A 56084-nucleotide genomic window follows, 5' to 3' on the forward strand; every position below is an offset into this window, starting at 1 on the left:
CGCTGGCGTGAGACGCTTCTGGCACCCTTCCCCGGTTGCCGCCTGGCTCCGGGAGGACCGCCGGCCTAGCGTCGGCCGCGGAGGTGGTCATGTCAGACTCATACCTCTACAACGGGCAGCGACCGGACGATCACGTCGCCTCATGCCCCGACTGCGGTGCCGCCGTCGCCCTGCTCGACCAGCCCGGCACGGCCGTCGCGCCGCCGCCCGCGTTGCGCGCGGCCGTGCTGTCCATGGCGCGGCGCCGCCGCAGCCCCGCCGCGGTGGGCGTGGCCGGCGTGGCCACTCCCTACGCCGAGCAGGTCGCCGTCATGGACGAACTGCTCGCGGAGCTGAGCGCACCGCAGTGGGAGGCCCCGATCGCCCGGCACGGCACCGTCAGGGGGCTGGTCGAGCACCTGACCGCCAACGACGCGACCGTGGCGGGGTTCATGGGCCTGCCGGGCCGCGACGCGGGCGCGTCCCCGCACCGGCGCTGGCGCGAGCAGGCCGGATCCCTGCTGGAACGGGTCTCCGCCAGCAGCGAAGTGCTCATGGGGGTGGAGGTCTCCCTGGCCGGCGCCCGCCCGGCCCGCGCGCCGCTGCGCCAGGCCATGATCCAGCGCACGTTCGAGACCTGGACGCACGCCGACGACATCAGGGCCGCCACCGACCGCTCCCGCGCCGCGCCGCGTCCCGAGCACGTGCACATGATCGCCGAGTTCGGGCTCGCGCTGCTGCCGCGCGCGATGAAGGGCCCGCGCCGTGACGTCTCCGCCACCATCGTGCTCACCGGCCCGGGCGGCGGCACCTGGACGATCCCGCTCTCGCCCGCCTCCGACCACGTCGCCGTGCTCATCTCGGCGGACGCGGTCGGCTTCTGCCGCCTGCTGGCCGACCGGTGGCCGCCGGGCTCGTTCCCGTACGCCGCCGAGGGCGACCCCTCCCTCGCCCGTGACCTGATCCGCGCCGCCGCCACGCTGGGATGCGACCGATGAGCGACATGGACCTGTGCGCACGGCTGACGGCCGGCGACCTCGACGCCCTGGCCGAGGCCTACGACCTGCACGGCTCGTACGTGTTCGGGGTGGCGGCCAAGGTCACCGGCAGCCAGGCGACCGCCGAGGAGATCACCCAGAACGTGTTCGTCGCGCTCTGGGAGAGCCCGCAGACCTACGATCCCGGCCTGGGGTCGCTGCGCGGCTGGCTGGTGAGCCGGGCCCTGCACGAGTCGGCCCTGCGCGCGAAGGTCGGCTGACGCGCCCGCTCGGCCCGCCCGTTCCGGTCGGTGGCGGGCCCGGTCGGCGGCTCAGCCGACCGGGGCGTTCCAGGTGGTGAGGACGGGTTCGGCGTGCTCGAAGCCGAGCCGCGAGTACGTGCCGGTGTCGAGCTTGAGCAGCCTGCCCTCCTCGGGGGCCAGGCCCAGCCAGCGGGCGGCCAGCACGCGCAGGAAGTGGCCGTGCGCCACCACCGCCACCCGGCCGTCGGCCTCCCGCGCCCGCGCGATCACCCGGTCGGCGCGGGCGGCCACCTGCGCGGCGCTCTCGCCCGGATGATCGGCGTCGCCGGGGATCACGCCGTCGCGCCACAGGTACCAGCCGGGCCGGTCCGCGCGGATGTCGGGCGTGGTGATGCCCTCGTACCCGCCGTAGTCCCACTCCCACAGGTCGGGGTCCACCTCGTAACCGCTCAGGCCGGCCAGCTCCGCCGTGCGCCTGGCCCGCTGGGCGGGGGAGACCAGCACCAGGCCGAACGGCTCCTTCACCAGCGGCGCCAGCGCCCTGGCCTGCTCCTCGCCGTGCTCCGTCAAAGGCAGGTCGGTACGGCCCGTGTGCCTGCCCGCCTTGCTCCACTCGGTCTCACCGTGCCGGAGCAGCAGCATCTCGTTCATGGTCCCATCATCGGGCACGGCCGCTCGCGCGGTCGCGTCAGGTGGCCAGCTCCTCGACGACGGGCTCGAACGCGGCCAGGTCGCGCTCATGATGCACCACGAAATACGAAATATCGTGCTCATCCCGCCAGTAGCGGAGTTTGTCGGCTATGTCGTGACGGGTGCCCAGGAGCACCTGGGGTGTCCCGTCCAGGACGGAGCTGTCGGCCGCGCTCCACGCCTCCTCCGGCTTCCGCTCGCCCGCCTGCATGACGCTCGTGCCCAGCTCCAGCCGCGCGTACCGGTCGCCCGCCGCCTCCCGTACGGCGGCGAGCTTGGCCAGCAGCGCGGGCCGCCCGCCGTCCGCCGCGTCGGGCCCGCTCCCGTCCGGCAGCACCCGCGTGCCGATGTTCACCACGTCGGCCTCCTCGGCCGCCAGCCGCACCATCCTGGCCCCGCCCGCGCCGATCACCAGCGGCGGGCCCGGCCGCTGCACGGGCTTGGGCCGCTGGTCGAGCCCGGAGATCCGGTAGTGCCGCCCCGCGAAGTCGAACGGGCCCTCGCCCCAGAGCCCTCTGAGCACGGCCAGAGCCTCCCGCAGCCGCTCGATCCTGACGCCCGGCGGGGCCAGCTCCAGCCCGGCCCCCGCGTAGTCGCCCGCCATCCACCCGGTGCCGATGCCGACCTCCAGCCGCCCGCCGGACAGCACGTCGAGCGTGGCCGTCTCCTTGGCCAGCACGGCCGGATGGCGGAAGTCGTTGGCGAACACCAGCGTGCCGACCCGCAGCCTGATGGTGGCGCAGGCGGCGGCGGTCAGGGCGGCGATGGGGGCGAACCTCGGCCCCACCAGGTGGTCGGGGACGAGCAGCACGTCGAACCCGGTGTCCTCCAGCCGCCTGGCCTTGTCCGCCCACTCCTTCGCCGACGCCGCGTCCCGTACGACCGCCCCGAACCTGAACCGCCGCATCGGCGCGCCCTTCGCTGGACCAAATGCTTGCTTGGATCTTAGCCGCAGGGTCGAGGCGGGGGGAATGCCGTCGGAATTCGGGGACCGCCGTGGTGGGGGCGGCTGTCCGAGCACGTCGGCGACGAGCCGGCCGGACCACAATCATCGCCCCGCGTCTTACCAAGCGCTTGCTTTAAGTGCAGACTGGCCCCATGGAGATCCCCGTGCGCCAGGCGAGCGACGACGAGGCGGCGTTCTTCCATGAGCACGGATGGGTCAGGCTCGGCCGGCTGGTCGAGCCGGACCTGGCCGCGGAGCTGCGCGAGCGGGCCCTGCGCCGGCTCGATGCCCGGTCCAGGAGCCACGAGACGCTGGTCGACCAGGCGTTCGGGCAGTCCAGGGACATCGCGGCGAGCGACGAGCTGTTCGGCGCGCTGACCCTCAGCCCGGGGATGGGCCGCACCGCCGTCCGGCTGCTGCGCGGCGTCCGCGCCGTCCGCGTCCAGGTGACGAACCTGCTGGTCAAGGAGGCGGGGGAGCACGGCGCGACCGAGTTCCACCAGGACTTCCCCTGGATGCCGATGGACCGCTCGGCCATGCTGACCGTCTGGCTCGCCCTGGCCGACGTGCCGGCCGACATGGGGTCGCTGCGCTTCTACAGCGGCTCCCACCGTCACGGCCTGCTCGGCCGCAGCTTCACCCGGCCCGGCGACGACCAGCTCAGCCAGCACCCCTGGCTCAAGGAGCTGGAGCTGTCGCCGCCGCTCGACCTCAAGGCCGGCGACGCGACCGTGCACCACGCGCTGACCGTGCACGGCGCCCCCGCCAACCGCCATGACCGCCCGCGCCTGTCGTTCACCGTCACCTACTTCGACGCCGACGCCCTCTACACGGGCCTGCCCTACCGGCAGACCGACGGGCTCGGGCTGCGGGTGAACCAGCCGTTCGAGCACGAGAGGTTCCCGTGCCCGAAACCGTGAGAGGCCCGGTCGCCGAGCTCGGCGCGACGCTCATGCACGAGCACGTCTTCGGGCTGAGCCCCGAGATCCTGTGGAACTGGCCGGACCTCCCCGAGGACTGGGACCTGGAACGGCGGGCCCGCGAGGCGGCGGGCAAGCTCGACGCGCTCAAGGCCGAGGGCGTGGACACGATCGTGGACCTCACCGTGGTCGGGCTCGGGCGTTACGTCCCCGCGGTGCAGCGCGTGTCCGAGCTGACCGAGGTGAACATCGTGGCCGCCACCGGCCTCTACACCTACGACGCGCTGCCGCCCTACTTCGGCAACCGGGGCCCGGGATCGTTGTTCGGCGGGCCGGACCGGCTGGCCGAGTTCTTCGTCCGCGACCTCACCGAGGGCATCGGGCGCACCGGCGTCAAGGCGGCCATGCTCAAGTGCGCCTCCGACCACCTGGGCATGACCAAGGGCTGCGAACGGGTGTTCAGGGCGGTCGCCGAGGCCCACCTGGAGACCGGCGCGCCGATCACCACCCACTCCCACAGCGCCTCCAAGGGCGGTCTGGAGCAGCAGGACCTGCTGGAGTCGCTGGGCGTGGACCTGACCCGGGTGGTCATCGGGCACGCCGGCGACTCGACCGACGTGGCCTATCTGGAGGAGCTGGTCGCGCGCGGCTCGTACCTGGGCATGGACCGGTTCGGCATCGAGACGATCAGCCCGTTCGAGGACCGGGTGGCGATCGTGGCGGAGATGTGCGCGCGCGGCCACGCCGGCCGGATGGTGCTCGGCCACGATTCCTACTGCTTCAACGACCGCTTCGACGCCGACGTGGTCCGGCGCCGGCATCCCCGCTACCACCTGCTGCACGTCTCCCGCGACGTGCTGCCCGAGCTGCGCCGGCGGGGCGTCACGGACGACCAGATCCACCAGATGCTGGTCGGCAACCCGCGGAGGATCTTCGCATGATCGAGGACTTCGACGTCACGTCGGACTGGCACGTCGCCGCCCCCTACGACTTCCTGCGGCGGCTGCGCGCCGGGTCGCCGGTGTTCAAGAGCGAGCACCTCGGCGCGTACGTGCTGACCCGCCACGCCGACGTGCGGGCCGCGTACGGCGACCCGGCGAGCTTCTCCTCCGAAGGCTCGCTGACGATCTCGCGCAGCCTGACCCGGGAGACGCGGGAGAAGCTGGGCGAGCACGGCTCGTTCCTGTCCAGCTTCGTGGCCAACGTGGACCCGCCGGACCACACCCGGCTGCGCCGGTCGGTGTCCAGGGCGTTCACGCCGCGCGCGGTCGCCGCCCTGGAGCAGCGCTTCCGCCGGCTCAACGAGGACCTGCTCGACCGGGTGGCGCCGCGCGGGCAGGCGGACTTCGTCACCGAGCTCGGCCACGAGCCGTCGATCAAGCTGACCGCCCGCTTCATCGGGGTGCCGGAGGCGGACGAGGCGTTCGTGCAGGCGCACGTCAAGGACTGGTTCCAGCTGTTCCTGTCGCCCCAGCCGCCGGAGCGGCAGCTGGAGCTGGCCGGCAGCTTCCTGGACTACCTCGACTACGTGGACCGGCTGGTCGCCGCCCGCGCCAAGGAGCCGCGCGACGACTTCACCTCCCTGATGACCGCGCTCATCGGCGCGGAGCTGACCCACCGCGAGGTGGTGGAGCTGATCTCCACGATCCTGCTCGGCGGCAACGACACCGTCCCGAACCAGCTCGGCAACACCGTGCTGCGGCTGCTGCGGGAGGGTGTCTGGCCGGTGCCGGGTGCGCTGCTCGCGAACGCCTCCGAGGAGTGCATGCGCATCGACGGCGCGTCGCTGGGCTCGTTCCGGTACGCGGCGCGCAAGATCGACCTGCACGGCGTGAGCATCCCGGCCGGCGCCCTGGTGCTGCTGTCCACCGACTCGGCCGGCCACGACGAGAGCGTCTTCCCCGATCCCGACCGGTTCGTGATCGACCGGCCGAACGCGGCCGAGCACCTGGTCTTCGGCTACGGCATCCACTTCTGCGTCGGTGCCGCGCTCGCCCGGCTGCAACTGCGCACCGCGCTGGAGGTGCTCGGCCGCCGTCTGCCCCGTCTGCGGCTGGTGCCCGGCCAGGCCGTCGCCTACCGCAGGTCCATCGTCGGCCGTGGCCTGTCGTCGCTGGCGGTGGAGTGGTGAGCGGGCGCTTCGACGGGCGCGTGGCGCTCGTGACCGGCGCCGGGTCCGGCATCGGCGCCGCCTGCGCGGCCCGCCTGGCCGCCGAGGGGGCCTGCGTCGGGGTGCTCGACCTGCGCTCGGCCGCCGCCCGCGCCTGCGCCGCCGGCATCCGCGCCCACGGCGGCACCGCGATGGCGCTGACCTGCGACGTCTCCGACGAGAAGCAGGTGGAGGAGGCCGTCGCGCGGCTGGTGGCCTCGTTCGGGCGGGTGGACGTGCTGCACTCCAACGCCGCCGTGCTCGACCCTGACGTGTACGGCCGCGACGGCGGCCTGGAGGACCTCGACACGGCCGTCTGGGACCGCACCATGGAGGTCAACCTGCGCGGGGCCATGCTCATGGTCAAGCACACGGTGCCCGCCATGCGCGAGGGGAGCGCCATCGTGCTGACCTCGTCGGTGTCGGCGCTGGTGGGGGACGTCGCGCACGCCGCGTACGGCGCCTCGAAGGCGGCCCTGATCGGCTTCACCCGCTACGTGGCCACGATGTACGGCTCACGCGGCATCCGCTGCAACGCGGTGGCCCCGGCCCTGGTCCTCACCGAGGCAGCCCGGCGCGTGATGACGCCCGCCCAGCTCGCCGACAAGGCGGCCGAGCGCCTGCTGCCGTGGGCCTGCACGGTCGAGGACGTGGCCGGCCTGGTGTCCTTCCTGGCCTGCGCGGAGTCCCGCTGCCTGACCGGCCAGACCCTCGTCCTCGACTCGGGCACCCTCGCGCACCGCCCGCAGCACGCCGTCCAGCAGTGGCGGGATCGTCAATGACCCGTCGACGCCGCTGACGCCTTCTTCCCGGAACGTCCCCTATGGTGGCTTTGAGCTGATCTAGGAGGACGTATGGAGCCGGTGGCGGTCGGGCTGGTCGGAGCGGGGCCGTGGGCGCGGATGGCACACGGGCCGATGCTGGCCAAGGGGCCGCACACGCGGCTGGCCGGAGTCTGGGCCAGGCGCCCCGAGAGCGCCGCCGAACTCGGCGCGCCCGTGTTCACCAGGATCGAGGAGCTGTTCGAGCACTGCGAGGCCGTGGCGTTCTGCGTCCCGCCCGCCGTCCAGGCCGAGTACGCCGCCCGCGCCGCCCGCGCCGGCAAGGCCCTGCTGCTGGAGAAGCCGCTGGCCGACTCCCTCGACAATGCCCGCCGCCTGGCCGAGGTCATCGCCGAGACGGGCGTGCCCTCCCAGATGGTGCTCACCCTGCGCTACGCCCGGCAGACCCGCGACTTCCTGGCCCGCTGCGCCGAGATCGAGCCGTTCGGCGGCCACGCCGTCAACATCTCCGGCGTGCTGCTCGGCGACCACCCCTTCGCCACCCCCTGGCGGCTGGAGCGCGGCGCGCTGCTCGACGTCGGCCCGCACATCATCGACGTGCTGGACGCCGCGCTCGGCCGGGTCACCGGGGTGCGCGCGCACGGCAGCTCGCTCGGCTGGACCGGCCTGCTGCTCGAACACGAGAGCGGGGCCGTCAGCGAGGCGTCGCTGTGCATGGCCACCGCCGGCGAGGCGCCCCCGTCCACCATCGCCGTCTACGGCCGCACCGGCAGCGCCGTCCTGCCGCCCTTCGACGACGACCCCCTGGAGACGATCGCCGAGGAGTTCGCCAGGACCGTACGCCAGGGCGGCCACGCCCTCGACGCCGCCCACGGGCTGCGCCTCCAGCGGATCATCGCCGAGGCGGAGGCTCAACTCACCCCTTGACGCGGGCGGCATCTGGAGAATTGATAGCGTACGTCCGACGCGCAGAGCGCAGCGAAGTCCGGTGCGAGTCCGGCGCTGTCCCGCAACTGTCATAGCCAGGTCGCCTGCCTCCGCGCTGACGTCATCAACCCTCGTGGAAAAGGGTGATCCGTCGCTCATCGCGGGTCTCTCGGTTCCGAACAGTGTGAAAGGACCACTCGTGAGGCCCGTACGCACGGCCTTCGCGGGCGCGCTGCTGGGAACGCTCGTCCTGGCCGGTTGTGGCCAGACCGGCGGCACCACAGCCTCCCCGTCCGCGCCCCCCGCCACCTCCGCCAACGCCGCCCCCTCCAGCGCCGCCCCCGCCGCCGGTTTCCCCGTCACCGTCGAGGCGGCCAACGGCAAGGTCACCATCGCCGAGAAGCCGAAGCGGATCGTCTCGCTGTCGGCCACCCACACCGAGACGCTCTTCGCCATCGGCGCCGGCCCCCAGGTCGTCGCCGTGGACGACCGGTCGAACTACCCGCCCGAGGCGCCCAAGACCGCCCTGTCCGGCTTCAAGCCGAACGTCGAGGCCATCGTCGCCCAGAAGCCCGACCTGGTCGTCGTCTCCGACGACCTCGACAAGGTCGTCGCCGAGCTGGGCAAGCTGAACGTGCCCGTCCTGCACCAGCCGGCCGCGACGAACCTGGACGAGGCGTACGAGGAGATCACCGAGCTCGGCGCCGCCACCGGCAACGAGGCCAAGGCCGGCGAGATCGTCTCCGGCATGAAGACCGCCCTGGGCAAGCTGGCCGCCGAGGCCCCCAAGGACAGCAAGCTCACCTACTACCACGAACTCGACCAGACCCCCTACGCCGTCACGTCCAAGACCTTCATCGGCCAGGTCTACGCCATGTTCGGCCTGACCAACATCGCCGACGAGGCGCCCGACGCGGCCGGCGGCTACCCCAAGCTGTCGGCCGAGTTCGTGGCCCAGGCCGACCCCGACCTGATCTTCCTGGCCGACGTCAAGTGCTGTCAGCAGAGCAAGGAGACGCTGGCCGCCCGGCCGGGCTGGAAGAACCTGTCCGCGATCAAGAACGACCGGGTCGTCCAGCTCGACGACGACCTCGCCTCCCGGTGGGGCCCGCGCGTGGTCGAACTCGCCGAGTCCATCGGCGCGTCCGTGACCGCCGCGGCCAAGGCGGGCGCGAACTGACGTGGTGAGGCAGGCGGGCCCGGCGAGGGCCAGACCTCTGTGGGTGGTGTGCGCCCTGGGCCTGCTGGCCGTCTCCATGATCGCCGGTCTGCTCGACGGGGCGGCCGACATCTCGCCCTGGCAGGTCGTGCTCCAGATGGCGGACTGGCTGCCGTTCGTGCACGTGGACTCGGGGCTGGCGCCGGTCGAGCAGGGGCTGCTGTTCGAGCTGCGCCTGCCCAGGGTGCTGGTCGCCGCCGTGGTCGGCGGGCTGCTGGCCATGGCGGGCGCCGGCTACCAGGGCGTCTTCCGCAATCCGCTGGCCGACCCCTACCTGCTCGGCGCCGCCGCCGGCGCGGGGCTGGCGACGACCGCGGCCATCGTGCTGCTGCCGTCCGTGGCGGGCAGCATCCCCGTGGCCGCCTTCCTCGGGGCCGTGGGGGGCGTGTTCCTGGCGTACACGCTGGGCAACACCGCCGGGCGGGCCGGCGGCACGGCCACGCTCGTGCTGGCGGGGGTCGCGGTCACGTCGTTCCTGACCGCGATCCAGACGTTCATCCAGCAGTTCAAGGTCGAGGAGCTGCAGCGGGTCTACGCCTGGATCCTCGGCGACGTCGGCGGCGGGTGGGACCAGCTCTGGCTGGTCCTGCCGTACGCCGCCGTCTCCTCCGTGCTGCTCCTGCTGCACGGGCGGATGCTCGACGTGCTGTCCGTCGGCGACGAGGAGGCCGGCAGCCTCGGCGTGCGGGCGGCCCGCGTACGCCTCACCGTGCTGCTGGCCGCCTCCCTGGCCACCGCCGCGGCCGTGGCGGTCAGCGGGCTGATCGGGTTCGTCGGCATCGTCATCCCGCACGTCGTGCGGCGGCTGGCCGGCGGCTCGTACCGGATCGTGCTGCCCCTGTCGATGATCGGCGGGGCGGCGTTCCTGGTGCTGGGCGACCTCGTCGCCCGCACCGTGATCGCGCCGGCCGAGCTGCCGATCGGCGTGGTGACGATGTTCGTCGGCGCGCCGTTCTTCGTCGCCGTCCTGCGCGTGACCAGGCGGGCGGCCACATGATCAGCGCACACGGACTGTCGGTACGGCTCGGGCGGCGCGAGGTGCTGTCGGGCGTGGACCTCGACGTGCGCCGCGGCGAGTGGTGCGCCGTCATCGGGCCCAACGGGGCCGGCAAGTCCACCCTGCTCAAGGCCGTCATGGGGCTGGTCGCGCGGCGGGGCGAGGTCGTGCTCGGCTCGCGGCCGGCCGCCGCGCTCAAGCCGCGCGAACGGGCCAGGCTGGTGGCGTACGCGCCGCAGACGCCCGCCCTGCCGCCCGACATGACGGTCTTCGACTACGCGCTGCTGGGACGCACCCCGTACATCCCCTACCTGGGACGCGAGAGCCGGCACGACCGGTCGGTGACGGAGTCGGTGCTGGCGCGGCTGGACCTGACGGAGCTGGCCATGCGCCGCGCCGGCGAGCTGTCCGGCGGCGAACGGCAGCGCGTGGTGCTCGCCAGGGCGCTCGCCCAGGAGGCCCCCGTGCTGCTGCTCGACGAGCCCACCACCGCGCTCGACCTCGGGCACCAGCAGCAGGCCCTGGAGCTGATCGACCGCCTGCGGCGGGCCGACGGCCTCACCGTCGTCACCACCCTGCACGACCTCACCGTGGCCGGCCTGTACGCCGACCGCCTCCTGCTCCTCGCCGAGGGCCGCGCCGCCGCCGCCGGCGAGCCCGCCCAGGTGCTGACCGAGGACCTCGTGGGCCGGCACTTCGACGCGCGGGTGAAGATCGAGCCGGGGCCCGACGGGCGGCCCGTCGTGCACCTGGTCAGAGGAGGACCGTGAAACTCACCTACCGGACGGAGGAGGGGGCCCGGCTCGGGTCGCTGCTCTGGGAGTTCGGGCCCGGCTGGCGGATGATCTCCTCGGCGATGCTGGGCGGCGGGATCGGGGCGCGCGAGTGGGTGCTGAACGCGCAGGTGGTGGCCGGCTATGCGCGGATGGACCCGGCCGACCACCTCGCCGCGCTCGGCCCCGCCCGCGGCGACGGGGTCGGGATGATGACCGCCGCCTCCGTCGACCGGTACGTCCGGGCCGCGGACGGCGGCGCCGAGGCGTACGCCACCGTGGGCCTGCGCGTCCCCACCTGGGCCGCCGCCCCCGAGGGGCACACCGATCCCGAGCTGGCCCCGATCAGGGTGGGCACGATCAACATCGTCGTCGTCCTGCCGGTAGTCATGACGGACGCGGCACTGGTCAACACGGTGATGACCGTCACCGAGGCGAAGTCCCAAGCCATGATCGAAACCGGCTTCCCGGGTACTGGGACGGCGTCCGACGCGGTCTGCGTGGCCGTCCCCGCCACCGGCCCCCAGGAGGTCTTCGGCGGCCCCCGCTCGGAGTGGGGCGCCCGCGTGGCGCGGGCGGTGCACACGGCGGTGCGCCGTGGCGCCGAGGCGTGGCGGCCCGGTCACTTAAAGTGAGTTTTTTCGGGGAAGTAGCATGTGGGCGAGAGCGAGACTCCCGATAATGAGTGGGTGACCGCAATGGCGACGATCGAACCGAAGACCGGCACGGCCGCTGAAGAGCCGACGACGAGGCGCACGGTTCTCTACGGTGCGCCGCCGTTCACTGTCGACGACCTGCTCAAGTTCCCCGACGACGGGAACCGTTACGAGCTCTTCAACGGGAGCCTACTAGTGAGCCCTGCCCCGACCCCCCAGCACCAGGATGCGATCTTCCTGTTGCAGACGATTCTCCACCAAGCGGCTCCGCCGCATATGAAGGTGTACTCCACCGTCAACGTGCGCGCCTCCGACAGCGATCTCTATATCCCCGACCTAGTGGTGGTGCCGAAGGAGAGAGCCAGGTCGGTGCGGCTCATGTTCGCTCCCGAGGACGTGCGCCTGGCGGTGGAGGTGGTCAGCCCGAGCACGAGAACCCGTGACAGGGCGATCAAAGCTACCGCATACGCCGCGGCGGGCATCCCCGCCTATTGGCGGGTGGAGCTCGACGAAGGGCCGAAGCTCTACGTCCACGAGCTCGACGACGACTCCTACCGGGGGCCCACTGCCCACGAGGCCGGGGCCAAGGTCAGCCTTTCACAGCCTTTTCCCGTCATTTTCGACCCCGCCGATCTGACCGACTACTGAAAGCTGACGCCGTAGTCGCGGCCCGCGCCCTCCGGTGAGACGCGGCCGGCGTCGAGGTCGGCCAGGAGCGCCTCCGGATCCCGTTCCCCCGGCGGTCCCAGCCCGCCGCCGCCCGTCGTCTCCACGATGAACGCCTCCCCGGCCGCGAACCGCACGTTGTTCACCTTGGACGCCAGCCGCTCGACCGTCCCGTCGAGCCGCCGCCGGTAGAAGCCGCCCAGCCGCCCCGGCAGCCCGCCCTCCCGCCCGGGAGGCGCCAGGCGCAGCCGGTCGCCACGGGTCGTGACGTGACAGTCCGCCAGGAACCGGTAGACCGTCCGCGAGCCCAGCCCGCCCCGCCGCCGTCCTGGGCCGCCGGAGTCCTGGATCGTCTCGATCGACTCCACGATCAGCGGGCAGCGGCTCTCCACCGGCTCCACCTGCGGCACCGAGTTGCGGCCGATGCCGAAGTGCACGCCCGTGGCGTCCGGCCCGTCCAGGTCCCTGCGGGCGCCGACGCCGCCGAAGTCGTACGACAGGTGGATCCAGTACGGCGCCCCCACCGCCGCGATCGAGAACGGCTGCAGGATCCCGCTGGCCGCGATGGCCCGCTCCGGCACGGCGTCCGACATGGCCTGGAAGACGGCCTCCATGGCGGCGTAGATGGGCACGTACCGCCCGCCGCACGGGTAGGGGGAGCGGGCGTTGAGCAGGGAGCCCTCCGGCAGGCGCACGTCGATGGCGCGCAGGCAGCCCTCGTTCATGGGGATCGCCGGATCGAGGAAGCAGCGGATCGCGAAGACCGCGGCGGCCAGCGACTGCGAGGCCGAGGCGTTGATCGCCGCCGGTACCTGCGGGTCCGTGCCGGCGAAGTCGAGCACCGCCGCCCGCCCGCCGAGCGTGACGGCCACCCGGACGTGGTGCGCCCTGTCCTGCTCGATCCCGTCGTCGTCGATCGGGTACGCCGCCGCGAACCTGCCCTCGGGCAGCTCGGCCAGGGCGGCCCGGGTCCTGGCCTCGGTGTGGTCGAGGTAGTCGGTCACGCCTTCGGCCAGGCCGCGCACGCCGTACTCGGCGATCAGCGCCTCCATCCGGGCGGCGGCCACGGCCGTGCCGGCCACGAGGGCCCTGACGTCGCCCATCACCTTGTCGGGCGTGCGGCTGTTGGCCTTCAGTATCGCCTCGACGGCCGGTTCGAGCCCCTGCTCGGTGGCCAGGCGCACCGGCGGCAGCTGCAGGCCCTCGAGGAAGATGTCGGTGGCCAGCGGGGCCATGCCGCCCGCCGAGAGGCCGCCGAGGTCGGAGACGTGGATCATGGTGGCGGTGAAGTAGGCGGGCGCGTCGCCGGCCCTGTCCCCGGTCTGGGCGAAGACGGGGCGGAAGACGAGCAGGTCGTTGGTGTGGACGCCGCCGCGGTAGGCGTCGTTGAGCGCGTACACCTCGCCGGGGCGCATCGTGTCCAGGGGGAAGTCCGCGAGCAGCTCGGGCAGCGCGACCTTGAGCGCCATGCTGTTCATCAGCGTGGTGGCCATGGACTGGGCGATCAGGCGGCCCCGCGCGTCCAGCACGGCGGCCGAGGCGTCGGAGCCCTCCACGATGAACGTCGAGTACGCCGAGCGCACCACCACGATGCTGGCCTCCTCCGCCGCCACGACCAGCGCGTTGCGCAGCACCTCCGCGGTCAGGGGATCGGTCATCGGCGGATCTCTCCGCTCCTGGTGAGGTGGACGGCCAGGCCGGGGGCGAGCGCCGCGCTCCAGCCGGGCGGGACGACGATCGTGGACTCGGAGTCCTCGACGACCGCCGGTCCGCGCAGCCGGCCGGTGAAGGTGTCCCTGGTGTGCACGGGGACCTCGGCGTAGCCCCCTGACTCGGGGAAGTACGCCCTGCGCGTGCCAGGCCCGGGTGGGCGGGGACTCGGAGCGGGTTGCGGTGCGTCAGAGGAGCCGGACTCTGGAAGGGGCTGCGGCGCGTCTGACGGACGGGGCTCTGTGGCGAGCCCCGGCGGGCCGGACGGGTGCGGCGCGGGAGCGGGTCGCGCCGGGCCGGCCGGGGTGGTCACGCGGACCCGGTAGCTCACCAGCTCGATCTCCCCCCGCTGCTCGATCCCGTACACCCGCGCGTACCGCGAGAAGAACCGCGACTCCAGTTCCCGCCGGTCGGGCGTCCAGTCCACGGTCAGATCGTGCGACTGCCCCTTGAACCGCGCGTCCACCGACCGCAGCACCCGCACCTCCGGTGCCGACAGCGAGACCCCGAGGTCGGCGGCGGCGTCCGCGGCCAGGCCGGTGAGCAGGGCGGCCGGATCGAGGGCGTCCAGACGGGACAGGACGCGGTCCGCGCACAGCTCGCCGGCCGGCAGTCCGGCCGCCGAGGCCACCCCGCAGTACGGCGGCACCACCACCGTCGAGATCCCGAACCGCTCCGCCACCCGCGCCGCGTGCATCGGCCCGGCCCCGCCGAAGGCCACCAGGGCGAAGCCGCGGGGATCGATGCCCCGCTGCACCGTCACCACGTGCACGGCCGAGGCCATGGAGGCGCTGACGATCGAGTGCACCGCGTACGCGGCCTGCTCGCGCGTCACGCCGAGCGGCCCCGCCAGCCGGTCCAGCGCCTTGTCCGCCAGCGCGGGCGACAGCGGGATCGAGGCCGAGGAGAGGTAGCCCAGCACCAGGTTCGCGTCCGTCACGGTCGGCTCGGAGCCGCCCAGGCCGTAACAGGCGGGCCCGGGGGAGGAGCCGGCCGAGCGCGGGCCGACCCGCAGCGCGCCGGCCGGGTCGAGCCAGGCCACGCTGCCGCCGCCGGCCCCCACCTCCGCCAGGTCGATGGCCGGCGTCTTGACGGGCACGCCGGTGCCCGCCCTGCGCCCGCCGAAGCTGCCCTTGCCGCCGACGTGGAACTCGTGGGTGATCTCCGGCCGCCCGCCGCGCACGACGCAGGCCTTGGCGGTGGTGCCGCCCATGTCGAACGAGATCGCGTCCGCGAACCCCGCCGCCGCGGCGAGCGGGGCCGCCGCCAGCACCCCCGCGGCCGGGCCCGACTCGATCGTGGCGACGGCCCGCCGGGCGGCCAGTTCGGCCGAGACGACGCCGCCGCTGGACTCCATGACGTGGATGGGCGCGCGGATCCCCAGCTCCGTGAGCCGTTCGCGCAACCGGGTGAGGTAGGAGGCCATCAGGGGGCCGATGTAGGCGGACATGATCGTGGTGGTGGCGCGCTCGTACTCGCGGATCTCCGGCCAGATCTCCGAGGAGGTCACCACGTCCGGGATCCGCTCGCGCAGGATCGCGGCCACCTGCCGTTCGTGGTCCGGGTTGGCGTACGCGTGCAGCAGGCACACCGCGGCCGAGCCGATGCCGCGGGCGGCGATCTCGGCGGCGGCCCGGCGCGCCGAGCCGGGGTCGAGCGGGGTCAGCACGTCACCGCGGGCGGAGACGCGCTCCACCACCTCGAAGCAGTCGCCGGGCGCCACGGGCGGAGGGGGCGGGGTGAAGCGCAGGTCGTAGCGGTCCTCCTCGACCCGGGCGTAGCGGCCGAGCGGAATGGCCGCCCGAAAGCCCTGAGTCGTGACATAGGCGACACGTACACCCGTACGTTCGAGCACCGCGTTGGTGGCCAGCGTCGTGGCGTGCACCACCCGCGTGACCTGCGCCGGGTCCCGGTCGCCGAGCGCCCGCGTAACGCCGGTGAGTATCCCCGCGATGGGGTCGTAGTGGGTGCTCAGACATTTGGCCACGGAGATCGCGCCGGACGTGTCCCGAACGACAACGTCGGTGAAGGTACCGCCGACGTCCACGCCGATCGTGTAACCCATTCACGTACGTTATGTCCCCGAGCAAGCGCTTGTCTATGTAGTGGTCTATTGACTTACGGCAGGTGATTGGGACGCTGGTCCTAGGTCCTGCGTTTGGAGCGGAGAGATGGCGCGCCTCACAGCTCTTTTCACCGGCGTCGCGGCGGCACTGGCGCTCACCGCGCTGCCGGTCGCGGCGCACGAACACCCGAGCGGGATCACCGACCTGGTGAGCCCCGCCGTCGTACGACTGGAAGCCGTGTCCCACGTGGAGATCACGCTGCTCGATCACGTCAGCGAGCTGAAGCATGTGGAGCGGTCCTATGACGTCCCGTTCGCCCAGGGAACCGGAACGGTCGTCAGCCCCGACGGCACCATCGTCGCCCTGAGACGGCTGGCGGTGAACCCGGACGACGTGGCCGTCTACGCGGCCAACAAGATCTTCGCCGAGCACCACAAGGTGAAGATCCCCGACGACTACAAGAAGCACAAGCTCTCCGACGACCTGCTCGACCGCCATCTCCAGGACTGCTACCCGCCCAAGAGCAGCACCGCCACCTGCATCATCGACGTCACCACCGAGATCACGGCCTTCCCCAACGTCTCGCCGGCCAGCGCGGAAGGGTTCAAGGTCAAGTGCATCAAGGCCGGCCCCGACCCCGACAGCCCGGCCGTGCTCGTGCCGCTGACCCCCGCCACGGGCGGCGTCGGCATGCCGACCGCGCCGCTGGCCGACAAGGTGCCCGAGCAGGCGGGCTCACCCACGAACGTGGCCGGCTTCCTGGGCCGGCCCGGCCCGAACGTCGCGCACACCGTCGAGATCGCCCACCTGGCCGCGGGCGGCGCGGCGGGATCGGGCGGCCGGCCGTTCGCCGACCCGGACAAGAAGGTCGACGAGCCCGTCAAGCTGGGCGGCCTCGCGGACAAGGGCCTGGTCGGCGCGCCCGTCATCGGCGACAAGGACGGCCACGTCATCGGCATGCTCGTCGGAGGCGGAAAGCAGGGCCGGATGATCGGGGTCAGGGAGATCACCGGCATCCTGGCCGCCGCCAAGGTGGTGCCGCGCCGGGGCGCGATCGACACGGCGTTCGAGGCGGCGCTGACCCGCTACCACACGCAGTACTACACCGAGGCCGCGCCGGGCTTCCAGCGCGTGCTGGAGCTCTACCCCGGCAACGTGGTCGCGGCGGGCCTGCTCAAGACCTCGCTGGCCAAGCGCGGCGGCCCGGAGGACCAGGGCACCAAGCAGGCGGTGAGCGAGCCCGTGCGCTCCACGCCGCTGTGGCCCTTCATCCTGGCGGCCGGGATACTTTTCATAGCCGCGGCCGGTGGAGCGTATCTGCTGTGGCGTCGCCGCTCTCCTGAAACACCGACGGAACTGCCAGAGCCGCTGGCGGCCGGTCCACCGCTCGACGACGGCGCCAACCAGACCGTGGTCGTCCGGCGGTCCCAGTCGTTCCAAGTGGTCCCGCAGCAGCAGCAGGTGATGACCGCGCCGGACCCGGCGATCAAGTACTGCACCTCGTGCGGCATGAGGCTCGGACCGGCGCACCGCTTCTGCGGCTACTGCGGCCACCCCATCGAGACGTGATGCCATTGAACGAAAGATCGCTCATCGGCCAGGAGGTGGCCGGGTACTACATCGAGGACATCGTCGGCAAGGGCGGCATGGCCGTCGTCTACCTGGCACTCGACCCGAGGTTGAGCCGCCGGGTGGCGCTGAAGATCCTCAACCCGGTGCTGAGCGTCGACGACCGGTTCAGGCAGCGCTTCATCCTGGAGTCCAGGACGGTCGCCAGCATCGAGCACCCCAACATCATCCCGATCTACGAGGCCAACGCCGACGCCGACGGCGTCCTCTACATCGCCATGCGCTACGTCGACGGCCTCGACATGCGCCGGCTCATCTACGACCGGGGCCCGCTGCCGATCGGCCAGGCGAACCAGATCTTCGCCCAGGTGGCCGCCGCGCTCGACGCCGCCCACGCCCACGACCTGATCCACCGCGACGTCAAACCGGCCAACATCCTGCTGGCCGGCGACCACGTCTACCTGACCGACTTCGGCATCACCAAGCACCGCTCGTCGATCTCCGGGCTGACGCAGACCGACCAGTTCATCGGCACACCCCGCTACATGTCGCCCGAGCAGATCAACAAGGAGCACATCGACGGCCGCTGCGACCAGTACGCCCTGGGCTGCGTGGTCTACGAAGGACTGTCGGCGCGGCTGCCGTTCCAGCGGGAGAACGACATCGCGCTGCTGTGGGCGCACCTGGCCGAGCAGCCCACGCCGCTGTCGCAGATCAGGCCCGAGCTGCCGCCGCAGGTCGACGCCGTGATGATGCGGGCGCTGGCCAAGTCGCCCGAGCAGCGCTACGCGAGCTGCACCGAGTTCGTGACCGCGCTGCGCGACGCGATCGGCGGGCCCCGCTACGACGCGTTCGGCGGGCCGGGCTCGGGGCCGCACCTGGTGCCCCGTCCTGGGACGAGCCCGCACTCCGGGCCGTACCCCGTGCAGCAACCACCCGCGGGCCCGATCTCCGGCCCGATCTCCGGCCCGATCTCCGGCCCGACCTCCGGCCCGACCTCCGGGCCGCACTCCCTGCCGCTGCCCCATCCTGCCACCGGACCGTCCACCGGCCCCGGCGCGGTGCCGCAGCAGGCCGCGTCGTTCCCCGGGGGGCCCGGCGCCGGAGGACCGGTCACGGCGGCCAAGCGGCCGGGACGGCTGCCGATCGTGGCCGCCACGCTGGTCGCCGCCGTCGCGGCGCTCGCGCTGGTCGCGTTCGTCATCCTCAACAACCAGGCCGAGACCTGGGCCCGCTACAAGACCAGCGCCGCCGCGCCGCTCACGTTCGAGTACCCGGGCGACTGGACCGTCCGCACCCACCAGGACCTCTTCGCCGTGGTCTCCCCGCACGCCACCGACTTCGAGCAGCTGTTCGTGGCCGGCCCCGGCGCCGACTGGTCGAAGATCACCCAGATCGTCGCCGACGACCCCGAGGCCGCCTCCGGCGTCTACGTCCAGGTCTCCGACACCCTGGACGCCAACGGCACCTCGGAGCTGATGAAGGCCAAGATGGAGGTGCTCCTGCCCGGACAGGTGAACGTCGGCAAGCCCATCCAGGACCAGGCGGGCGACAGCCCGGCCACCCGCTTCGACGGCAACCTGCACGACCCCGACAGCGGCACCACGCTCGCGTTCGTCAGCTACGTGATCGACCGCGAGCCCAAGACCATGCTTGTCATGTACTTCTGCGCCAGGACCACCTGCGACGACGCCACCCAGACCAGGATCAGGCAGAGCGTGCGCGTGTCCTGACTTGGAACTCACTTGCGCCCGGCTTGGCCGCCGCCTCCCGGCGGTGTTCAGCCGGGCGCGCGGCGTCTACCCTCCGGCGTGTGGGCATTCGCATAGTCATCGCCGACGATCAGGCGATGGTCAGGGCCGGGCTGCGCATGGTGGTCGAGAGCGACCCCGGCATGGAGGTCGTCGGCGAGGCGGCCGACGGGCGTGAGGCGGTCGCCGTGGCCCGGCGCACGCGGCCGGACATCGTCCTGATGGACATCTCGATGCCCAGGCTCGACGGGCTGGCCGCGGCCAGGGAACTGCTCGCCGTCCCGTCGCCGCCCAAGGTCATCACGCTGACCACGTTCGACACCGACGAGAACCTCCACGCCGCGCTGCGCGCCGGCACCAGCGGGTTCCTGCTCAAGGTCTCGCCGCCGGAGCAGCTCATCGAGGCGATCAGGGTGGTGCACGCCGGCGACGCGCTGCTCGACCCGGCCGTGACCAGGCGGGTGATCGCCTCGTTCGCCGGCCGCGCCGAGCCGCGGCCGTCGCCCGCGCTGGCTGAGCTGACGCCGCGCGAGCTGGAGGTGCTGCGGCTGCTGGCGCGCGGCCGCACCAACGCGGAGATCGCCAGGGAGCTGTACGTGGGGGAGGCGACGGTCAAGACGCACGTGGCCAGGGTGCTGATGAAGCTGTCGCTGCGCGACCGGGCGCAGGCCGTCGTCTTCGCGTACGAGACCGGAGTCGTGAGCCCCGGCGCGGCCTAGACCGTCTCACCATGCGGAAGGGTTTGGCGGGGCATGTCCGGGTTGTGTGTATATTTTTCGTCATAAGGCGGTAGAAACAGGAGATATTTCATGTCATCGTTCCCTCGGGTGCTGTTCGACGAAGCGCACAGCGAGTCGTGGACCGTCCGGCGCGAGGTGGCCGAGGCCATCAACCCCGCCCATCCCGACGACAACAGCTACGCCCGCGCGGCCGGGCTGCTGCGGCACCTGGGGCACGCGGTCACCGCCCGCACGCGGGGCCCGCTCGACGCCGAGGCGCTCGCGGACCAGGACGTCCTGGTGATCGCGCACCCGTCGGGCGAGCGCTGGGAGCGCACCACCGGGCAGGGCAGCCCGCTGTTCTCCGCCGCCGAGCTGGACGCCGTCGAATCCTTCGTCGCCGGGGGCGGCGGGCTGGTGGTGCTGGCCGAGGAGGAGCAGGACAAGTACGGCAACAACCTCAACGAGCTGCTGGCCCGGTTCGGGGTGCGGGTCGTGCACGGGACCGTACGGGACCCGGCGCACGCGTACCGGGGCGTGGCCACCTGGGTGCTGGGGGACCGTTCCAGCGAGTCGGGGCTGCTGGCCGGAGTGCGGTCGGCCTGCTTCTACCGCGCCGGCACCCTCGCCGTCGAGGGTGAGCCGGGTGCGGCCGCCGAGGCGCCCGAGGTGCTGTTCGCCACGTCGGCGGCGGCCGACCCGGCGGGCGCGCCGCTGGCCGTCGCGCTGCGCCACGGGCGCGGGCGGGTGGCCGTGTTCGCCGACTCCGACCTGTTCGGCGACGACTCCATCGACGACCACGACCACCGCACGCTCTGGGGCAACGTGATCACCTGGGCGGCCAGGGTCCCCGACGCCGAGGCCGGCCGGGCGCGGCACGAGGCCCCGGTGATCAGCGCCAAGGCCGCTCTGTTCGCCCGGCTCAAGGCGGCCGTGGAGGAACTGCGGCCGCTGCAGGCCAAGGACGGCTCGGTGCCGGCGGACAACAGACCGCGGGCCGGGGAACTGGTCGCGGAGATCGCCGGTCACGTGGCCGAGCTGCCCGAGCACTTCCCGCACGACGCCGCCTACCTCGCGGCCGTCCGCGCCGACCTGCTCAAGTGGGCCGGCCAGGACCTCGGCGTGCCCGACTTCCTCGACTCGCTCGACCGGTTCCACCCCGACACCCAGCGCCAGGACGGGCTGGAGCACGTCGTGCTCTTCCCCATGTACACGCAGAACGGCAACCCCGGCCGCAACCTGGAGGCCGTCTGGATCCGCACCATCTGGCCCGGCTGGCTGGCCGAGCTGGAGGCGGGCGGCTACGACAACCCGATGTTCGTCCCGATCGCGTTCGAGGACTTCACCTCCGGCTACGACACGCACTCCGCCGTGCTGTTCCCCGAGACGGTCGCGGTGCGCCGCGCGCCCGAGCGGTTCACCTGGGGCGGGATCTTCGCCGACCGCGAGGCCGCAAGGTTCCGGCGGGTGTCCAGGGCCGCCGTCGAGACGCTCCGGCTGGACCTGCCGCCGGACGCCGACCGGCTGCTGCGCTCGCAGGGGCTGGCCCAGGACACGTTCGTGCTGTGGGACCTGGTGCACGACCGTACGCACAGCCACGGGGACCTGCCGTTCGACCCGTTCATGATCAAGCAGCGGATGCCGTACTGGCTGTACTCGCTGGAGGAGCTGCGCTGCGACCTGACCGCGTTCGGCGAGGCGGTGAAGCTGGAGGCCCAGGGGGTGCCGCACGCCCGCTACGTCCAGCACGCGATCCTGTTCGACCGGCTGTTCAGGTTCCCGATCACCGGTGAGCGGGTGCGGAACTACGACGGGCTCGGCGGGCAGCTGCTCTTCGCCTACCTGCACCGCAACGACATCGTGCGGTGGACCGACAACCGGCTCACGATCGACTGGCAGCGGGTGCCCGACGGGGTGGCCGACCTGCGCGGCCTGGTCGAGAAGCTCTACCGCGACAGCATCGACCGCTCCAAGCTGGCGCACTGGCTGGCGGCGCACGAGCTGGTCAGCGCGTACGTGGCGCCGCATCCAGCCTCGGTCTGGGCCGCGGGCGTGCAGGCGCTGCCCGAGGAGCAGAAGGCCAAGGTGGACGCGGTGCTGCCGGACGAGTTCCCCCTCAGCATGTTCTACGAGGCGCTGCGCCGTAAGCTGGCCGACGTGGTCGAATCGACTAAGGGACTCCGAGCATGATCATTCTGGTGACCGGGGCCGGCGGGCCTACCGGTGCCGCTGTGTGCGGATATTTCGATAAAAAGGGTGACACCGTGATCGGCGTCGACAAGGACGACGTCGACCTGCTCGACCGCGCCGCCGTGGCCGAACTGGCCGCCCGCGTCGAGCGCGAGCACGGCCGCGTGGACGGCGTGGTGCACCTGGTGGGCGGCTGGCGCGGCTCCCGCTCGTTCGCCGAGACCAGCCTCGACGACTGGGACGTCCTGCACGACCTGCTGATCCGCACCCTCCAGCACGTCTCGCTGGCCTTCGAGCCGCTGCTGCGCCGCAGCGACAACGGCCGCTTCGTGATCGTCTCGGCCAAGGCCGCCGAGGCGCCGAGCGCCAAGGGCGCCCCCTACGCGGCGGCCAAGGCGGCGGCGGAGTCCTGGACGTTCTCCCTGGCCGACGCGCTCAGGGGGACCGGCTCCGCCGCGACGGTCCTGGTGGTCAAGGCCCTGGTCAACGACGCCATGCGCGCCGCCGACCCCGACGCCGAATTCCCCGGCTTCACCCACGTCGACGACCTGGCGGCGGCCGTCGGCGGCCTCTACGACCGCCCGGCCGCCGAGATCAACGGCACCAGATTGGACCTCACTTCTTGACTCCCCGGCACGACCCCCGCCTGAAGGCCTTCGCCAGCGACAACTACGCGGGGGTGCATCCCGAGATCCTCCAGGCCGTCGCCGCGGCCAACGGCGGCCACCAGATCGCCTACGGCGAGGACGTCTACACCGAGGCCATGCAGGCGGTCTTCCAGCGCCACTTCGGCGAGACGGCGCGGGCCTGGCCGGTGTTCAACGGCACCGCCGCCAACGTCGTCTCCCTGCGCTCCATGACCGCCCAGTGGGAGGCGGTGATCTGCGCCGAGAGCGCCCACATCAACACCGACGAGGGCGGCGCCCCCGAGGTGGCCGGCGGCATCAAGCTGCTGACCGTCCCCACGCCGGACGGCAAGCTCACCCCCGAGCTGATCGACCGGCAGGCGTGGGGCTTCGGCGACGTGCACCGCGCCCAGCCGAAGGTGGTGTCGATCTCCAACACCACCGAGCTGGGCACCCTCTACACCGCCGCCGAGATCGCCGCGATCTGCGCGCACGCCCACGACCTGGGCCTGCTCGTCCACCTCGACGGCTCCCGGCTCACCAACGCCGCCGCCGCGCTCGACGTCCCGCTGCGCGCGCTGAGCACCGACGCGGGCGTGGACGTGCTCTCCTTCGGCGGCACGAAGATCGGCCTGCTGTACGGCGAGGCCGTCGTCGTGCTCAACCCGGACGCGGCCACCGGGGTCGACTACCTGCGCAAGACGTTCATGCAGCTGTCGTCCAAGATGCGGTTCGTGTCCGTGCAGTTCGAGGCGCTGCTCTCGGGTGACCTGTGGCTGCGCAACGCCCGGCGGGCCAACACCATGGCGCGGCGGCTGGCCGATGCCGTGCGTGACATCCCCGGCGTGGAACTGGCCCGGCCGGTCGAGGCCAACGCCGTCTTCGCCGTGCTGCCGCGCGACGCCGCCGAACGGCTGCGCAAGCGGTTCCGCTTCTACACCTGGGACGAGTCCACGGGCGAGGTGCGCTGGATGTGCGCGTTCGACACGACCGAGGAGGACGTGGACGCCTTCGCCGCCGCCCTGGCCGAAGAACTGCGGGCGGCCGGCTGACGGCCTAGGAGCGCAGGGCCAGCCGGGCGGCCTGCCAGCCGCCCATCCCGTGGGCGCCCGGCCCCGGCGGCGTCGAGGACGAGCAGAGGAACACCCCCGGCAGCGGCGTCCGCCACGGTGCGGGCGACCAGACCGGGCGGCGCAGGAACTGCCCCAGGCCGGCCAGCCCGCCCCCGATGTCGCCGCCCACCAAATTGGGGTTGCCCGCCTCCAGCTCGGCGGGCCCCGACACGTGCCGGGCCAGCACCCGGTCGCGGAAGCCGGGGGCGTACCGCTCGATCTGAGTCTCGATGGCGTCGCTCATGTCGGTCGCCGAGCCGTTCGGGACGTGGCAGTAGGCCCACAGCGTGTGCCCGCCCCGCGTCGGATCGGCCGCGTACGGCTGCACGAGCAGCACGTACGGCCGCGGCGAGTGCCGCCCGGCGGCCATCTCCGCCTCGCTGAGCACGATCTCCTCGAACGTGCCGCCCAGGTGCACCGTGGCCGCCCCGGCCACCGCGGGATCGCGCCACGGCACCGGCCCGTCGAGCGCCCAGTCCATCTTGAACACGCCGGGCCCGTAGCGGTAGCGCTCCAGCCGCCTGCGGTAGCCCGCGGGCAGGTCGGCCAGCGCGAGCAACTGCCGGGGCGTCACGTCGAGCACGACGATCGGGGCGTCGAGCTCGGCCAGGCGGCGTACCCGATGCCCGGTCACGGCCTGCCCGCCCAGCGACCTCAGCTCGGCCACCAGCGCGTCGGCCAGCACCTGCGATCCGCCGCGCACCACCGGCCAGCCCACCAGGTGGGCCAGGCCCGCCAGCGTCAGCCCGTAGCCGGTGGTGAGGGGGGAGCGCAGGTCGAGCATCGAGTGCGCGGCCATGCCCGCGAGCAGCGCCCGCGCCTCCACGCTCCGCAGCGCCTTGGCGAACGTGGTCGCGGGCAGCGCCGCCATCGGCCCGAACCAGGCCGCTCCGGCGAGGGCGCGTGGCGCGACCGGCCACGGGCCGAGCGGCTTGAGCAGCAGCTCGACCAGCGGCAGTCCCGCCTTGACCAGCGCTCCGACGCTGGCCAGCCAGGCGCCCGCGTCGGGTCCGAGCCCGGCCGCGGTACGCCGCACGTCGCGGTGCACGAGCACGGCGGGCCGGTCGTCGAGCGGATGGGCCACGGCCACGGGGGAGTGGGCGAACTCGGCCCCCTTCAGCTCCAGCCCGCGCAGGGCGGGGGAGGCCAGCGCCATGGCCATCACCGTGGCGCCGAGATCGTGGACGTGGCCGGGCAGGGTCAGCTCGGCGGACCGGAGCCCGCCGCCGAACCGTTCGGCCGCCTCCAGCAGCAGCACCTGACGCCCGGCGCGTGCCAGCGTGACGGCGGCGACCAGTCCGTTGGGCCCCGACCCCACCACGACCGCGTCGGCGCGCATCGCCCTATGAGGTCTTCAGTATCGACGGGTAGGGCTGGGCGCCCCGCTGCTTCAGCAACTCCGTCATGAGCTTGATCTCCCCGGTCTGGCCGTCGACGATCTTCTGCGCCATGCTGACCACCTCAGCGCGGGTGGACAGCTTGAGCAGCCCCTCGGCCATCTCCACGCCGCCCTCATGATGGCGGATCATCAGCTGCAGGAACAGCACCTCGGCCTGCGTGCCCTCCGCCTGTTTGAGCTTGGTCAGCTCCTGCGGCGTGGCCATGCCGGGCATGGTGCCCGCCGGGACCGTCGCGGCCGGGGCGGCGCCGTGGCCGTGGCCGCTCATCCACGCCATCGGCCGCTGGTCGGTGGCCTGGGTGAGCTGCCACTGCTGCAGCCAGCCCTGGAACATGCCGCGCTGGTTGGCCTGGGTGTTGATGATGTCGAAGGCCAGGCTCCTGATCTCTCGGGCGGGGCCCTTGTCCCTGACGATGAACGCCATGTCGACGGCCTGCGCGTGGTGGGTGGCCATGTCGCGGGCGAACCCGGCCTCGGGCGAGGCGTCGCCGGGCGTGCCGTCGCGGCCGAACAACAGGAAGGCGGCCGCGGCGAGCACCAGCACGCCGCAGACGAGCAGAATCGGTTTCCTCACGGGCTTCTCCATCGCCCGTCCAGCGTACCCACCTGCGGCCGGGCTCGTGATCGGACGCTTATGTCGCGCTTATTCTCTGCATACGCCCGGAGGGCATAGGGTGACCCGGAGTTGGCACGCCGATGGAGGAACGATGACGAAGGAGAAGGCGCAGGCGCGGCGCGAGCATCTGCAGAAGATGCGGGCCGAGCAGCAGCGCAAACAACGCCGCGCCGCACTGCTGATGTGGGGCACGGGAGGGCTCATCATCGTGGTGCTCGTCGGCGTGGTCGGCTTCTACCTGATCAACACGGCCAGGCAGACCTCGCTCGACGCGGTGTCGAGCGTCAAGTACGAGGCGGGCCAGCACGTGTGGAACGCGGTCTCGTACAAGGAGACGCCCCCGGTCGGGGGCGAGCACAACAACTACTGGCAGCAGTGTGCCATCTACGACAAGCCGATCCACAGCGAGCACGCCGTCCACTCGCTGGAGCACGGCGCGGTCTGGATCACCTACCGGCCTGATCTGGCCAAGGCGCAGGTCGACAAGCTGAAGGAGGTCGCCGGCTCGACCGGCCAGCAGGACTACATGCTGATGAGCCCCTTCCCCAACCTGCCCTCCCCGATCGTGGTCTCCTCCTGGGGTCACCAGCTCAAGCTGACCGACCCGGCCGACCCGAAGCTCGGTGCGTTCATCAAGCGCTACCAGAACGGCTCCGACACGCCCGAGCCCGGCGCCACGTGCGGCGGCCAGGACGCGATCACGACCACGGCCGACCAGGCGCCGCTGCCGCCGCAGCCCACGGGCCAGCCGCAGACGCCGATGGAGACCCTCTCCCCGTCGCCCAGCCAGCAGTAGCGAGCCCTCGGCCGGCGGTGGCCGGGCGGCGAGCGCAGGGCCCCGCCCCCGCAGGGCCCTGCGCGGCTCTCCTGTCGAGATGTCACCGTAAGTAGGTGATCACTACTTACGGTAACCGTTCGGGCGCTGGTTGAACAGAGCCGGCGACGAACCGGTGGCTCAGCCCAGGATCTCCCGCGGCGGCGTCCACGCAAGGCCGTGCGCCTGGGCCACGGGGCGGCTGGTCAGCCGCCCCTCGTGCGTGTTCAGACCGGCCGCGAGGACGGCGTCCTCGCGCATCGCGCGCCGCCAGCCCAGGTCGGCGATGGCCAGCGCGTACGGCAGCGTCACGTTCGTCAGCGCGAACGTGGAGGTGTGCGGCACGGCGCCGGGCATGTTGGCCACGCAGTAGAAGAGCGAGTCGTGCACCCGGTACGTCGGCTGCTCGTGCGTGGTCGGCCGCGAGTCGGCGAAGCAGCCGCCCTGGTCGATCGAGATGTCCACCAGCACCGAGCCCGGTTTCATCCGGCTGACCAGGTCGTTGCCCACCAGCTCAGGAGCCTTGGCGCCGGGCACCAGCACCGCGCCGATGACCAGGTCGGCCTCCAGGACCGCGCGCTCGATCTCCAGCGTGTTGGACGCGATCGTCTGGCAGTGACCCTGGTAGATCAGGTCGGCCTGGCGCAGCTTGTCGATGTTCTTGTCCAGCAGCATCACCTCGGCCTGCATGCCGAGCGCGATGGCGGCGGCGCTCATGCCGGACACCCCGGCCCCGATCACCACGACGTGCGCCGCGCGCACCCCCGGCACGCCGCCCATCAGCACGCCTCTGCCGCCCTGCGAGCGCATCAGGTGGTAGGCGCCCACTTGGGCCGCCAGCCGCCCGGCCACCTCCGACATGGGCGCGAGCAGCGGCAGGGCGCCGTCGGGCGTCTGGACGGTCTCGTAGGCCACCGCGGTGCAGCCCGACTCCAGCAGCGCCCGCGTGCAGGCGGCGGAGGCGGCCAGATGCAGGTAGGTGAACAGCACCTGTCCCTTGCGCAGCCGGTGGTACTCCTCGGCGACCGGTTCCTTGACCTTCATCACCAGGTCGGCCGTGCCCCAGAGCTCGTCGGCTCCGGGCACCAGGACGGCGCCCGCCCCGGCGAAGTCGGCGTCGGGGATCGCGGAGCCCGCGCCGGCGTCCGCCTCGACGAAGACGCGGTGGCCGTGACGGACCAGCTCGTGCACGCCCGCGGGCGTGAGCGCCACCCGGTATTCGCTGTTCTTGACCTCGCGTGGTACTCCGACCTTCATGGACAGCTCTTCTCGCCGGACGTGCCCTTCCGCTGTCATTCTTCCCCTCAGTTCACGGATCAGTGAGGATTGTCCGGCTGATTACCCCGGTGCGGCTTCTCGCCGATAAGCTCACCGGCAGCCCGAACATCAGGATGGGATTCGTCATCGATGGACAAGCCGGAAGAGCCGCCGCTGGCGGACCCGGGGGAGCCGAAGGCCAGCAGACTCACCACCATCGTGCTGATCGTCTCGCTCGTCCTCGTCGTGCTCGTCGCAGGCGTGCTCGGCACGGTCGCCGTCCTCATGACCAGGAGCCCTGACACGCCGCTGCTCGGCGGCACGCCGCCGCAGCGCCTGGCGGTGCCCATCCACTTCGCGCCGGTCAGGGAGACCAAGGTGGCGCCCTGCCCCGGCGACCCGGCCGTGCTCGACGAGAAGCGGACCACCTGCTACCTGCTCGAAGACGGCGTCACCGTCGGCGCCGTGCAGCGGATCGAGGCCGTGCGCGGCAACGACGGCCAGTACTCCGTGCGCATCGCGATCGCGCCCGCGTTCAAGGACCGGCTGGTCGAGCTCATCGACGAGCTGGTGCCCGACCAGCGGGCGGTGGCGATCGTCCTGGCGCCCGAGCAGGCCGACAAGCCCAAGGTCGTGCTGGCCGCGCCCATCGTCACCCAGCAGATGAACGGCGACAGCGTGAGCATCTCCGGCCTCACCGAGCAGGACGCCGACGCGCTGGTGACCCGCCTGATGGGCGGCACGCCGAGCGCGAGCCCGACCGGCACCCCCGACCAGGGCAGCCCCAACCAGGGCACCCCCGACCAGGGCACTCCCGATCAGGGCACTCCCGGCACCGGCGCGCCTCAGCAGCCGACCGGCCCCGCGACGACCGGCCCGGCCGGCACCGGCCAGCCTGGCGGCGGCGACGCCGCCACCCCGCCCGCGAACGGCGGCCGTGCTCCCGACAAGCGTTACGCCTCCTGCAAGGAGGCCGTGGCGGCCGGCGACGGCCCCTACTACCGGGGCACGCACGAGGAGTACACCTGGTACGTCGACGTCGACGCCAACGGCGTGGCCTGCAACAGCGCCGACATCCGCTAGCCGTCAGGCGAACAGTTCCTCGAACCAGTCGATGCCGAAGTAGGCCAGGAAGACCAGCGAGACCACCCACAGCAGCCAGGGGATCTCCGCGAACCGCCCCTTGACCGCCTTGATCAGCGTGTAGACGATCACGCCGGCGCCCACGCCGTTCGTGATCGAGTACGTGAACGGCATCAGCGAGATCGTCAGGAACGCCGGCACGGCCAGCTCCAGGTCGTTCCAGGGCACGTTCTTGCTCTGCGTCATCATCAGCGCCCCCACCAGCACCAGCGCGGGCGCGGCCGCGGCGGCGGGCACCACCGCCGCCAGCGGCGTGAACAGCAGCGTCAGCCCCAGCAGCGCCCCCGTCGCGACGCTGGCCAGGCCGGTACGCGCGCCCTCGCCCACACCGGCGGCCGACTCCACGAAGACCGTGTTGGCCGAGGCGCTGGCCGCGCCGCCCACCATGCCGGCCACGCCGTCCACGGTCAGGATCCGGCCCAGCCGGGGCACCCGGCCCTCCTGGTCCACGAGGCCGGCCTCGTCGCTGACGCCGATGATCGTGCCCATGGCGTCGAAGAAGCCCGACAGCACCAGTGTGAACAGCACCACGGTGGCCGTCAGCGCCCCCGCCGTGACGAAGCCGCCGAACAGGTCGAAGTGGCCGACCAGCCCGAAGTCCGGCGCCGCGACCAGCGACTCGGGCACGCGCGGGGCGACCACGCCCCAGGTGGCGGGGTCGATCGTGGCCAGCGAGTTCACCAGGATGGCCAGGAGCGCGGTGACGGCGATGCTGATGAGGATGGCGGCGGGGATACCGCGGACGTACAGGAGGATCATCAGCAGCAGGCCGAAGCAGAACACCGCGACCGGCCAGCCGGTGAGGTGCCCGGTCGCGCCGAGCTGCACCGGCGTGCCCGAGCCCCGCGCGACGAAGCCGGCGTCCACCAGCCCGATCAGCGCGATGAACAGCCCGATGCCGACACTGATCGCGTGCTTGAGCGCCAGCGGGATCGCGTTCATGATCAGCGTGCGCAGGCCGGTGACCGCGAGCAGGATGATCACGGCGCCTTCGAGCACGACCAGGCCCATGGCCTGCGCCCACGTCATGTGCGGGGCGGCCTGGTAGGCGACGACCGCGTTCAGCCCGAGCCCCGCGGCCAGGCCGAAGGGGGCGTTGCCGACGAAGGCCATGAGCAGCGTGGAGATCGCCGCCGCCAGCGCGGTGGAGGTGGTCAGCTCGCCGATCGAGAGACGGGCGCCGGTGACGTCCTGGGCGCCGGCCAGGATGATCGGGTTGAGCAGGATGATGTAGGCCATCGCCACGAACGTGGTCACCCCGCCGCGCACCTCGCGGCCGACGTTGCTGCCCCGCCCGCTCAGCTCGAAGAGTCGGTCGAGCACCGGCATTCCCCCTCGCGTGATCAGGGGGAATGCCGGGTGGCCTACCCAGCGTGGGCGGCGGTCAAGCCTTCTCGTGGCGGCCGTGGCCCACCAGGGCGACGAACTCCTCCAGCTTGACCGTGCCGTCGCCGTCGCTGTCGGCCGAGCGGATGAACGCCTCGATCTCGCTCTCGGACGCGCCCTGCCCGCCCAGTGCCTCGTTGGCCTGCCTGATCTCGTCGGCGGTCAGCAGCCCGTCGCCGTCGGCGTCGAAGCGCCTGAACTCCGCCTCGGCCGCCTCATGCGCGCTTGTCATCCAGAATCCCCCTTTATCGAGTTCATCGAGCCCTCGTCGAACGTGTCGCCCGGGAACGTACCGCTCTAGGACGTCCCGCTGTCGGACAAGGCGATATCTTCCGGCCTGATCGGAACGCGAGTCAACCGGAGTCCCGTGGCCGCTCTGACGGCGGCGGCGATGGCGGGAGTGGAGGAGAGGGTGGGGGGCTCGCCGGCGCCGCGCAGCCCGTAGGGGGCCGCAGGGTCCGGATTTTCCAGGATTTTCATCGTCATGGGCGGCATGTCGAGGATCGTAGGGATGAGGTAGTCGGTGAACGACGGGTTGAGCACCCGGCCGTCGCGGATCTGGATCTCCTCCATCAGCGCCAGGCCGAGCCCCTGCGCCGAGCCGCCGTGGATCTGGCCCTCCAGCGCCTGCGGGTTCAGGATCCGCCCCACGTCCTGGACGGCCGCCAGCTCGACCACCTTGACCAGGCCCAGCTCCACGTCCACGTCCACGACCGCCCGGTGCACGCACAGAGCCAGCTGCGTGTGCGAGTCGCCCTGCCCGGTGAGCGGATCCATCGGGTACGTCGGCCGGTGCCGGTACTCGCGGGTCTCCTCGATCGGCCCGGACCGGGCCAGCGCCTCGGCGGCCGGCAGCCCCTCGAACTGCTTGCGCACCGCCTCGCAGGCCGCCTTGACCGCGCCTCCCGTGACGTACGACTGCCGCGAGGCCGAGGAGGAGCCCGCCGAGCCGACCGAGGTGTCGGCGGCGGCCACGGTCACGTTCTCCACGCCCAGCTCGGTCCGCGCGATCTGGGCCTGCACCGTCACCAGCCCCTGGCCCACCTCCGCCGCCGCCGTGTGCACCGTGACGTGCGGCTCGCCGCCGATCAGCTCGGCCCGCACCCGGGCCGTGGAGTAGTCGTCGAAGCCCTCGGAGAAGCAGATGTTCTTGATCCCCACGCCGTAGCCGACGCCCCGGCGCACGGACTCGCCGTGGGTGGTCTGCGAGACGCCGCCGGGCAGCCCGCGCAGGTCCCGGGCCGGCTCCCCCGGAGGCAGCGGCATCGCCTCCAGGTCGCGCAGCATCTCCGCCAGCGGCGCGGGGGAGTCGATCACCTGGCCGGTGATCAGCCGGGAGCCCTGCGAGACGGCGTTGCGCACCCGGACCTCGATCGGCGACAGGCCGCACGCCTCGGCCAGGCGGTCCATCTGCGACTCGTAGGCGTAACACGCCTGCACCGCGCCGAACCCGCGCATCGCGCCGCACGGCGGGTTGTTGGTGTAGACGCCGGTCGCGTCCACGCGCACGTTCGGCACCTCGTACGGGCCCGCCCCCAGCGACGCGGCGTTGCCGACGACGGCGGGGGAGGAGGAGCAGTACGCGCCGCCGTCCAGCAGGATGTCCGCCTTGACGTAGACCAGCCGGCCGTCACGGGTGGCGCCGTGCTCGTACCGCATCCGGGCGGGATGGCGGTGCACATGGCCGAAGAACGACTCCTCCCGGCCGTAGACGATCTTGACGGGACGGTTCAGCCGCAGCGCCAGCATGCACGCGTGCACCTGCATCGACAGGTCCTCGCGGGCCCCGAACGCGCCGCCCACGCCCGACAGCGTCAGGCGCACCTTGTCCGGAGGCAGACCCAGGCAGGGCGCGAGCTGGTCGCGGTCCACGTGCAGCCACTGGGTGGCGATGTACAGGTCCACGCCGCCGTCCTCGGCGGGCACGGCCAGGCCGGACTCGGGGCCGAGGAAGGCCTGGTCCTGCATGCCGACCTCGTACTCGCCGGTGACGACCACCTCGGCCTCGAACGTGTCGCCGCGCCGTACCGGCTGGTGGCGGACGAAGTGCTGGGAGCGCCGGGGGTCGGTGATGGCCTCGCGCGGCTCGTACTCGACCACGACGGCCGCCGCCGCCCTGCGGGCCGTCTCCGGATGGTCGGCCCCCACCAGCGCCACCGGCTCGCCCTGGTAGCGGACCTGATCGATGGCCAGCACGGGCTGGTCCTTGTGCTCAAGCCCGTAGAACTTCTCGCCCGGCACGTCCTCGTGCGTCAGCACGGCGAACACCCCGGGGATGCGCAGCGCCGGGCCCACGTCGATGGAGCGGATCCACGCCGACGGGTGCGGGCTGCGCAGCGTCGCCCCCCAGACCATGCCGTCCAGCCACAGGTCGGAGGCGTACGCGAACTCGCCGGTCACCTTGAGCGTGGCGTCCGGCCGCCGCGCGCTCTCCCCGACGCCCGTGACCGGGGAGCCCGTGTACGTGGTCCCCGTGTCGGTGGTCCCCGTGTCTGTGGTCTCGGTCATCTTCCGAGTAGAGCACCGCCCGGCGGCCAGACCTATGCGCCCGACGTGAAATCACGGTCATCGCTTGTCATATCGGGCTTGTATATTCCTCCAAGTGCGCATCTCCGACCTGCTGGCCATCGACGATCTGCGCCTGACCCTGCTCACCGGGGACCCCGATCGCGAGTTCGGCACCGTGCACATCACCGACCTGCCCGAGCCCGGCCGCTACCTCGGCGGCGGTGAGCTGGTGCTGACCGGGCTGATGTGGTGGCACACCCCGGCGGACTCCGCCCGGTTCGTGGCCGCGCTGAAGCGGGCCGGGGTGGCCGCGCTCGGCGCCGGACGGGCCTGGCTGGGGCACGTGCCGGACGACCTGGTGGCTGCCTGCGCGCAGGCCGGGCTGCCGCTGGTGGACGTGCCGGTCGAGGTCTCCTTCCGCACGCTGGCCGAGCTGGCCGGGTCCCGGCTGGCCGGTGACGTGCGCGACGCGCTCGGCCGCCACCGCCGCCTGGTCGCGGCCCTCGCCGAAGGGGCCGATCTGCCCGAGCTGTTCCGGGTGACCGCCGCCGAGCTGGGCGTCACCGGCGTCGTCGTGTCCGCGTCGGGCGAGGTGATCGTGGGCTCGGCCGGCGATCCCGCGGGGCTGGCGCGGGCGTACCTGACCGCGCCCCGGCTGCCCGCCGTGGCCGGCGAGCACACGATCTTCGCCGTCGGACGCGGCCACCGCGCCGCCGGATGGGCGCTGGCCTGCGACGGGGACCTGCTCGACCGGGCCGACGTGGGCTACGAGCTGGCCGCCTGCGTGGGTCTCGAACGCGGCCGGATCGAGGAGGGCCGCAGGGTCGAGCGCCGCCTGGCCGGGCAGCTCGTCGCGGCCGCGCTGACCGAGGCCGACGTGTCCGAGCTGAACGCCAGGCTGCGCATGTGCGGGATCGACTCGGAGCAGCCGTACGCGGTGGTGGACGTCACCGCGCCCACACCAGGAGCCACCCGGGGCCCCGACCCGGCCACGCTCGGCGGCCAGATCCTGGAGGAGCTGCTCGGCCGCGAGGTCGTGGCCGCGGCCAGCGCCGGCGGGGCGGTCGCCGTCGTGCCGCTGCGCGAGAGCGGCGCCGACGGGCTGGCCGCACGGCTGCGCGCCGGCGCGGCCGTCCTCTCCGCCCTGCCGGGCACCCGCCTGTGCGCCGGACTCAGCGGCGCGCTCACCGGCGCCGCCGCGCTCAAGGGCGGCGTCGAGGAGGCCGGGCACGCCCGCCGCCTGGCCGAGGCCCGCGACGGCGGCGTGGTGACCAGCGACGAGATCTACACCCACGCGCTGCTGCTGGCCACCGTGCCGGGAGACGTGCGCCGCTCCTTCTCCTCCCGGCTGCTGTCGCCGCTGCTCGACTACGACCGCGGGCACCAGTCCGACCTCGTGCGCACGCTCGGCGTCTTCCTCGACCGCGCCGGCTCGTGGAACGCCTGCGCCGAGCTGCTGCACGTGCACGTCAACACCGTGCGCTACCGCATCCGCCGGATCGAGGAACTGACCGGCAGGGACCTGTCCACGATGGCCGACAGGGTCGACTTCTTCCTCGCGCTCAGGGACACCGCGCCGCCCCGGTGACCGCCCCCCGGTGACCGCGCCCTGGTGAGCCCGCTCCGGTGAGCCCGCCGCTCAGGTGCTGATCGAGTCCCTGGCCGGTCCCGCGGCCTCGCGCTCCTTGACCGCCCGTTCCAGCCAGTACGCGCTGCCCATGCTCTCGGCCAGCGCGACCGCCTCCGAGCCGCGCCGCATCGCCTCACGGCCCTGGCCGAGCAGGCGGTGGGCGCGCGCCAGATAGACCAGGCAGCCCACCTCCGTCATCTTGCTGACCCGGGCCGGACCCGAGGCGTCGGTGAGCACGGACAGCGCCGTGGCCAGCTCGCCCAGCTCGATCAGCGCTCGCCCTCTGGCCAGCGCGAACTCCACCAGCCGCAGCCCGTCGCCGGCGCGGCGGGCCATCTCCGCCCCCTCGTCCAGCGCCCGCAGCGCCTCGTCGAACCGGCCGAGGTCGATGCTGACGCGCCCGATCGTGAGCAGCGCGTAGAGCTCCCCGACCCGTGAGCCCATGTCGGAGGCGATCGCCCGCTGGGCCAGCGCGTGCTCCAGCGCGTCGTCGTACTGCTCCCACTTGACGTGCGTGGAGGCCAGGTTGCCGTGCGCGCGCTGCTCGTTGAACCGGTCACCGAGCTGCCTGGCCAGGCCCAGGTGCCGCTCGCCGTGCTGGAAGACGGAGCGGTCGCCTCTCAGGTATAGGCCCGTCGCGAGATGGGCGTGCCCCTCCATGGTGATCACCGGGTCGTCGAGGCGCCGCCCCGTCGCGAGCAGCCGCTCCCCGAGCGCGACCAGGTCGGCCACCCGGTAGGCCCGCTGCTGGTACCACCACAGCGCGAACCCGATCGCGGTGCCCGCCCGCGCGATGTCGTCGTCCTGGTCCGCCATCGCCTGGAACGCGGCGGCGAGCAGGATGGGCTCCTCCTTCCGCAGCCAGTCGTGCGCCTCCTCGGGGCCGCCGAACCGGCGGCCCCGCTCCACGACCTCCGGATACGCGCAGTGCACCCGGTGCGGCTGGCTGGTGACGGCCGCGGCCCGCGCGGACGCGGCGTAGTAGCCGATCGCCCGCCGCAGCGGCCGGACGCGCTCATCGGCCTCCATCAGCGCCCCGGCGAACAGCCGCACCAGGTCGTGGATCCGATAGCGTCCCGGCTCGGTCGCCTCCAGCAGGTGGGCGTCACACAGACGTTCCAGACCGCGCTCGACCTGGTACGACGGCGAACCGGACAGCGCCGTGGCCGCCTCCACGGTGATGTCGGGCACGTGGAGCAGGCCGAGCAGGCCCAGCAGCCGCGCCGCGTCCCCGTCGATCTCGCGGCTGCTGCCGTTGAGCGCGCCCCAGCTGGCCGCCAGGCTCGACCGTACGGCCAGCTCGCCCGCCTCCAGCTCCCGCAGCCGCTGCCGTTCGTCGGTGAGCCGGGCCGTCAGCGCGCCCACGGTCCAGTCGGGGCGGTCGGCCAGCCGCGCGCCGGCGATGCGCAGGGCCAGGGGGAAGCCGTCGCAGAGACGCGCCAGCCGGGTGGTCTGGCCGAGGTCGGCGGAGACGCGGTCGGCGCCGACGAGCTTGGACAGCATGGCGGTCGCCTCGGCGTCGGACAGCGGGCCCAGGCGCAGCTGGACGCAGTCGTCGCCGGCCACGAGAGACTCCCTGCTGGTCACCAGGACCGCCGTGCCGAGCGGCGCCGAGACGAACGGCCTGACCTGGCCCAGGTCGGCCGCGTTGTCGAGGAGCACGAGGAGCCGCCGGCCCTGGAGCCTGCTCCGCCACAGGGCGGCGGCCTCGTCCTCGTCCACCGGCACGGCGTCGTCGGGCGTGCCGATGCCGCGCAGCAGCCGGCTGAAGATCTCGTGCGAGGACAGGCGGGCCACGTTCGGGGTGCCGCCGCGCAGGTTGACGTACAGCTGCCCCTCGGGGAACCGGTCGCGCACCGCGTGCGCGACGTGCACGGCCAGCGCCGACTTGCCGACGCCCGGTGGGCCGCAGATCACCACGAACGGATGCGGCGGAGCCTCGTCCCAGGGGTCCAGCAGGCTCCGCAGCCGGACGATCTCCCGCGAGCGGCCGACGAACGCGAGCAGGTCGCGGGGCAGCTGACGGGGGATCAGCGGATCGGGCACGGCCGGCCCGCCGGTGCCGGACAGGACCACGCGGTGCGCCAGGCGCAGGCCCTCGCCGGGATCGACGCCGAGCTCCTCCGACAGGACGCGCCGGGTCTGCTCGAAGAGCGTGAGCGCCTCGGCCTGGCGCCCGCACCCGTGCAGGGCCAGCATGAGCAGCTCGCGGGGGCGCTCGCGGAGCGGATGACCTCGGGACAGGTCCTGCAGCTGGGCCAGGCAGTCTCGCGGGCGGCCCAGCCGCAGCAGCGCGTCCGCCCTCGCCTCGACGGCGGTCAGCCGGAGCTCTTCCAGGCGGGCGCGCTCGTCGTCGGCGAAGGGGCCCGGCACGCCGCTCAGCGGCCGGCCGCGCCAGAGGGGGAGAGCCTCGTCGAGCCCGCGCACCGCCTCGTCGAGGTCGCCGGCCTTGGCCGCCCGCGCCGCCGCGTCCGCCCGCCCGGCGAAGACGTGGGTGTCGATCCGCCCCGGATCGAGGTTCAGGCGGTAGCCGCCGGCGGTGCGGGCCAGCACCCCGGGGGGCTCGCGCCGCCCGCGCCCCGGCTCGAAGGCCCGGCGTAACCCGGCGATGTAGGTGTAGACGCTCTGCGCGGCGCTGGGCGGGGGAGAGTCTCCCCACACGCCCTCGATCAGCTGGGCCAGGGTGACCACCCGGCCGGCCCGGACCGCCAGCATCGCCATGATCGCCTGCTGGAGCGGGGGGCCCGCGTCGATGGCCGCGCCGTCGAGCGCGCCGGTCACCGGGCCCAGCAGACCTATGGTCAGACCGGCCGCCCTCGGACTCCCGTGATCGACTGTCGGATCCACGTAGGGAGCTTAGACGTTCATGGAGGCGTCGAGGGCCCCGTGACGCATGTAGATGAAATGTAGATGCGGTGGATACCTTGTCATTCGACCGTGCTGGGTGTGTATTAGGTCACAGGGGCTCTGCCTGACCGGCCGCTCAGTATGGACCGCGTGGACGGCAGGTGGCGGGACCCGGGGGTCCTTTCACCGGCCGCGCCATCGCGTGAGACGGACACGGAGTGCGGTGCGTGTCCGGGGTGTCGCCTTGTCCTTTCCCGGCCTCAGCCGGTTCAGCAGCAACCGAGGTCGGTCGCCGCGCTGGAGAGGGAAGACGTCGTGGCACTCGCGGCCGTAACATTACCTCCAAGGGCTACCGCGGTGCCGATCGCGACAGCCAGGATTGACAGGGCAATGCGCATGCGCATGGGGTTCTCTCCCTCGCCTATGTGAGTTGCTCGGACTTATCTTCTCAGGGAGCGGCTGCTGTGACCACATCTGACCTAGTCGGACTCCGTATCAAGACGGTTCGGCGGCAACGCGGCTTGTCACAGGCGCAGCTGGCCCATCCCGAGTTGTCGGACAGTTACGTCTCACTGATCGAGAGCGGTAAGCGTACTCCCACCCCTGCGGTCTTGGAGCTGCTGGCCAACAAACTGGACTGCTCGCTGTCCTATCTGATCAACGGCGTCACCGCCGAACAGATGGAGGACATCGAGCTCGCTCTCGGCTATGCGCGGCTCGCGCTCGAGAACGGCGAGGTCGCCGAGGCCCGCACGCGTTTCGCGGAGCTCCTGGGAAACAGTAACTTGGCAGGTCTGACAGCGCTGCGTCAAGACGCCGAGTTCGGGCTGGCCCTCGCCACGGAGGCCGGAGGCGACCTCGACCAGGCGATCTCCATCATGCTGAAGCTGCGCGAGGAGGAGCTCTCCCCCGAGCGCGCCATCGAGGTGGCCGTGGCGCTGTGCCGCGCCTACCGCGAGAGCGAGCGGCTCAGCGAGGCCGTCGAGGTGGGCGAGCAGCTGCTCAGCGGCAACGCCCGCCAGCCTTGGAACGATCTTCTGGTCGAGCTGGCCGCCACGCTGCTGATGGCCTACTACGAGCGCGGCGACATGCTGCGCGCCAGGCAGTTCGCGGCCGAGTTGCTCAACGCGGCCGACACCCTCGGCACCCCGCGCTCCATCGTGGCGGCCAACTGGAACGCCTCCCTCGTCGCCCGCGCCACCGGCCACAACGACGAGGCGGTGACCTTCATCGAGCGGGCCCTGGCCGTCCAGCTGGAGCACGGCCAGCCGCGCAACACCGCCAGGATGCGGGTCCAGTCCGCGCGCACCCGGCTGCGCACCGGCGCCCAGGACCCGGCGAGCGTGCGCAACGTGCTGCGCGCGGCCATCACCGAGTTCGAGCAGACCTCCACCAGCACGATCGACCAGGCGGTCCTCTACCTGGAGCTGGCCTGCGCCGAATACATGACCCACGACCTCGACAGCGCCGCCGAGCACGCCGTGGCCAGCAGAAACCTGCTCCCCGAATACGGCCACGTGATGGGCGCGGAGGCCAACCTGCTGCTCGGCCGCATCTACGGCGAGGTCGGCCGGTCGCAGGAGGGGCGCGAGCACGCCGCCGCCGTCGAGAGCTGGCTCTCGCCGCTGCCCGACTCCCGCCGTTCGGCCTCCCACTGGTACGCCACGGCCGAGACGATGGAGCAGCTCGGCGACGCCGACGGCGCGGTCGACGCCTACCAGCGCGCGCTCGCCTGCGCGGGATTGTAGAGCGGAGTCCGGACCGGGCAGTGGCGTCGGTAGCCTTGGGGGTGCCATGAAGAGATCCCCGATCGCGGCCCTCACCGCGATGCTCGCCGCCGCCCTGCTCGTGTTCGGCACCGCGGCCCCCGCGCTGGCGCACGACGCCCTCAAGAGCAGTTCCCCGGCCAAGGGCGCCAAGGTCACCTCGCTCGACGAGGTCACGCTCGAGTTCAGCGCCAAGGTGCGCCTGCCGTTCGTCATCGTGCGCGGTGCCGGCGACGCCCAGCACCAGAGCGGCAAGCCCGAGGTCGACGGCGCCGTGGTGACGCAGGCGGTCGACGGGCCGCTGCCCGACGGGAAATACACGATCGCCTACCGGGTCGTGTCGTCCGACGGGCACCCGATCGAGGGTGAGATCCCGTTCCGGGTGGAGGGCTCGACGCCGTCCCCCAGCCCTTCGGCCTCCGCCGGCGCCACCGGCTCGGCGCCCGCCGAGACGGGGAGCGCGGCCCCGCCGGCGGAGCAGAGCGCGAGCCCGCCGTCGCCCGCGGGCGGCGCGCCCGAGAGCCAGGCCGCCGCCGACCGCGCCTCGGCCGGGCAGGACGTCTCCTTCCCCGTCTGGCTGATCGTCGTCATCGGCGCCCTCGTCGGCGTCGGCATCGGCTTCCTGCTCAGCGCGCGGAGAAAGCGCCCATGAGCCGGGCCGTGCGCCTCACCGTCGCGGCCTCCGTGGCTGCGATCGTCGCCCTGGTCATCGGCATGATCGCCGGCGGCAGGGCGTTCCCCAGGATCATCCCCGGGCTGCCCGACTCCGGCGTGGTCGTCCGGTGGGGGCTGCCGCTGTCCAAGCTGCTGATGGACGCCGCGGGCGTGGTCACCGTCGGCCTGCTGCTGATGGCCGCCCTGTTGCTGCCCAACGACAAGGGCGTGCTCGGCAAGAGCGCGCTCGACTACGTCAAGGCCGCTTCGTGGGCGGCGCTGGTGTGGGCCGGATCGGCCTTCCTCGCCATCGTCTTCGGCGTCGCCGAGTCCATCGGCAGGACCGTGCCGCAGATCCTCGAACGCACCATCCTGACCAGCTACGCCACCCAGACCACCCAAGGCGTGGCGCTGACGCTCGTGGTGCTGTTCGGGGTGGCGATCGCGCTGTTCTCGCGCGGCGCCATCACGGCCGGCGCCGCTGCCGGGCTGCTCGTGTTCGCGCTGGTCACGCTGCTGCCCGCGCCGCTCACCGGGCACACCTCCTCCTCGCCCAACCACGACCTGGCCACCTCCTCGGTCTCGCTGCACCTGCTCTCGCTCGCCCTGTGGGTGGGCGGGCTCGGCGTGCTGGCCCTGCACGCGCTGCGCAAGCAGCCCCAGCTCGACGTGGTGGCCACCCGCTTCTCCCGGATGGCGCTGTGGTGCTACGCCGGCGTGGGGCTGTCCGGGCTGTTCGCGCTCGTCGCGCGGCTGGGCGCGATCTCCGACCTGTGGACCTCCGAGTACGGCCTGCTCGCGCTGGCCAAGATCGTGGCGTTCGTGCTGCTCGGCTACGTCGGCTACTGGCACCGCCAGCGCACGCTGGCCGACCTGCGGGCCGGGAAGCCGCGGGCGTTCACCCGGCTGGCCGGCGGCGAGACGCTGCTCATGTTCGCCACCGTCGGGGTGGCCGTGGCGCTGTCGCGCACGCCGCCGCCCGAATACAGCATCCCCGCCGACCGGGCCTTCGAACTGCTCGGCTTCCCGCTCCCGCCGCCGCTCACACTGTCCGGCATCTTCACGATGTGGTGGTTCGACCTGTTCTTCGCCGTCGTGGCGGCCGCCCTGGCCGGCCTGTACGGGGCCGGCATGGTCCGGCTGCTGCGGCGCGGCGACCGCTGGTCGTGGGGGCGCACGGCGGCCTGGTACATCGGCGTGGCCCTGCTGGTCTTCTCCACCCAGAGCGGGCTGGCCCGCTACGCCAAGGTCATGTTCGACATCCACATGATCGAGCACATGACGCTGTCCATGGTGGTGCCGATCTTCCTCGTCCTCGGCGGGCCCGTCACGCTGGCCCTGCGCGCGCTCAAGCCCGCGTCCAGGAGAGGCGACAGAGGACCGCGCGAGTGGATCACCACGATCCTGAACAGCCGCTTCACCAAGGTCGTCACCCACCCCCTCGTCGCCACCGCCATCTTCGTCACCTCCACCTACGCGCTCTACTTCACGCCGCTGTTCGAGTCGGCCATGAACGAGCACCTCGGCCACATCTGGATGACGCTGCACTTCCTGATCAGCGGCAGCCTGTTCTTCTGGGTGATCATCGGGGTCGATCCCGGGCCGCACCGGCTCCCCTACGTGTGGCGGCTGCTCATGCTCTTCGTGACCATGCCGTTCCACGCCTTCTTCGGCATCGCGCTCATGATGATGGGCGGCGTGATCGCCTCAGGCTGGTACGAGCAGCTCGGCCGCACCTGGGGCGACACCCTGCTGCAGACCCAGCGCGACGGCGGCGCCATCGCCTGGGGGTTCGGCGAGATCCCGACGCTGCTCGTGCTGCTGGCCATCGCCGTCCAGTGGTACAAGGACGACGACAGGCAGGCCCGCAGGGCCGACCGCCGGGCCGACCGGACCGGCGCAGGAGACCCGGAACTCGACTCCTACAACGACTATCTCGCCCGTCTCAACCGCGCTGACAAGGGCGAGTAGCGGTTCGGTCATGGCCTTCTACCTTCCGACTACAAGTCTCTGGACCGACAGGTAGCCTTTCTTACAGGGGAGACGGGCATAACCCCATCGACTAGCGTGCGCAGGCCTTGAGGGGGGCGCGCAGCGCCGGTCGGGGGGCGCCGGAGTGGGGACCGGCGCTGGGCCCGAGTGCCGAGGAAGGCGAAAGCATTGTCGGAAGAGACACGGATGCGCGGGGGGCAGAGCCTGGCCGAGGCGCTCGAAAGCTATCTGGCCGAATGGTCGGAACGGACGGGCATCGCGGTCGAGACCTGGGCACTGCCCTCGACCGACGTGCCGTCCCGCGTCTCGAGCGGCGTCATGGCCACCATGCGCGAGGCTCTGTCCAACGTGGAGCTGCACAGCAGGGCCCGGACCGTGTCCATCGCCGTGACGGCCGGCAAGAGCGGGCTGCGCATGACGATCAGCGACAACGGCCAGGGCTTCCTCCTGGGCGCGAACGGGCGAGGGCTCGCCAGGATGCGGGCGGCGTTCGCGGAGATCGGCGGCAGCCTGTCGGTCAACAGCGTGCTCGGTGAGGGCACGACGGTGACGGGGGTGGTCCCCCGCCACCGCTGAACGCCTGCCAGCTCGGCTCGCTCCGCCTCCGGCTCGGGACGCGTGCGTCCGGGGCCCGAGGACCTCGAACTGATGGGCTCAGGCTGATGAGCTCGGGCTGGTGGACGCGGGCTGGGGCGCGGGCGGCCGGGTCAGGGGAGGGTGAGGATCTCGCTGCCGGTGTCCGTGACGACGATCGTGTGCTCGAACTGGGCCGTACGCTTGCGGTCCTTCGTCACGGCCGTCCACTTGTCCGGCCAGATCTCGTACTCGATCGTGCCGAGCGTCAGCATCGGCTCGATCGTGAACGTCATCCCGGGCACCAGCTCCACCCGCAGCGACGGATCGTCGTAGTGGGGCACCATGAGGCCGGAGTGGAAGCTGGTGCCGATGCCGTGGCCGGTGAAGTCGCGCACCACGCCGTAGCCGAACCGCTTGGCGTAGGCCTCGATGACCCGGCCGACCACGTTGAGCTGGCGGCCGGGCGCGACCGCCCTGATGGCCCGCATCATCGCCTCGCGCGTGCGCTCCACCAGCAGCCGCGACTCCTCGTCCACCTCGCCCGCCAGATAGGTGGCGTCGGTGTCGCCGTGGACGCCGCCGATGTAGGCGGTGATGTCGACGTTGACGATGTCGCCGTCGCGCAGCACGGTGTCGTCGGGGATGCCGTGGCAGATGACCTCGTTTATGGAGGTGCACAGCGACTTCGGATAGCCCTTGTAGCCGAGCGTGCTCGGGTAGGCGTTGTGGTCGAGCAGGAACTCGTGCCCGATCCGGTCGAGCTCGTCGGTCGTGACGCCGGGCCGGACGTGCTTGCCGACCTCTTCGAGAGCCTGGGCGGCGATCCGGCCGGCCACCCTCATCCGCTCGATGGTCTCGGGGCTCTTCACGTCGGACTCGCCGGTCTTGGGGCGCTTCTTGCCGACGTACTCCGGCCGCTCGATGTGCGCGGGGACCTTTCGCAGGGGCGAGACTCGCCCTGGCTGGAGCAGTGTCGTCATGAAACCTGAGTCTACGGGGCAGAATTGACCTTGTGAGCGAAGGCCAGTGGTGGTTCTGTCTCAAGCACATGCGGGTCGAGCCTGACGAGGGCTGCCCCAACAAGGACCGGATGGGTCCCTACGCCTCGGAGCAGGAGGCGGCGGGGGCACTCCAGCGCGCCGCCGACCGCAACAAGGCGTGGGACGAAGCCGACGAGGACGATGACTGACAGCGGGCCGGGATCAGCGGCCTGAGACGGTGCGCCGGGACCAGGGGCCTGACGCGGTGCGCCGGGATCAGCGGTCTGACGCGGTGCGCCGGGACTAGGGGACGATCGCGTATGCCCTGACCGGGAACGTGCCCATGCCGGTGATCATCGGTGGCGCGGCGTGGAAGCGGAAGCCCCCGTCGGGCAGCGCCGCCAGCCCCGTCATGTGCTCCACCAGGGGGATCCCCGCCGCCAGCAGGATCGAGTGCGCGGGGCGTTCGCCGTGCGCCGGGGTGTCGTCGATGTTCAGCGAGTCGATCCCGACCAGGGCCGCGCCCTGGCCGGCCAGCCACGCCGCCGACTCGGGGGCGAGGTAGGGATGGCCGTGCAGGTAGGCGTCGGTGCCGAAGTGCCGGTCCCAGCCCGTGTGGATGAGCACGGCGCGGCCCCGCACGTCCAGCTCCTCACTGACGTGCACCGCCCGCCCGTCCTGTGCGGCGGGCTCTTCGCGTCCGGCGATCGGTGTGATGCGCTCCTGGCGTCCGGTGCCGCGCACGTCCGGCTCCGTGCCCGTGGGCATCGCGCCGCCGGTGGCGCGGATGACCAGGCCGGGCAGGTCGGCCAGTTTGGCCAGGGGGACCTGTGACAGGTCCGGTCCTTCGGCGTAGCGGTGGAAGGGGGTGTCGAGGTAGGTGCCGGTGTTGGCGGCCAGCGTGATCGTGCCGATGTGGAACTCCGTGCCCGGCGCGTACACCTTCCGCGAGTCCTCCCTGCTCAGGTGCACACCCAGGCGCGGGGCGGGAATGCCGGGATAGGTGCGCATGCCGTCGGTGATGCGGTGGCTGAGCTCGACGATCATTTTTTCACCGTACCGATCCGGGCCAGTTTGACCAGGGCCACGACGCCGATGGCGGCCCACACGAGGTTGAGCCCGGCCGACGGCCAGGCGGCGTTGTAGGCGCTGTTGATCATCAGCCCGAGCGAGCCGGCCAGGTTGATGAGCTGGTACGCGGTCCCGTCGCCCGACAGGCGGGAGGACGAGACGAGCGCGTAGCCGGCCAGCAGCAGGGCGGCGCCGAGCCAGCCGGCGACGGCGAGCAGGAGATCCATGGCGTCATTGTCGGGATCACGGGCTGTGTGGCACAAATGAGGGATTCTTCACCGCGCGCGTAAGCTGACCTGCATGGACATCGACCCCAGGCGGCTGCGCGTCTTACGCGAGGTCGCGCGGCGCGGCGGCGTGATGCGGGCCGCCGAGGCGCTCTACCTGACGCCGTCCGCCGTCTCCCAGCAACTCGCCCAGCTGGAGCGCGAGGTCGGGCTCGCTCTCATCGACCGCTCCCAGCGCAGCGTGTCGCTCACCCCGGCGGGGCGGGTGCTGGCCGGCTACGCCGACCGGGTCGAGGAGGAGCTGGACGAGGCCAAGCGGGAGCTCACCCGTTTCACCGAGCGCCTGGCCGGGCCGGTGCGCATCGCCGCCTTCCCCACGGTGATCCAGCACGTGCTGGTGCCCGCCATGCGCGACCTGGCCGTACGCCATCCGAAGATCTCGCTCATCATCCACGAGATCTACGGGCAGCCGGCGCTGCAGGAGCTGCGGCTCGGCGCGGTCGACCTGCTCATCACCGAGCAGGACATGAGCCTGCCCACCCTGTCACAGCCGTCGCTGAGCACGCGGCTGCTGTACGTGGACGAATACCGCATCGTGGTCCCGCCGGACTGGCCGGACCCGCCGGCCACCGTCGCCGACCTCATCCGGCTGCCCTGGGTGGCGGGCGAGCCGACCCAGGCATGCGGGCAGGCGCTGGAGCGGCTGGCCGGGCTGCACGGGTTCGAGCCGCGCAAGGTGCACGTCATCACCGAGTTCGGGCCGGCGCTGGCGCTGGTGGCGGCCGGGCACGGGGTGGCGATCGTGCCCACGCTGGCCCTGCTCGACGTTCCGGAGGGTGAGGTACGGGTGAGCGAGGTGCGCGACGTGGGGGCACGCAGGCTGGACGCCGTCACGCGCGTCAGCCGTACCAGGTCGGGGGAGCCCGATCCGGTGCAGGCCGTGGTGATCGGAGCGATCGAGGAGGCCACCGCGGACCTGGCGGCGTCACTGCGCGGCCGGCTGGGAGAGCCCGAAAAAGTGGATTAGTCGGTCAGGTGGGGGCCGCTGACCTTGTCCAGGAGGCTCGCCAGGCGGGCGCGCAGGCCGGGGCGGCGTTCGAGCTCGCCGGCCGCGGCGCTCACCAGGTGCTGCGCCCCGTCGAACGTCACCAGCCCGTCGCGCGGCACCGTGATCGCGTCGTGCGCCAGCCCGGTCAGCTCGGGGTCGCCGCCCTCGATCGCCAGGATGGTGGCCCCGATGCGCCGCGCGTCGTCCACCCGTTCCAGCAGCGGGACCGGCGCCTGCTGTTCGGACAGCACGAACAACGTCTCCCCGCGCGCGGCCTGCTCCAGCCGGTCGAGGCCGACGCGCAGGTGTGGGGGAGCGTCCTCCGGCGGGGACCAGCGCACCAGGGTGGGGGCGAGCTGGGGCAGACCGGACAGGCGGGCCTCGTCGGCGAGGTGGGCGGTCACATGCCAGGGCTCCTCGTCGGGGGTGCCCACCACCAGCAGCCCGCCGGGTGACCGCGTGGCACGAAGCGCCAGGCCCAGCTCACGGGCGCGGTCGAGCCAGCCGCTCCCGGAGAGCAGTTCGCGCAGGAGTGCCACCGATCCTGAGTCCATCACCCCATGGTGCCTGACGGGCGTGGACCCCGGTGACTGATTCGGTCCGTGAGTCAGCGCCTGATGCGGTGGCTGAGAGGGGGCTCCCTCGGTGACTCATCCGGTGGCGAGGTGTGGGCACCAGGGGGCGGGCGAAGTGCGCACGCGAGGTGCGGACGCGAGGTACGGGCGATATGCGGGCGATGTCCGGACGCGAAGTGGGGTGCGAGGGGCGGTGCGCTTGCCGTGCCGGGCGTCGCCGGCTCAAAGAGGGCCCGGACGGATCGCGGGCCGCCCGGGCCTGACATGATCGGGCTATGACAGACGTGAACGGGCTTTCCATCGCCATCCTCGGCGGCACCGGTGACCAGGGGAAGGGGCTGGCGCGGCGCTTCGCGCTGGCGGGGCACCCGGTGCTGATCGGTTCGCGCAGCGCGCAGCGCGCCCAGGAGGCGGCCGACTCCATCGGCTCGGGCGCGACCGGTGACGAGAACGCCGCCGTCGCCGCCCGGGCCGACATCGTGATCGTGGCGGTGCCGTACGAGGGGCACAAGGCGCTGCTGGAGTCCCTCAGGGACGTGCTGGCCGGCAAGATCGTCGTCGACTGCGTCAACCCTCTCGGGTTCGACAAGCAGGGCGCCTACGCGCTGCCGGTCGAGGAGGGCAGCGCCGCCCAGCAGGCGGCGGCCGTGCTGCCCGGCAGCCGGGTGGTGGCGGCCTTCCACCACGTGTCGGCCGTGCTGCTGATGGACCCGGCGGTGGACAAGGTCGATCTCGACGTGCTGGTGCTGGGCGACGACCGCGAGGCCACCGACCTGGTACGGGCGCTGGCCGAGGCCATTCCCGGCGTACGCGGGGTGTACGGCGGCCGGCTGCGCAACGCGTACCAGATCGAGGCGTTGACCGCCAACATCATCTCGATCAACCGCCGCTACAAGGCCCACGCCGGCCTGCGCATCACCGACATCTGACCTCCGGCGGGTCGTTCTCCGGTGAGTGGCGTCGTCGTGCTGCGCATGACCGACATCTGACCTTCGGGGGGCGTTCTCCGGTGGGCGGCCTCGCCGGGCTGCGCGGCACCGGCAGCTGACCTTCGGTGGGTTGATCTCCAGGCGGGTCAGAGTCCGAAGAGTCGCACCGCCGGCAGGTCCCGCTGCGTCACGGGTGCGTGCCCGGAGCCGCTCGCCGGGGCAGGGAGCCAGGGGCTGTCACAGCCAGCCGCCGTCCTCGGCGATCCTGATGGCGTCGATCTTGTTGCGGGCTCCGGTCTTGGTGATCGCCCCGGTCAGGTAGTTGCGGACGGTGCCGGGGGACAGGTGGAGGCGGGTGGCGATCTCCTCGGCCGAGGCGCCCCTGGCCGCCTCCCGGAGCACGGTGGTCTCCCTGGGCGTGAGCGGGCTCTCGCCGTACTCCATGGCCGAGGAGACCAGCTCGGCGTCCAGGACGCGCAGCCCGGCGGCGGTGCGCCGGATCGACTCCGCCAGCCGGTCGCCAGGGGCGTCCTTGACCAGGAAGGCCTCGATGCCGGCCGCCAGCGCCCTGCGGACGTGGCCGGGCTGGCCCATGGCGGTGAGCACCAGCACCCGGCACGACGGCAGGCGTTCGCGCAGCACGGCGGCGGCGGTGATGCCGTCCACCACGGGCAGGTCGATGTCGAGGACGGCCACGTCGGGCCGCACGCGCATCGCCTCGGGGACGATCTCGTCGCCGCTGGTCACCTCCGCGACCACCTCGATGTCGGACTCCAGGCGGAGCAGGGCGGTGAGGGCGGCGCGGATCATGTGCATGTCCTCGGCGAGCAGCACTCTGATCACGAGACGGCCTCGCGCCGGACGGCCACCTCCATGGCCAGCACGAATCCGCCCTGGCCGGTCCGCGAGCCGGTGGCCGTCCCGCCCGCCTGGGCGGCACGCTCGGCCAGGCTGACGAGCCCCGCCCCCGGCACTCCCGTTCCGGCGCCGGGGCCGGGGCCGGGGTCGGTCCCAGAGTCGGGTGGGGCGCCGTCGTTGGCGAGTTCGAGGCGGATCGTGCCCTCCTGCAGCGACGTCGTGATCGTGCAGGTCGTGGCCCGGCTGTGGCGCAGGACGTTGGTCACGCCCTCGCGTACGGCCCACGCCAGCGCCTCCTCCGACCGCGTCGGCAGCGTCACGTCCGCCAGATGCGCCTGGACGCTCACCCCGGACGACTCCAGCAGCGCCACCGCCCGGCCGACCTCGCCCGCCAGCGACATGGCCCGGTAACCCCTGGCCACCTGCCGCACGTCCTGGGCCGCCTCCCTGGCCACCTGCACCAGCTCGCCCACCTCGGCGCGGGCGGTGCCGGGGTCGCGGTCGATGAGGCGGCCGGCCAGGTCTCCCTTGAGCGCGATCGCGGTGAGGCTGCGGCCCAGGCCGTCGTGCAGGTCGCGGGAGATGCGCACCCGTTCCTTGAGTACGGCGGCGTCCGCCAGCTCGGCCCTGGCCTGTTCGAGCTCGGCGGTCACCCGGGTGAACCGGACCAGCGCGTAGATCATGGTGCCGGTCGTCGGCACGGTGACCACGTAGAACAGGGTCAGGTGGGCGGCCTGGGGGCCGAACCAGAGCAGGGTGCCCTCGTACAGCATGATCAGCCCGACCGCGGCGCCGCCCCAGCGCAGCGGCAGGTAGACCAGCAGCGTGCCGGCCAGCAGCGGCGTGGTGAGCGCCGACATGCCACCCGGGAGCAGGAAGTCGGGCAGGTACGTGGCCACCACCTGCAGCAGCACCGTCAGGGGGAAAGCCGGCGGACGTCCGCCGCGCAGGCCGGCCCGCATGTTGACGTAGTGGACGGCCACCACGACGAGGAACACCACGACGGCCAGCACGCCGTACAGCGCGCCCTGGAGGAAGTAGACCAGGGCGATGACCGTGTACGCGCACGAGACGGCGGTGATGAGCGCGCTGGAGAGCCGCCGGGCGGACGAGGAGACCACGACGTCGATTATCGCCTCCTAGGAGCGGCGGGGTTCCCAGCGGAACCACAGGCGGACGGCGGCCAGGCCGGCGACCGCCCACCCGGCCAGGACGAGGAACGGCACGAGCAGGTCGCCGGTCCTGACGGCGTCCACCACGGCCGTGGTGGGCAGCAGGTCCAGCACCGGCCGCAGCCAGGAGGGCAGCGGGATGGGGCCCATCGCGCCCGCCGACACCCCGGCCAGCAGGAAGACGGGCATGGTGTAGGCGGCGGCCAGCTCCGCCCGCGGGACCGCGGCCGTGTACGCGGCGCCGAGCAGCGACAGCACGGCCGAGCCCGCGACCACGACGGCGGCGAAGCCGAGCGGGTCCGGCGGGAACGGCACGTCGGCCGCGAACCGCACCGTGACCGCGCACAGCAGGATCAGCCCCACCGTCTGGGTGGCGGTGCCGGCGATCTGGCCGGCCAGGATCTGGCCGTCCGTCAGCCGGGTGGAGCGCAGCCGCTTGAGCACGAGCTGGTCGCGGCGGCTGGTCAGGGCCACCACGATGTTCATGAACGCGGTGATCGCCAGCAGGATCGCGATCGTGCTGTGGAAGATCGCCGTGGCGTTGGCGACGCCGTCCTGGGTGACGTGGCGCATGAGCACCGGCATGCCCACGGCCAGGCCGACCGGCGTGACGACCGAGCCGAACAGCATGGCCTTGTCGCGCCAGAACAGGCGGGTGCCGAGACGGTAGGTGGCGGCCAGGCTCATCGTGCGTCCTCCGTGGATCGCGCGTTCTCAGCGGGCCGGGCGCCCTCCGCGGAACGGGCGTCCGGCGCGAGCTCCAGGAAGAGGTCCTCCAGGGTGGCGGCGCGGACCTCCAGGCCCTCCAGTCGCAGCCCCCGCTCGGCCGCCCAGGTGAGCAGCGTCTGCGCGGCCAGGTCGGGGTCGGGGGCCCGGCACACGGCCAGCCCGTCCGCCACGGTGACCGGCAGCGGCAGCTCGTCCGTGCGCACGTGCGCGGGCAGCCGGAAGGCGACCCGCCCGCCCCTGGCCGCGAGCGTCTCGGCCATGCCGCCCGAGGCCACGATCCGGCCCTCGTCCATGATCGCCATGCTGGAAGCCAGGCGCTGCGCCTCCTCCAGGTAGTGCGTGGTGAGCAGGATCGTGGTGCCCGTCGCGGCCAGGTCGCGGATGACGGTCCAGGTGGCGGCGCGCGCCTGCGGGTCCATGCCGGTGGTCGGCTCGTCCAGGAACAGCACGTCGGGGCGGCCCAGCAGGGCCAGCGCCAGGTCGAGCCGGCGCTTCTCGCCGCCGGACAGCTGCCGCACCCGGGTGCCGGAACGCCCGGTCAGGCCGGCCAGCTCCAGCGCCTCGTCCCGGGGGCGGGGCGCGTCGGTGAAGCCGCGCCAGGCGTCGACGGTCTGGGCGACGGTGAGCTCGGGGAAGAAGCCGGCCTCCTGCAGCATGATGCCGGTACGCGGGCGTACGGCGGCGCGCTCGGCGTAGGGGTCGTGACCCAGCACCCGCACGCTCCCGCCCCCGGCCCGCTGGAACCCCGCCAGCACCTCGATCGTGGTGGTCTTGCCCGCGCCGTTACGCCCGAGCAGGGCGAAGATCTCGCCCTCGGCCACCTCGAACGAGACGCCTCTCACCGCCTCGAACCCCTGGTGGCTCTTGCGGAGCCCGTTCACTTCGATGGCTGTCATGCGCTCCACTGTCGCCGGGCCCCGACGCCCGCGACAGTGAAGAATTCACGACTTCCTGGACAACTTGAGCAGCGCGTCCGTCACGCCGTCGGGGTCGACGATCTGGTGCAGGTGCATGCCGGGCAGGCGGGTCACCGGCCAGCCGCGCCGGCCCGCCTCCTCGGCGGCGGCGTCGTAAGGGGGCCCGAACCACAGGAATGAGCATCTGACCTCGTCCCAGCCGGCCGGCACCGGGATCGCCTGCGTGTAGTAGTCGAGCGGCAGCCGGGGCTGCTCCGCCGCGACCCTGATGCGGACGGCGGGGTCGGGCAGCATGGCCACCACGTCCTCCTCGTCCCACCAGTCGGTCCAGCGCGGCAGCACACCCTCAGGGCCGGCCAGGTCGCGCAGGAACGGCAGGAACTCCTCCTCCGCCGTCCTGACCAGCCCTTCCCTGGGCGGGACGTGCGCGTCGGCGAACACGCAGGCCACCACCCGGTCGCCCAGGCCCTCCTTGATCGCGGGAAGGAAGAACCCGGCGTTGCTGTGCCCGGCCAGCACCACGGGGGTGTCGGGGGTGGCGGCCCGCACGGTCTCCACCACCCTGGGCCAGTAGGGCGCGCCTCCCGCAGAAACGCCGGTCAGGTCGGGCACCACGGCCGCGTGCCCGCGGCGCTCCAGCGACTCGGCCACGGGAGCCCACGTCGAGGGCCCGACGGAAGGGCTGTGCACGAGTACGAACGTCGTCTGCATCACCCCACCCTGTCAGACGATGAGGGCGCACCGGGATGGGGTGCGTCCCGCTCCGTCGTACGAGGCCCAGGCCAGGGCCAGGTTGTTCACCGCTCGCGAAAGCTCCTCCTCGGTGAACAGGTAGTGCAGCCGGAGCCGGTCGGTGTGCCCGCCCAGCGGGTCGAACGACCGGCCGGCCGCGACGGCGACCCCGTGCCGCAGCGCCACCTGGGCGAAGGAGTCGGCGTCGCCGCGCGGGAGGCGTACCCACAGGGTCTGGCCGCCGAGCGCGGGCTCGAACGTCCACGACGGCAGCCGGGCCCGCAGTTCGGCGCACAGGTGCTCGTGCCGCGCGCGCAGCGTGCGGATCCGCGCGGAGCGCACCTCGTCCAGCCGGCGCAGCAGCGCGGCGGCGGCGAACTGGCTGACCACCTCGCCCCCGAGGTCGTGCACCGCCCGCAGCCTGGCCAGCCGCGAGACCAAGGGGGCCGCCGCGCGGATCCACCCGACCCGCAGCCCGCCCCACACCAGCTTGCTCAGCGAGCCGACCGTGATCACCTGCTCGCCCCGCCCGAACGACGAGACCGGCGCGGGCGTCTCCTCGGCGAAGCACAGCTCGGCGCAGACCTCGTCCTCGATCAGCGGCACGTCGTGCGCGGCGGTCAGGTCGGCCAGCCGCCTGCGGGTCGGGGTGTCCATGACGGCGCCGTCCGGATTGCGGGCCGAGGGGACGAAGTAGGCCAGAGCGGGACGCTCGCGTACGTCCTCGACGCTCGCCGCCGGCCGGACGGCCGCCGCCGCGTGCCGGAACACCTCCAGCGCCCCCGGGTACGTCGGCGTCTCGGCCAGCACCGTGTCACCCGGCGCGAGCAGCAGCGAGGCGAGCAGCGTGAGCGCCTGCTGCGCGCCCGTCGTCACGATGATCTCCTCGGGCGAGGTCGGCACGCCCCTGCCGGTGTAGTACGCGGCCAGCGCCGCGCGCAGCGCCGGGTTGCCCGCCGGCTGGTAGCCCATGTCGCGCAGCCCGGCCAGCCGCTCCCCGGCCTCGGCGTACGCCTCGAACAGGGCGGGCGGCGGATCCTGCGGGGCGGCGCACGTCAGCAGCTGCACGCCGTCCGGCGGATGCAGGATGTGCTGCAGCAGCGGGTTGGCCGGCACGCCGTCGGCCGTCCTCGTGGCGGGCAGGTCGAGCGCGGCCACCCTGGTGCCGCTGCCCTGGCGGCGCACCACGCGGCTCTCCTGCTGCAGCAGGTCGTACGCGGCCACCACCGTCCCCCGGCCCACCGCCAGCCGCCTGGCCAGCACCCGGTCCGGCGGCAGCGCCTGGCCAGGGGGCAGCACGCCGTCGTCGATCAGCGCCCGCAGACCGCCCGCGAGCAGCAGGTACAGTGGGCCGCGCCCCGACGCCCATCGGCCCAGCGCATCGACCAGATCATCGAGATTGGCCCCATTCATGGACCAATTCTGCCGCATTGGCTCTGACGCGACATACTCCGGCGAGGAATCCTGGTGACATGAGCGAACTCCGCCCCGACACGAAGGCCGTGCACATCCCGATGCCGCCCATCGACGGCAGCCGTCCGATCACCATGCCCATCTACCAGACCTCCGGGTTCGTCTTCGACGACCCCGCCGTGATGGCCGCGTCGATGGGACGCCCCGACGGATCATACGTGTACGGGCGCTACAGCAACCCGACCGTGCGTTCGCTGGAGCTGGCCGTGGCCGGGCTGGAGGGCGGGACCAGCGCCATCTCCACCGGATCGGGCATGGGGGCGATCAACGTCGTCCTGCTCGGTCTGCTGCGGCCCGGCGACCACCTGGTGGCCCAGCGCTCCCTGTACGGCGGCACGGCCGCGATGATCAACGAGCTGGCCGAGCGGTTCGGGATCACCGTCTCCTACGTGCCGGAGAACGACCCCGCCGCCCTGCGCGCCGCCGTACGTCCCGAGACGAAGCTCGTCTACCTGGAGACGATCAGCAACCCGATGACGTTGGTCGCCGATCTGCCCGCGATGTGCCAGGCCGCCCGCGAGCTCGGCATCCTGTCCGTGGTGGACAACACGTTCGCCACGCCGCTGCTGTGCCGGCCTTTCGAGCACGGCGCGGACATCGTCGTGCACTCCACCACCAAATACCTGTCCGGTCACACCGACGTGGTGGGCGGCATCGCGGTCTTCGCCGACCAGGAGCTCTACGAGCGGGCCTGGCGCTTCGCGATCGAGCTCGGGGCCTCGGCCGACCCGTTCGCGGCCTGGCTGACGCTGCGCGGGCTGCAGACGCTGGCGCTGCGCATGGAACGCCACTGCTCCAACGCCGAATTCCTGGCCACCCGGCTGGCCGAGCACCCCGCCGTCACCGCGGTCCACTGGCCGGGGCTGGCCTCGCATCCCTCGTACGAGCTGGCGGGCAAGCTGCTGCCCGGGTTCGGCGGGGTGTTCTCGTTCGACCTGGCCGGCGGGCGGGCGGCGGGGGAGAAGTTCATGAGCTCCGTACGCCTGGCGCTGCTCGCGCCCTCGCTCGGCGGCGTCGAGACGCTCATCCTGCACCCCGCGACCACCTCGCACCGCTCGCTGAGCCCCGACGAGCTGCGGCGCAGCGGCATCGGGGAGGGCACGGTACGCGTCTCCGTCGGCATCGAGCATCCCGAGGACCTGTGGGCCGACGTGGCCCAGGCCCTGGCATAGCCTCGCATCATGTGCGCTGTTACTCATGAGGACGTACGCGCGGCGGCCGACAGGATCGGCGGTCACGTGCTCCGCACGCCCGTCATCGAGGTCGCCGACGGGTTGTGGCTGAAGCTGGAGCTGCTGCAGCACTCGGGCTCGTTCAAGGTGCGCGGGGCGTTCAACCGCATGCTGTCCGCCGGCGAGTTGCCGGGGAGCGGGGTGATCGCCGCCAGCGGCGGCAACCACGGGCTGGCGGTGGCCTTCGCGGCGCGGGCGCTCGGAACGCGGGCCGAGATCTTCGTGCCCGAGGTGACCAGCCCGGTGAAGGTGGCGGGGCTGGCGGCGCTGGGGGCGCACATCACCCAGACCGGGGCCATCTACTCAGAGGCCGCCGAGGCCGCCGCCAAGCGGGCCGCCGAGAGCGGCGCCCTCATGGTGCACGCCTACGACCAGCCCGAGGTGGTGGCCGGGCAGGGGACCACCGGGCTGGAGCTGATGGAGCAGACCGGCGGCGTGGACACGGTGCTGGCGGCGGTCGGGGGTGGCGGCTTCGCGGCCGGCATCACGGTCGGTACGGCAGCCGTGATTGGTGCGCGGTCCGGGACCGCGGCCGACAGAGCAGCGTCGGTCGCGGACGGAACGGCGGCTGGCATCACGGTCGGCGCGGCGGGCGGTGGCGGGCCGAAGATCGTGGCGGTCGAGCCGGAGCGGATCCCGACCCTGCACGCGGCGCGCCGGGCGGGCGAGCCGGTGCCGGTGGAGGTCAGCGGCGTGGCGGCCGACGCGCTCGGCGCCTCCAGGATCGGCGGGCTGGCGTTCGAGATCCTGTCCGGCGACCGGGTGGAGAGCGTCCTCGTGACGGACGAGGCGATCGTGGCGGCCCGGCGCACCCTGTGGGAACGGCACCGGGTGGCGGCCGAGCACTCCGGCGCCGCCGCCTACGCGGCGCTGCTGTCGGGCGTCTACACCCCCGCGCCGGGGGAGCGGGTGGCCGTGGTGGTGTGCGGCTCGAACACCGACCCCGCCACTCTCACCACGGACTGACCCCCTCCCGTCCCGGCTGTCGCTGAGGCCGGTGCGTGGTGGCCGGTGGGAGGCCGGCCACCACGTCAGGTCAGCTGTAGGTGTGCTCGGGCGCGGGGAACGCCCCGGACGTCACGTCGCCGGCGAAGGCGCGCACCGCGCGGTCCATCTCCTCCGCCAGACCCGAATACCGCTTGACGAACCGGGCCGGACGCGGCGTGAGCCCCATCAGGTCCTGCCACACCAGCACCTGCGCGTCCGTCGCCGCCCCGGCCCCGATGCCGATCGTCGGGATCGCCAGCGACGTCGTCACCCGCTGCGCCAGGTCGGCCGGCACACACTCCAGCACCACGCTGAACGCCCCGGCCCGCTCCAGGTCCTTGGCGTCCGACATGAGCTCGTCGCCGGACTGCCCGCGCCCCTGCACCCGGTAGCCGCCCATGACGTTGACCGACTGCGGGGTCAGCCCGAGGTGCGCCATCACCGGCACGCCGGCCGACACCAGCGCCTCGACCTGCGGCAGGACCCGGCGGCCGCCCTCCAGCTTGACCGCGTGGGCGCCCGCCTCCTTCATGAAGCGGGCCGCCGACTCCAGCGCCTGAGCCGGCGAGGCCTGGTAGGAGCCGAACGGCAGGTCGGCGACCACGAGGGCGCGCGACGAGCCGCGGACGACGGCCGCCGTCAGGGGCAGCAGGTCGTCGACCGTGACCGGCAGCGTGGAGTCGTAGCCGTAGACGACCATCGCCGCCGAGTCGCCCACCAGTAGCACCGGGATGCCCGCCGCGTCGAACACCCGGGCCGTCATCGCGTCGTAGGCGGTGAGCATCGGCCACCGCTCTCCGCGCTCCTTGGCGGCGGTGAGGTCGCGGACGGTGACACGGCGTCCGGCCGCGCCGCCGTACAGCGTCGTCGAAGAAGGTG

General features: G+C 72.6%; 53 protein-coding genes (2 of these 53 cut by a window edge). 31 read left to right on the top strand and 22 right to left on the bottom strand.

Annotation, left to right across the window (positions count from 1 at the left end; genetic code table 11):
* The 3 genes in view from B0I32_RS22120 to B0I32_RS22130 are tightly spaced (at most 20 nt apart) and all read left to right on the top strand, a layout consistent with a single transcriptional unit that may run on beyond the window.
* A protein-coding gene (locus B0I32_RS22120; RefSeq protein ID WP_181307654.1) for a hypothetical protein crosses the window boundary here: on the top strand, positions 1-69 show its 3' portion. It extends 690 nt beyond the left edge of the window; the window shows 69 of its 759 coding nt (coding positions 691-759); its start codon lies beyond the left edge, outside the window; its stop codon occupies positions 67-69.
* A 20-nt stretch (positions 70-89) separates the two neighbouring features.
* On the top strand, positions 90-977 hold the full coding sequence (locus B0I32_RS22125) for a maleylpyruvate isomerase family mycothiol-dependent enzyme (protein ID WP_146178267.1): 888 nt from the start codon (positions 90-92) through the stop codon (positions 975-977).
* Positions 974-1237 carry a sigma factor gene (locus tag B0I32_RS22130; protein ID WP_181307656.1) on the top strand — a complete coding sequence of 88 codons (264 nt, stop codon included), beginning with the start codon at positions 974-976 and terminating at the stop codon, positions 1235-1237. Before B0I32_RS22125 ends, B0I32_RS22130 begins: the two co-directional genes overlap by 4 nt.
* A gap of 51 nt (positions 1238-1288) precedes the next feature.
* On the opposite strand, the gene B0I32_RS22135 is transcribed toward B0I32_RS22130, so the two are convergent.
* Together B0I32_RS22135 and B0I32_RS22140 are read right to left on the bottom strand one after the other, a co-directional pair.
* Entirely contained in the window at positions 1289-1870 is a 582-nt protein-coding gene (locus B0I32_RS22135; protein WP_106242411.1) for a histidine phosphatase family protein, read from the bottom strand.
* A 37-nt stretch (positions 1871-1907) separates the two neighbouring features.
* Positions 1908-2816: a TIGR03621 family F420-dependent LLM class oxidoreductase gene (locus B0I32_RS22140; protein ID WP_106242414.1), complete on the bottom strand. Its 909-nt coding sequence runs from the start codon at positions 2814-2816 to the stop codon at positions 1908-1910.
* Positions 2817-3007: 191 nt separating this feature from the next.
* Between B0I32_RS22140 and B0I32_RS22145 the strand changes: the two genes are divergently transcribed.
* The 10 genes from B0I32_RS22145 (at position 3008) to B0I32_RS22190 (ending at position 11926) form a co-directional block, all read left to right on the top strand.
* The gene (locus B0I32_RS22145) at positions 3008-3775 is read left to right on the top strand and encodes a phytanoyl-CoA dioxygenase family protein (protein WP_106242416.1); all 768 of its coding nucleotides are present in this window, start codon (positions 3008-3010) and stop codon (positions 3773-3775) included.
* The gene (locus tag B0I32_RS22150) at positions 3760-4716 is read left to right on the top strand and encodes a phosphotriesterase family protein (protein ID WP_106242419.1); all 957 of its coding nucleotides are present in this window, start codon (positions 3760-3762) and stop codon (positions 4714-4716) included. Before B0I32_RS22145 ends, B0I32_RS22150 begins: the two co-directional genes overlap by 16 nt.
* Complete coding sequence (locus B0I32_RS22155) at positions 4713-5906, top strand: cytochrome P450 (protein WP_106242422.1); 1194 nt, start codon at positions 4713-4715, stop codon at positions 5904-5906. Before B0I32_RS22150 ends, B0I32_RS22155 begins: the two co-directional genes overlap by 4 nt.
* Entirely contained in the window at positions 5903-6706 is an 804-nt protein-coding gene (locus B0I32_RS22160; protein WP_181307658.1) for an SDR family NAD(P)-dependent oxidoreductase, read from the top strand. Before B0I32_RS22155 ends, B0I32_RS22160 begins: the two co-directional genes overlap by 4 nt.
* A 72-nt stretch (positions 6707-6778) precedes the next feature.
* Positions 6779-7633 (top strand): Gfo/Idh/MocA family protein, encoded by an 855-nt coding sequence (locus B0I32_RS22165; protein WP_106242424.1) that lies wholly within the window; start codon positions 6779-6781, stop codon positions 7631-7633.
* A 199-nt stretch (positions 7634-7832) separates the two neighbouring features.
* Positions 7833-8813, top strand: coding sequence for an ABC transporter substrate-binding protein (locus tag B0I32_RS22170; RefSeq protein ID WP_106242427.1), 981 nt, complete (start codon positions 7833-7835; stop codon positions 8811-8813).
* 76 nt (positions 8814-8889) lie between these two features.
* Positions 8890-9849: a FecCD family ABC transporter permease gene (locus tag B0I32_RS22175; protein ID WP_106242794.1), complete on the top strand. Its 960-nt coding sequence runs from the start codon at positions 8890-8892 to the stop codon at positions 9847-9849.
* Positions 9846-10619 carry an ABC transporter ATP-binding protein gene (locus B0I32_RS22180; RefSeq protein ID WP_106242430.1) on the top strand — a complete coding sequence of 258 codons (774 nt, stop codon included), beginning with the start codon at positions 9846-9848 and terminating at the stop codon, positions 10617-10619. Before B0I32_RS22175 ends, B0I32_RS22180 begins: the two co-directional genes overlap by 4 nt.
* Entirely contained in the window at positions 10616-11257 is a 642-nt protein-coding gene (locus B0I32_RS22185) for an adenosylcobinamide amidohydrolase (RefSeq protein ID WP_106242433.1), read from the top strand. The genes B0I32_RS22180 and B0I32_RS22185 overlap by 4 nt, the downstream gene beginning before the upstream one ends.
* A gap of 63 nt (positions 11258-11320) precedes the next feature.
* Entirely contained in the window at positions 11321-11926 is a 606-nt protein-coding gene (locus tag B0I32_RS22190) for a Uma2 family endonuclease (protein WP_106242436.1), read from the top strand.
* Here the strand turns inward: B0I32_RS22190 and B0I32_RS22195 are convergent.
* Positions 11920-13602 (bottom strand): hydantoinase B/oxoprolinase family protein, encoded by a 1683-nt coding sequence (locus B0I32_RS22195; RefSeq protein ID WP_106242438.1) that lies wholly within the window; start codon positions 13600-13602, stop codon positions 11920-11922. The two genes, B0I32_RS22190 and B0I32_RS22195, sit on opposite strands and share 7 nt — an antisense overlap.
* Positions 13599-15719 carry a hydantoinase/oxoprolinase family protein gene (locus B0I32_RS22200; RefSeq protein ID WP_106242440.1) on the bottom strand — a complete coding sequence of 707 codons (2121 nt, stop codon included), beginning with the start codon at positions 15717-15719 and terminating at the stop codon, positions 13599-13601. The genes B0I32_RS22195 and B0I32_RS22200 overlap by 4 nt, the downstream gene beginning before the upstream one ends.
* 106 nt (positions 15720-15825) lie before the next feature.
* On the opposite strand from B0I32_RS22200, the gene B0I32_RS22205 reads away from it, so the two are divergent.
* The 6 genes from B0I32_RS22205 (at position 15826) to B0I32_RS22230 (ending at position 23627) form a co-directional block, all read left to right on the top strand.
* Positions 15826-17289, top strand: coding sequence for a zinc ribbon domain-containing protein (locus B0I32_RS22205; protein WP_106242443.1), 1464 nt, complete (start codon positions 15826-15828; stop codon positions 17287-17289).
* The gene (locus B0I32_RS22210; RefSeq protein WP_106242445.1) at positions 17289-19022 is read left to right on the top strand and encodes a serine/threonine protein kinase; all 1734 of its coding nucleotides are present in this window, start codon (positions 17289-17291) and stop codon (positions 19020-19022) included. Before B0I32_RS22205 ends, B0I32_RS22210 begins: the two co-directional genes overlap by 1 nt.
* An 80-nt stretch (positions 19023-19102) precedes the next feature.
* Complete coding sequence (locus tag B0I32_RS22215; protein ID WP_106242447.1) at positions 19103-19759, top strand: response regulator; 657 nt, start codon at positions 19103-19105, stop codon at positions 19757-19759.
* Between the two features lie 90 nt (positions 19760-19849).
* The gene (locus tag B0I32_RS22220) at positions 19850-21949 is read left to right on the top strand and encodes a DUF6421 family protein (RefSeq protein ID WP_106242450.1); all 2100 of its coding nucleotides are present in this window, start codon (positions 19850-19852) and stop codon (positions 21947-21949) included.
* Positions 21946-22575 (top strand): SDR family NAD(P)-dependent oxidoreductase, encoded by a 630-nt coding sequence (locus B0I32_RS22225; protein WP_106242452.1) that lies wholly within the window; start codon positions 21946-21948, stop codon positions 22573-22575. Before B0I32_RS22220 ends, B0I32_RS22225 begins: the two co-directional genes overlap by 4 nt.
* Positions 22572-23627, top strand: coding sequence for a threonine aldolase family protein (locus B0I32_RS22230; protein WP_106242454.1), 1056 nt, complete (start codon positions 22572-22574; stop codon positions 23625-23627). The genes B0I32_RS22225 and B0I32_RS22230 overlap by 4 nt, the downstream gene beginning before the upstream one ends.
* Positions 23628-23631: 4 nt before the next feature.
* Here the strand turns inward: B0I32_RS22230 and B0I32_RS22235 are convergent, their stop codons facing one another.
* A complete protein-coding gene (locus B0I32_RS22235) occupies positions 23632-25026 on the bottom strand; it encodes a phytoene desaturase family protein (protein ID WP_106242457.1) in 1395 nt (464 codons plus the stop codon).
* Positions 25027-25030: 4 nt separating this feature from the next.
* Positions 25031-25660 (bottom strand): DUF305 domain-containing protein, encoded by a 630-nt coding sequence (locus B0I32_RS22240; RefSeq protein WP_245955956.1) that lies wholly within the window; start codon positions 25658-25660, stop codon positions 25031-25033.
* 133 nt (positions 25661-25793) lie between these two features.
* Here B0I32_RS22240 and B0I32_RS22245 point away from each other — a divergent pair, with 133 nt between their 5' ends.
* Complete coding sequence (locus tag B0I32_RS22245) at positions 25794-26498, top strand: thioredoxin-like domain-containing protein (protein ID WP_106242460.1); 705 nt, start codon at positions 25794-25796, stop codon at positions 26496-26498.
* A gap of 159 nt (positions 26499-26657) precedes the next feature.
* Here the strand turns inward: B0I32_RS22245 and ald are convergent, their stop codons facing one another.
* Positions 26658-27773, bottom strand: a complete 1116-nt coding sequence (gene ald / locus B0I32_RS22250; RefSeq protein ID WP_106242462.1) for an alanine dehydrogenase — start codon at positions 27771-27773, stop codon at positions 26658-26660.
* Positions 27774-27923: 150 nt separating this feature from the next.
* Here ald and B0I32_RS22255 point away from each other — a divergent pair, with 150 nt between their 5' ends.
* Positions 27924-28856 carry an excalibur calcium-binding domain-containing protein gene (locus B0I32_RS22255; RefSeq protein ID WP_106242465.1) on the top strand — a complete coding sequence of 311 codons (933 nt, stop codon included), beginning with the start codon at positions 27924-27926 and terminating at the stop codon, positions 28854-28856.
* Positions 28857-28859: 3 nt separating this feature from the next.
* Here the strand turns inward: B0I32_RS22255 and B0I32_RS22260 are convergent, their stop codons facing one another.
* From B0I32_RS22260 to B0I32_RS22270, 3 genes are all read right to left on the bottom strand, one after another.
* Complete coding sequence (locus B0I32_RS22260; RefSeq protein WP_106242467.1) at positions 28860-30245, bottom strand: NCS2 family permease; 1386 nt, start codon at positions 30243-30245, stop codon at positions 28860-28862.
* Positions 30246-30300: 55 nt separating this feature from the next.
* Entirely contained in the window at positions 30301-30534 is a 234-nt protein-coding gene (locus B0I32_RS22265; RefSeq protein WP_106242469.1) for an EF-hand domain-containing protein, read from the bottom strand.
* A gap of 65 nt (positions 30535-30599) precedes the next feature.
* The gene (locus B0I32_RS22270; protein WP_106242471.1) at positions 30600-32810 is read right to left on the bottom strand and encodes a molybdopterin cofactor-binding domain-containing protein; all 2211 of its coding nucleotides are present in this window, start codon (positions 32808-32810) and stop codon (positions 30600-30602) included.
* A 94-nt stretch (positions 32811-32904) separates the two neighbouring features.
* On the opposite strand from B0I32_RS22270, the gene B0I32_RS22275 reads away from it, so the two are divergent.
* Positions 32905-34398 (top strand): PucR family transcriptional regulator, encoded by a 1494-nt coding sequence (locus B0I32_RS22275; protein ID WP_106242473.1) that lies wholly within the window; start codon positions 32905-32907, stop codon positions 34396-34398.
* Positions 34399-34449: 51 nt separating this feature from the next.
* Here B0I32_RS22275 and B0I32_RS22280 read toward each other — a convergent pair whose 3' ends face one another.
* Positions 34450-37287, bottom strand: coding sequence for an AfsR/SARP family transcriptional regulator (locus B0I32_RS22280; protein ID WP_146178269.1), 2838 nt, complete (start codon positions 37285-37287; stop codon positions 34450-34452).
* Between the two features lie 464 nt (positions 37288-37751).
* On the opposite strand from B0I32_RS22280, the gene B0I32_RS22285 reads away from it, so the two are divergent.
* From B0I32_RS22285 to B0I32_RS22300, 4 genes are all read left to right on the top strand, one after another.
* The gene (locus B0I32_RS22285) at positions 37752-39035 is read left to right on the top strand and encodes a helix-turn-helix domain-containing protein (protein WP_106242478.1); all 1284 of its coding nucleotides are present in this window, start codon (positions 37752-37754) and stop codon (positions 39033-39035) included.
* Positions 39036-39081: 46 nt separating this feature from the next.
* Positions 39082-39705: a copper resistance CopC family protein gene (locus B0I32_RS22290; protein WP_106242480.1), complete on the top strand. Its 624-nt coding sequence runs from the start codon at positions 39082-39084 to the stop codon at positions 39703-39705.
* Positions 39702-41678 carry a bifunctional copper resistance protein CopD/cytochrome c oxidase assembly protein gene (locus B0I32_RS22295; RefSeq protein ID WP_106242483.1) on the top strand — a complete coding sequence of 659 codons (1977 nt, stop codon included), beginning with the start codon at positions 39702-39704 and terminating at the stop codon, positions 41676-41678. Before B0I32_RS22290 ends, B0I32_RS22295 begins: the two co-directional genes overlap by 4 nt.
* A 207-nt stretch (positions 41679-41885) precedes the next feature.
* Positions 41886-42275 (top strand): sensor histidine kinase, encoded by a 390-nt coding sequence (locus tag B0I32_RS22300; protein WP_106242485.1) that lies wholly within the window; start codon positions 41886-41888, stop codon positions 42273-42275.
* A gap of 131 nt (positions 42276-42406) precedes the next feature.
* Here the strand turns inward: B0I32_RS22300 and map are convergent, their stop codons facing one another.
* The gene (gene map / locus B0I32_RS22305) at positions 42407-43255 is read right to left on the bottom strand and encodes a type I methionyl aminopeptidase (protein WP_106242487.1); all 849 of its coding nucleotides are present in this window, start codon (positions 43253-43255) and stop codon (positions 42407-42409) included.
* Between the two features lie 32 nt (positions 43256-43287).
* Here map and B0I32_RS57795 point away from each other — a divergent pair, with 32 nt between their 5' ends.
* Positions 43288-43464: a hypothetical protein gene (locus B0I32_RS57795; RefSeq protein WP_181307674.1), complete on the top strand. Its 177-nt coding sequence runs from the start codon at positions 43288-43290 to the stop codon at positions 43462-43464.
* A gap of 94 nt (positions 43465-43558) precedes the next feature.
* Here the strand turns inward: B0I32_RS57795 and B0I32_RS22310 are convergent, their stop codons facing one another.
* On the bottom strand, positions 43559-44302 hold the full coding sequence (locus tag B0I32_RS22310; protein WP_106242489.1) for a cyclase family protein: 744 nt from the start codon (positions 44300-44302) through the stop codon (positions 43559-43561).
* Positions 44299-44553: a CBU_0592 family membrane protein gene (locus B0I32_RS22315; protein WP_106242491.1), complete on the bottom strand. Its 255-nt coding sequence runs from the start codon at positions 44551-44553 to the stop codon at positions 44299-44301. Before B0I32_RS22315 ends, B0I32_RS22310 begins: the two co-directional genes overlap by 4 nt.
* A gap of 73 nt (positions 44554-44626) precedes the next feature.
* Between B0I32_RS22315 and B0I32_RS22320 the strand changes: the two genes are divergently transcribed.
* A complete protein-coding gene (locus tag B0I32_RS22320; RefSeq protein ID WP_106242493.1) occupies positions 44627-45580 on the top strand; it encodes a LysR family transcriptional regulator in 954 nt (317 codons plus the stop codon).
* Here the strand turns inward: B0I32_RS22320 and B0I32_RS22325 are convergent.
* Complete coding sequence (locus B0I32_RS22325) at positions 45577-46155, bottom strand: hypothetical protein (protein WP_106242495.1); 579 nt, start codon at positions 46153-46155, stop codon at positions 45577-45579. The genes B0I32_RS22320 and B0I32_RS22325 overlap by 4 nt on opposite strands.
* Before the next feature lie 296 nt (positions 46156-46451).
* Here B0I32_RS22325 and npdG point away from each other — a divergent pair, with 296 nt between their 5' ends.
* Positions 46452-47105, top strand: a complete 654-nt coding sequence (npdG, locus tag B0I32_RS22330; RefSeq protein WP_106242497.1) for an NADPH-dependent F420 reductase — start codon at positions 46452-46454, stop codon at positions 47103-47105.
* Between the two features lie 237 nt (positions 47106-47342).
* On the opposite strand, the gene B0I32_RS22335 is transcribed toward npdG, so the two are convergent.
* From B0I32_RS22335 to B0I32_RS22360, 6 genes are read right to left on the bottom strand one after another with little or no spacing between them, the layout of a single operon-like run.
* Positions 47343-47948, bottom strand: coding sequence for a response regulator transcription factor (locus B0I32_RS22335; protein WP_106242498.1), 606 nt, complete (start codon positions 47946-47948; stop codon positions 47343-47345).
* Positions 47945-49084, bottom strand: coding sequence for a sensor histidine kinase (locus tag B0I32_RS22340; protein ID WP_106242501.1), 1140 nt, complete (start codon positions 49082-49084; stop codon positions 47945-47947). Before B0I32_RS22340 ends, B0I32_RS22335 begins: the two co-directional genes overlap by 4 nt.
* An 18-nt stretch (positions 49085-49102) precedes the next feature.
* Positions 49103-49822 (bottom strand): ABC transporter permease, encoded by a 720-nt coding sequence (locus B0I32_RS22345; protein WP_106242503.1) that lies wholly within the window; start codon positions 49820-49822, stop codon positions 49103-49105.
* On the bottom strand, positions 49819-50760 hold the full coding sequence (locus tag B0I32_RS22350; protein ID WP_106242505.1) for an ABC transporter ATP-binding protein: 942 nt from the start codon (positions 50758-50760) through the stop codon (positions 49819-49821). Before B0I32_RS22350 ends, B0I32_RS22345 begins: the two co-directional genes overlap by 4 nt.
* A 45-nt stretch (positions 50761-50805) precedes the next feature.
* Positions 50806-51492 (bottom strand): alpha/beta hydrolase family protein, encoded by a 687-nt coding sequence (locus B0I32_RS22355; RefSeq protein ID WP_106242506.1) that lies wholly within the window; start codon positions 51490-51492, stop codon positions 50806-50808.
* Between the two features lie 12 nt (positions 51493-51504).
* Complete coding sequence (locus tag B0I32_RS22360; protein ID WP_106242799.1) at positions 51505-52926, bottom strand: aminotransferase-like domain-containing protein; 1422 nt, start codon at positions 52924-52926, stop codon at positions 51505-51507.
* A 59-nt stretch (positions 52927-52985) separates the two neighbouring features.
* Here B0I32_RS22360 and B0I32_RS22365 point away from each other — a divergent pair, with 59 nt between their 5' ends.
* Positions 52986-54158 carry a trans-sulfuration enzyme family protein gene (locus B0I32_RS22365; protein WP_106242509.1) on the top strand — a complete coding sequence of 391 codons (1173 nt, stop codon included), beginning with the start codon at positions 52986-52988 and terminating at the stop codon, positions 54156-54158.
* Positions 54159-54167: 9 nt separating this feature from the next.
* Positions 54168-55184 (top strand): threonine/serine dehydratase, encoded by a 1017-nt coding sequence (locus tag B0I32_RS22370; protein WP_106242511.1) that lies wholly within the window; start codon positions 54168-54170, stop codon positions 55182-55184.
* Between the two features lie 70 nt (positions 55185-55254).
* Here B0I32_RS22370 and panB read toward each other — a convergent pair whose 3' ends face one another.
* A protein-coding gene (panB, locus tag B0I32_RS22375; RefSeq protein WP_106242513.1) for a 3-methyl-2-oxobutanoate hydroxymethyltransferase crosses the window boundary here: on the bottom strand, positions 55255-56084 show its 3' portion. The gene runs 10 nt beyond the window's last position; 830 of the gene's 840 nt are visible here — the last part of the coding sequence; its start codon lies beyond the right edge, outside the window; the stop codon is at positions 55255-55257.

Origin of the sequence: Nonomuraea fuscirosea (assembly GCF_003001935.1) — a bacterium.
GTDB lineage: Bacteria > Actinomycetota > Actinomycetes > Streptosporangiales > Streptosporangiaceae > Nonomuraea > Nonomuraea fuscirosea.

Coding starts and splice junctions, on each gene's coding strand:
- B0I32_RS22125 (WP_146178267.1), top strand. CDS start 90: ATGTCAGACTCATACCTCTACAACGGGCAGCGACCGGACGATCACGTC.
- B0I32_RS22130 (WP_181307656.1), top strand. CDS start 974: ATGAGCGACATGGACCTGTGCGCACGGCTGACGGCCGGCGACCTCGAC.
- B0I32_RS22135 (WP_106242411.1), bottom strand. CDS start 1,870: ATGAACGAGATGCTGCTGCTCCGGCACGGTGAGACCGAGTGGAGCAAG.
- B0I32_RS22140 (WP_106242414.1), bottom strand. CDS start 2,816: ATGCGGCGGTTCAGGTTCGGGGCGGTCGTACGGGACGCGGCGTCGGCG.
- B0I32_RS22145 (WP_106242416.1), top strand. CDS start 3,008: ATGGAGATCCCCGTGCGCCAGGCGAGCGACGACGAGGCGGCGTTCTTC.
- B0I32_RS22155 (WP_106242422.1), top strand. CDS start 4,713: ATGATCGAGGACTTCGACGTCACGTCGGACTGGCACGTCGCCGCCCCC.
- B0I32_RS22165 (WP_106242424.1), top strand. CDS start 6,779: ATGGAGCCGGTGGCGGTCGGGCTGGTCGGAGCGGGGCCGTGGGCGCGG.
- B0I32_RS22175 (WP_106242794.1), top strand. CDS start 8,890: ATGATCGCCGGTCTGCTCGACGGGGCGGCCGACATCTCGCCCTGGCAG.
- B0I32_RS22180 (WP_106242430.1), top strand. CDS start 9,846: ATGATCAGCGCACACGGACTGTCGGTACGGCTCGGGCGGCGCGAGGTG.
- B0I32_RS22190 (WP_106242436.1), top strand. CDS start 11,321: ATGGCGACGATCGAACCGAAGACCGGCACGGCCGCTGAAGAGCCGACG.
- B0I32_RS22195 (WP_106242438.1), bottom strand. CDS start 13,602: ATGACCGATCCCCTGACCGCGGAGGTGCTGCGCAACGCGCTGGTCGTG.
- B0I32_RS22200 (WP_106242440.1), bottom strand. CDS start 15,719: ATGGGTTACACGATCGGCGTGGACGTCGGCGGTACCTTCACCGACGTT.
- B0I32_RS22205 (WP_106242443.1), top strand. CDS start 15,826: ATGGCGCGCCTCACAGCTCTTTTCACCGGCGTCGCGGCGGCACTGGCG.
- B0I32_RS22210 (WP_106242445.1), top strand. CDS start 17,289: ATGCCATTGAACGAAAGATCGCTCATCGGCCAGGAGGTGGCCGGGTAC.
- B0I32_RS22220 (WP_106242450.1), top strand. CDS start 19,850: ATGTCATCGTTCCCTCGGGTGCTGTTCGACGAAGCGCACAGCGAGTCG.
- B0I32_RS22225 (WP_106242452.1), top strand. CDS start 21,946: ATGATCATTCTGGTGACCGGGGCCGGCGGGCCTACCGGTGCCGCTGTG.
- B0I32_RS22235 (WP_106242457.1), bottom strand. CDS start 25,026: ATGCGCGCCGACGCGGTCGTGGTGGGGTCGGGGCCCAACGGACTGGTC.
- B0I32_RS22245 (WP_106242460.1), top strand. CDS start 25,794: ATGACGAAGGAGAAGGCGCAGGCGCGGCGCGAGCATCTGCAGAAGATG.
- ald (WP_106242462.1), bottom strand. CDS start 27,773: ATGAAGGTCGGAGTACCACGCGAGGTCAAGAACAGCGAATACCGGGTG.
- B0I32_RS22255 (WP_106242465.1), top strand. CDS start 27,924: ATGGACAAGCCGGAAGAGCCGCCGCTGGCGGACCCGGGGGAGCCGAAG.
- B0I32_RS22260 (WP_106242467.1), bottom strand. CDS start 30,245: ATGCCGGTGCTCGACCGACTCTTCGAGCTGAGCGGGCGGGGCAGCAAC.
- B0I32_RS22265 (WP_106242469.1), bottom strand. CDS start 30,534: ATGACAAGCGCGCATGAGGCGGCCGAGGCGGAGTTCAGGCGCTTCGAC.
- B0I32_RS22270 (WP_106242471.1), bottom strand. CDS start 32,810: ATGACCGAGACCACAGACACGGGGACCACCGACACGGGGACCACGTAC.
- B0I32_RS22290 (WP_106242480.1), top strand. CDS start 39,082: ATGAAGAGATCCCCGATCGCGGCCCTCACCGCGATGCTCGCCGCCGCC.
- B0I32_RS22295 (WP_106242483.1), top strand. CDS start 39,702: ATGAGCCGGGCCGTGCGCCTCACCGTCGCGGCCTCCGTGGCTGCGATC.
- B0I32_RS22300 (WP_106242485.1), top strand. CDS start 41,886: ATGCGCGGGGGGCAGAGCCTGGCCGAGGCGCTCGAAAGCTATCTGGCC.
- map (WP_106242487.1), bottom strand. CDS start 43,255: ATGACGACACTGCTCCAGCCAGGGCGAGTCTCGCCCCTGCGAAAGGTC.
- B0I32_RS22310 (WP_106242489.1), bottom strand. CDS start 44,302: ATGATCGTCGAGCTCAGCCACCGCATCACCGACGGCATGCGCACCTAT.
- B0I32_RS22315 (WP_106242491.1), bottom strand. CDS start 44,553: ATGGATCTCCTGCTCGCCGTCGCCGGCTGGCTCGGCGCCGCCCTGCTG.
- B0I32_RS22320 (WP_106242493.1), top strand. CDS start 44,627: ATGGACATCGACCCCAGGCGGCTGCGCGTCTTACGCGAGGTCGCGCGG.
- B0I32_RS22325 (WP_106242495.1), bottom strand. CDS start 46,155: ATGGACTCAGGATCGGTGGCACTCCTGCGCGAACTGCTCTCCGGGAGC.
- npdG (WP_106242497.1), top strand. CDS start 46,452: ATGACAGACGTGAACGGGCTTTCCATCGCCATCCTCGGCGGCACCGGT.
- B0I32_RS22345 (WP_106242503.1), bottom strand. CDS start 49,822: ATGAGCCTGGCCGCCACCTACCGTCTCGGCACCCGCCTGTTCTGGCGC.
- B0I32_RS22350 (WP_106242505.1), bottom strand. CDS start 50,760: ATGACAGCCATCGAAGTGAACGGGCTCCGCAAGAGCCACCAGGGGTTC.
- B0I32_RS22355 (WP_106242506.1), bottom strand. CDS start 51,492: ATGCAGACGACGTTCGTACTCGTGCACAGCCCTTCCGTCGGGCCCTCG.
- B0I32_RS22360 (WP_106242799.1), bottom strand. CDS start 52,926: ATGAATGGGGCCAATCTCGATGATCTGGTCGATGCGCTGGGCCGATGG.
- B0I32_RS22365 (WP_106242509.1), top strand. CDS start 52,986: ATGAGCGAACTCCGCCCCGACACGAAGGCCGTGCACATCCCGATGCCG.
- B0I32_RS22370 (WP_106242511.1), top strand. CDS start 54,168: ATGTGCGCTGTTACTCATGAGGACGTACGCGCGGCGGCCGACAGGATC.